Origin of the sequence: Sphingobium psychrophilum (assembly GCF_012927105.1) — a bacterium.
Classification (GTDB): Bacteria; Pseudomonadota; Alphaproteobacteria; order Sphingomonadales; family Sphingomonadaceae; genus Sphingobium; species Sphingobium psychrophilum.
Genome location: NZ_JABBFV010000001.1, coordinates 1 through 56960 on the forward strand (window position 1 = coordinate 1; position 56960 = coordinate 56960).

General features: G+C 64.7%; 54 protein-coding genes (1 of these 54 running past the window's edge). 26 read left to right on the top strand and 28 right to left on the bottom strand.

The window, feature by feature from the left end:
• Positions 1–366 precede the first annotated feature (366 nt).
• Complete coding sequence (locus HHL08_RS00005) at positions 367–1530, bottom strand: mechanosensitive ion channel family protein (protein WP_169570347.1); 1164 nt, start codon at positions 1528–1530, stop codon at positions 367–369.
• Between the two features lie 27 nt (positions 1531–1557).
• Positions 1558–2565, bottom strand: coding sequence for a DNA topoisomerase IB (locus HHL08_RS00010; RefSeq protein ID WP_169570348.1), 1008 nt, complete (start codon positions 2563–2565; stop codon positions 1558–1560).
• A gap of 120 nt (positions 2566–2685) precedes the next feature.
• On the opposite strand from HHL08_RS00010, the gene HHL08_RS00015 reads away from it, so the two are divergent.
• Complete coding sequence (locus HHL08_RS00015) at positions 2686–3240, top strand: type 1 glutamine amidotransferase domain-containing protein (protein WP_169570349.1); 555 nt, start codon at positions 2686–2688, stop codon at positions 3238–3240.
• Here the strand turns inward: HHL08_RS00015 and HHL08_RS00020 are convergent.
• Genes HHL08_RS00020 through HHL08_RS00030 form a run of 3 tightly spaced genes read right to left on the bottom strand, consistent with a single transcriptional unit; the run spans position 3200 to position 5398 of the window.
• On the bottom strand, positions 3200–3907 hold the full coding sequence (locus HHL08_RS00020) for a hypothetical protein (RefSeq protein WP_169570350.1): 708 nt from the start codon (positions 3905–3907) through the stop codon (positions 3200–3202). The genes HHL08_RS00015 and HHL08_RS00020 overlap by 41 nt on opposite strands.
• Positions 3904–5268, bottom strand: a complete 1365-nt coding sequence (locus tag HHL08_RS00025) for a putative O-glycosylation ligase, exosortase A system-associated (RefSeq protein ID WP_169570351.1) — start codon at positions 5266–5268, stop codon at positions 3904–3906. The genes HHL08_RS00020 and HHL08_RS00025 overlap by 4 nt, the downstream gene beginning before the upstream one ends.
• Positions 5261–5398 (bottom strand): hypothetical protein, encoded by a 138-nt coding sequence (locus HHL08_RS00030; protein WP_169570352.1) that lies wholly within the window; start codon positions 5396–5398, stop codon positions 5261–5263. The genes HHL08_RS00025 and HHL08_RS00030 overlap by 8 nt, the downstream gene beginning before the upstream one ends.
• 106 nt (positions 5399–5504) lie before the next feature.
• Here HHL08_RS00030 and HHL08_RS00035 point away from each other — a divergent pair, with 106 nt between their 5' ends.
• Entirely contained in the window at positions 5505–6731 is a 1227-nt protein-coding gene (locus tag HHL08_RS00035) for a TIGR04063 family PEP-CTERM/XrtA system glycosyltransferase (protein ID WP_169570353.1), read from the top strand.
• A 49-nt stretch (positions 6732–6780) separates the two neighbouring features.
• Positions 6781–7773, top strand: coding sequence for a hypothetical protein (locus HHL08_RS00040; RefSeq protein WP_169570354.1), 993 nt, complete (start codon positions 6781–6783; stop codon positions 7771–7773).
• A 20-nt stretch (positions 7774–7793) separates the two neighbouring features.
• On the opposite strand, the gene HHL08_RS00045 is transcribed toward HHL08_RS00040, so the two are convergent.
• Positions 7794–8078: a hypothetical protein gene (locus HHL08_RS00045; protein WP_328804522.1), complete on the bottom strand. Its 285-nt coding sequence runs from the start codon at positions 8076–8078 to the stop codon at positions 7794–7796.
• Between the two features lie 384 nt (positions 8079–8462).
• On the opposite strand from HHL08_RS00045, the gene HHL08_RS00055 reads away from it, so the two are divergent.
• Both HHL08_RS00055 and HHL08_RS00060 read left to right on the top strand, forming a co-directional pair.
• Positions 8463–9131: a S24 family peptidase gene (locus tag HHL08_RS00055; protein ID WP_169570357.1), complete on the top strand. Its 669-nt coding sequence runs from the start codon at positions 8463–8465 to the stop codon at positions 9129–9131.
• 120 nt (positions 9132–9251) lie between these two features.
• Positions 9252–10169, top strand: a complete 918-nt coding sequence (locus HHL08_RS00060; protein ID WP_169570358.1) for an XdhC family protein — start codon at positions 9252–9254, stop codon at positions 10167–10169.
• A 237-nt stretch (positions 10170–10406) separates the two neighbouring features.
• On the opposite strand, the gene HHL08_RS00065 is transcribed toward HHL08_RS00060, so the two are convergent.
• From HHL08_RS00065 to HHL08_RS00080, 4 genes are all read right to left on the bottom strand, one after another.
• On the bottom strand, positions 10407–10592 hold the full coding sequence (locus HHL08_RS00065; RefSeq protein WP_169570359.1) for a YbdD/YjiX family protein: 186 nt from the start codon (positions 10590–10592) through the stop codon (positions 10407–10409).
• Positions 10589–12637: a carbon starvation CstA family protein gene (locus HHL08_RS00070; protein WP_169570360.1), complete on the bottom strand. Its 2049-nt coding sequence runs from the start codon at positions 12635–12637 to the stop codon at positions 10589–10591. The genes HHL08_RS00065 and HHL08_RS00070 overlap by 4 nt, the downstream gene beginning before the upstream one ends.
• A gap of 204 nt (positions 12638–12841) precedes the next feature.
• Positions 12842–13237: a DoxX family protein gene (locus HHL08_RS00075; RefSeq protein WP_328804523.1), complete on the bottom strand. Its 396-nt coding sequence runs from the start codon at positions 13235–13237 to the stop codon at positions 12842–12844.
• Positions 13238–13684 carry a pyridoxamine 5'-phosphate oxidase family protein gene (locus tag HHL08_RS00080; RefSeq protein WP_169570361.1) on the bottom strand — a complete coding sequence of 149 codons (447 nt, stop codon included), beginning with the start codon at positions 13682–13684 and terminating at the stop codon, positions 13238–13240. It abuts the gene before it with no gap.
• Between the two features lie 128 nt (positions 13685–13812).
• Here HHL08_RS00080 and HHL08_RS00085 point away from each other — a divergent pair, with 128 nt between their 5' ends.
• Positions 13813–14364, top strand: a complete 552-nt coding sequence (locus HHL08_RS00085; protein ID WP_169570362.1) for a 2'-5' RNA ligase family protein — start codon at positions 13813–13815, stop codon at positions 14362–14364.
• 102 nt (positions 14365–14466) lie between these two features.
• On the opposite strand, the gene HHL08_RS00090 is transcribed toward HHL08_RS00085, so the two are convergent.
• The 9 genes from HHL08_RS00090 to HHL08_RS00130 form a co-directional block, all read right to left on the bottom strand.
• Positions 14467–14769: an alkylphosphonate utilization protein gene (locus tag HHL08_RS00090; protein WP_169570363.1), complete on the bottom strand. Its 303-nt coding sequence runs from the start codon at positions 14767–14769 to the stop codon at positions 14467–14469.
• 6 nt (positions 14770–14775) lie between these two features.
• Positions 14776–15420: a ribosome biogenesis GTP-binding protein YihA/YsxC gene (yihA, locus tag HHL08_RS00095; RefSeq protein ID WP_169570364.1), complete on the bottom strand. Its 645-nt coding sequence runs from the start codon at positions 15418–15420 to the stop codon at positions 14776–14778.
• Between the two features lie 140 nt (positions 15421–15560).
• Positions 15561–17264 carry a membrane protein insertase YidC gene (gene yidC / locus HHL08_RS00100; protein ID WP_169570365.1) on the bottom strand — a complete coding sequence of 568 codons (1704 nt, stop codon included), beginning with the start codon at positions 17262–17264 and terminating at the stop codon, positions 15561–15563.
• A 30-nt stretch (positions 17265–17294) separates the two neighbouring features.
• The gene (gene yidD / locus HHL08_RS00105) at positions 17295–17507 is read right to left on the bottom strand and encodes a membrane protein insertion efficiency factor YidD (protein WP_169570366.1); all 213 of its coding nucleotides are present in this window, start codon (positions 17505–17507) and stop codon (positions 17295–17297) included.
• Positions 17504–17917, bottom strand: coding sequence for a ribonuclease P protein component (rnpA, locus tag HHL08_RS00110; protein ID WP_169570367.1), 414 nt, complete (start codon positions 17915–17917; stop codon positions 17504–17506). The genes yidD and rnpA overlap by 4 nt, the downstream gene beginning before the upstream one ends.
• Before the next feature lie 32 nt (positions 17918–17949).
• Complete coding sequence (gene rpmH / locus HHL08_RS00115) at positions 17950–18084, bottom strand: 50S ribosomal protein L34 (protein WP_021317369.1); 135 nt, start codon at positions 18082–18084, stop codon at positions 17950–17952.
• Between the two features lie 227 nt (positions 18085–18311).
• Entirely contained in the window at positions 18312–19079 is a 768-nt protein-coding gene (locus HHL08_RS00120; protein WP_206377616.1) for a DsbA family protein, read from the bottom strand.
• Between the two features lie 2 nt (positions 19080–19081).
• A complete protein-coding gene (locus HHL08_RS00125; RefSeq protein ID WP_169570368.1) occupies positions 19082–20431 on the bottom strand; it encodes a M48 family metalloprotease in 1350 nt (449 codons plus the stop codon).
• Positions 20432–20596: 165 nt separating this feature from the next.
• Positions 20597–23398, bottom strand: a complete 2802-nt coding sequence (locus HHL08_RS00130) for an Rne/Rng family ribonuclease (protein WP_235954500.1) — start codon at positions 23396–23398, stop codon at positions 20597–20599.
• A 522-nt stretch (positions 23399–23920) separates the two neighbouring features.
• On the opposite strand from HHL08_RS00130, the gene HHL08_RS00135 reads away from it, so the two are divergent.
• From HHL08_RS00135 to HHL08_RS00165, 7 genes are all read left to right on the top strand, one after another.
• Positions 23921–25201: an N-acetylmuramoyl-L-alanine amidase gene (locus HHL08_RS00135; protein ID WP_169570369.1), complete on the top strand. Its 1281-nt coding sequence runs from the start codon at positions 23921–23923 to the stop codon at positions 25199–25201.
• A gap of 196 nt (positions 25202–25397) precedes the next feature.
• Positions 25398–27935: a penicillin-binding protein 1A gene (locus HHL08_RS00140; protein WP_169570370.1), complete on the top strand. Its 2538-nt coding sequence runs from the start codon at positions 25398–25400 to the stop codon at positions 27933–27935.
• A 97-nt stretch (positions 27936–28032) separates the two neighbouring features.
• Positions 28033–29160 (top strand): peptide chain release factor 2, encoded by a 1128-nt coding sequence (prfB, locus tag HHL08_RS00145; RefSeq protein ID WP_169570371.1) that lies wholly within the window; start codon positions 28033–28035, stop codon positions 29158–29160.
• Positions 29160–29879 carry a class I SAM-dependent methyltransferase gene (locus HHL08_RS00150; protein ID WP_169570372.1) on the top strand — a complete coding sequence of 240 codons (720 nt, stop codon included), beginning with the start codon at positions 29160–29162 and terminating at the stop codon, positions 29877–29879. Before prfB ends, HHL08_RS00150 begins: the two co-directional genes overlap by 1 nt.
• 99 nt (positions 29880–29978) lie before the next feature.
• Positions 29979–30302 (top strand): PilZ domain-containing protein, encoded by a 324-nt coding sequence (locus HHL08_RS00155; protein ID WP_169570373.1) that lies wholly within the window; start codon positions 29979–29981, stop codon positions 30300–30302.
• 27 nt (positions 30303–30329) lie between these two features.
• Complete coding sequence (locus tag HHL08_RS00160) at positions 30330–30581, top strand: hypothetical protein (protein ID WP_169570374.1); 252 nt, start codon at positions 30330–30332, stop codon at positions 30579–30581.
• Between the two features lie 170 nt (positions 30582–30751).
• The gene (locus HHL08_RS00165; RefSeq protein ID WP_169570375.1) at positions 30752–31801 is read left to right on the top strand and encodes an NADP(H)-dependent aldo-keto reductase; all 1050 of its coding nucleotides are present in this window, start codon (positions 30752–30754) and stop codon (positions 31799–31801) included.
• A gap of 13 nt (positions 31802–31814) precedes the next feature.
• Here HHL08_RS00165 and HHL08_RS00170 read toward each other — a convergent pair whose 3' ends face one another.
• Entirely contained in the window at positions 31815–32105 is a 291-nt protein-coding gene (locus HHL08_RS00170; protein WP_169570376.1) for a hypothetical protein, read from the bottom strand.
• Positions 32106–32312: 207 nt separating this feature from the next.
• Between HHL08_RS00170 and HHL08_RS00175 the strand changes: the two genes are divergently transcribed.
• The 9 genes from HHL08_RS00175 to HHL08_RS00215 all read left to right on the top strand — a co-directional run bounded on the left by HHL08_RS00175 (position 32313) and on the right by HHL08_RS00215 (position 43265).
• On the top strand, positions 32313–34388 hold the full coding sequence (locus tag HHL08_RS00175) for a TonB-dependent siderophore receptor (protein WP_169570377.1): 2076 nt from the start codon (positions 32313–32315) through the stop codon (positions 34386–34388).
• A gap of 22 nt (positions 34389–34410) precedes the next feature.
• Complete coding sequence (locus HHL08_RS00180) at positions 34411–35043, top strand: DUF4198 domain-containing protein (RefSeq protein WP_169570379.1); 633 nt, start codon at positions 34411–34413, stop codon at positions 35041–35043.
• Positions 35044–35164: 121 nt separating this feature from the next.
• A complete protein-coding gene (locus tag HHL08_RS00185; protein ID WP_169570381.1) occupies positions 35165–37468 on the top strand; it encodes a TonB-dependent receptor in 2304 nt (767 codons plus the stop codon).
• A 4-nt stretch (positions 37469–37472) separates the two neighbouring features.
• Positions 37473–38813 carry an alkaline phosphatase family protein gene (locus HHL08_RS00190; protein WP_169570383.1) on the top strand — a complete coding sequence of 447 codons (1341 nt, stop codon included), beginning with the start codon at positions 37473–37475 and terminating at the stop codon, positions 38811–38813.
• Between the two features lie 100 nt (positions 38814–38913).
• Entirely contained in the window at positions 38914–39945 is a 1032-nt protein-coding gene (locus HHL08_RS00195) for a D-alanine--D-alanine ligase family protein (protein ID WP_169570385.1), read from the top strand.
• Positions 39942–40745 carry an NTP transferase domain-containing protein gene (locus HHL08_RS00200; protein ID WP_169570387.1) on the top strand — a complete coding sequence of 268 codons (804 nt, stop codon included), beginning with the start codon at positions 39942–39944 and terminating at the stop codon, positions 40743–40745. Before HHL08_RS00195 ends, HHL08_RS00200 begins: the two co-directional genes overlap by 4 nt.
• A gap of 3 nt (positions 40746–40748) precedes the next feature.
• Positions 40749–41834: a sugar-transfer associated ATP-grasp domain-containing protein gene (locus HHL08_RS00205; RefSeq protein WP_169570389.1), complete on the top strand. Its 1086-nt coding sequence runs from the start codon at positions 40749–40751 to the stop codon at positions 41832–41834.
• Positions 41831–42931, top strand: a complete 1101-nt coding sequence (locus tag HHL08_RS00210) for a glycosyltransferase (RefSeq protein ID WP_328804525.1) — start codon at positions 41831–41833, stop codon at positions 42929–42931. The genes HHL08_RS00205 and HHL08_RS00210 overlap by 4 nt, the downstream gene beginning before the upstream one ends.
• A 106-nt stretch (positions 42932–43037) precedes the next feature.
• Positions 43038–43265: an MgtC/SapB family protein gene (locus tag HHL08_RS00215; protein WP_169570390.1), complete on the top strand. Its 228-nt coding sequence runs from the start codon at positions 43038–43040 to the stop codon at positions 43263–43265.
• A 3-nt stretch (positions 43266–43268) separates the two neighbouring features.
• Here HHL08_RS00215 and HHL08_RS00220 read toward each other — a convergent pair whose 3' ends face one another.
• Positions 43269–44294, bottom strand: a complete 1026-nt coding sequence (locus tag HHL08_RS00220; protein ID WP_328804526.1) for an extracellular catalytic domain type 1 short-chain-length polyhydroxyalkanoate depolymerase — start codon at positions 44292–44294, stop codon at positions 43269–43271.
• Positions 44295–44425: 131 nt separating this feature from the next.
• Positions 44426–45250, bottom strand: coding sequence for an N-formylglutamate amidohydrolase (locus HHL08_RS00225; RefSeq protein WP_169570394.1), 825 nt, complete (start codon positions 45248–45250; stop codon positions 44426–44428).
• 14 nt (positions 45251–45264) lie between these two features.
• On the opposite strand from HHL08_RS00225, the gene HHL08_RS00230 reads away from it, so the two are divergent.
• The 3 genes from HHL08_RS00230 to HHL08_RS00240 are packed head-to-tail and all read left to right on the top strand — an operon-like array spanning position 45265 to position 49042.
• A complete protein-coding gene (locus HHL08_RS00230) occupies positions 45265–46203 on the top strand; it encodes a transglutaminase family protein (RefSeq protein ID WP_169570395.1) in 939 nt (312 codons plus the stop codon).
• Between the two features lie 6 nt (positions 46204–46209).
• Complete coding sequence (locus HHL08_RS00235) at positions 46210–47025, top strand: transglutaminase-like domain-containing protein (RefSeq protein WP_169570397.1); 816 nt, start codon at positions 46210–46212, stop codon at positions 47023–47025.
• The gene (locus tag HHL08_RS00240; protein WP_169570398.1) at positions 47018–49042 is read left to right on the top strand and encodes a M3 family metallopeptidase; all 2025 of its coding nucleotides are present in this window, start codon (positions 47018–47020) and stop codon (positions 49040–49042) included. Before HHL08_RS00235 ends, HHL08_RS00240 begins: the two co-directional genes overlap by 8 nt.
• A gap of 12 nt (positions 49043–49054) precedes the next feature.
• Here HHL08_RS00240 and HHL08_RS00245 read toward each other — a convergent pair whose 3' ends face one another.
• Genes HHL08_RS00245 through HHL08_RS00255 form a run of 3 tightly spaced genes read right to left on the bottom strand, consistent with a single transcriptional unit; the run spans position 49055 to position 52598 of the window.
• Complete coding sequence (locus HHL08_RS00245) at positions 49055–49441, bottom strand: response regulator (protein WP_169570400.1); 387 nt, start codon at positions 49439–49441, stop codon at positions 49055–49057.
• Entirely contained in the window at positions 49438–51945 is a 2508-nt protein-coding gene (locus HHL08_RS00250; protein WP_169570402.1) for an ATP-binding protein, read from the bottom strand. Before HHL08_RS00250 ends, HHL08_RS00245 begins: the two co-directional genes overlap by 4 nt.
• Positions 51942–52598: a response regulator transcription factor gene (locus tag HHL08_RS00255; RefSeq protein ID WP_169570404.1), complete on the bottom strand. Its 657-nt coding sequence runs from the start codon at positions 52596–52598 to the stop codon at positions 51942–51944. Before HHL08_RS00255 ends, HHL08_RS00250 begins: the two co-directional genes overlap by 4 nt.
• 158 nt (positions 52599–52756) lie before the next feature.
• On the opposite strand from HHL08_RS00255, the gene HHL08_RS00260 reads away from it, so the two are divergent.
• Positions 52757–53263 carry a hypothetical protein gene (locus HHL08_RS00260; RefSeq protein ID WP_169570406.1) on the top strand — a complete coding sequence of 169 codons (507 nt, stop codon included), beginning with the start codon at positions 52757–52759 and terminating at the stop codon, positions 53261–53263.
• 10 nt (positions 53264–53273) lie between these two features.
• On the opposite strand, the gene HHL08_RS00265 is transcribed toward HHL08_RS00260, so the two are convergent.
• The 3 genes in view from HHL08_RS00265 to HHL08_RS00275 are tightly spaced (at most 17 nt apart) and all read right to left on the bottom strand, a layout consistent with a single transcriptional unit that may run on beyond the window.
• The gene (locus HHL08_RS00265; RefSeq protein WP_169570407.1) at positions 53274–53924 is read right to left on the bottom strand and encodes a PilZ domain-containing protein; all 651 of its coding nucleotides are present in this window, start codon (positions 53922–53924) and stop codon (positions 53274–53276) included.
• A 17-nt stretch (positions 53925–53941) separates the two neighbouring features.
• Entirely contained in the window at positions 53942–54457 is a 516-nt protein-coding gene (locus HHL08_RS00270; protein WP_169570409.1) for a hypothetical protein, read from the bottom strand.
• Positions 54457–56960: the 3' portion of a DUF11 domain-containing protein gene (locus HHL08_RS00275; RefSeq protein ID WP_169570410.1), read on the bottom strand. It continues 2461 nt past the right edge of the window; the window shows 2504 of its 4965 coding nt (coding positions 2462–4965); its start codon lies beyond the right edge, outside the window — the gene reads right to left on this strand; the stop codon is at positions 54457–54459. The genes HHL08_RS00270 and HHL08_RS00275 overlap by 1 nt, the downstream gene beginning before the upstream one ends.

Below are 56960 nucleotides of genomic sequence, written 5' to 3' on the forward strand. Positions count from 1 at the left end.
CCACGACAACATCATCGACCTATGCTGCGACGCCTGGAATAGACTGATCGATCAGCCGTGGCGCATCATGACTATCGGACGCCGCAAATGGGCACGTGGGTCGTAATCAATGCAGCTTGGTATTACTGGAATAATAAGCGCATAATTTTGGGCCTTATCCTGTTCTGCAACTGTTCCACTTGGGTTATTGCGATGGTATTGGGACGCATATGGTCACCGGCCATATGGCTCGTGAACATGTTATACGCATGCCTCATGATAGCGGCGTTGATGGCGTCGGGAAGACGGATGAATATCGTCCTGCTGTTTGCCTTGATCGTCAACTGCGCCTGGATATTCGCAGTCCCATAGCTTGATCTAGCGCTCTCAGGCTTTCTCTCCAACCGTCCGTACCGGCTGCACGTCTGGATAGGGCATGATCGCCCGCCCGTCCGGTCCGGCAGTAATGCTCGTCTGCGTCGGATACGCAAACTCGATCCCCTCCGCATTGAAGCGTTTCCAGATGGCGAGGCCGATGCGGTGGCGCATCTGGAAATAGTCGTGATGGTCGGGATCGGGCACGTCGAAATTGAGCTGATAGTCCAGGCTGCTCGCGCCGAAGGCGATGATCCCGGCGTTGACGAAGATCAGCCCTTCGGCCTCGACAATCTCTTCGAGAATCGACGGAATCGCTTCCGCCTTCGCCTCGTCGGTCTGGTAGATGATGCCGATGGCGTAGGTGACGCGGCGCTGGGTCAGCGTCTGGAGGCTGGTGATTTCCTTTTGCAGCAGATTGGCGTTGGACACGACCTTCCGCTCGCCCGACATGGCGCGCAGGCGCGTGCTTTTGAGGCCGATCCGCTCGACCCGCGCGGTGGTCTGGTCGAACTGGATGATCTCGCCGCGCCGGAACGGCTTGTCGAAGATAATCGAGAGCGCAGCGAACAGGTCGGAGAAGATGCCTTGTGCAGCAAGGCCGATGGCGATGCCGCCGATGCCCAGGCCCGCGACCAGGCCGGTGACGTTGACGCCCAGATTGTCGAGCACCACGATCGTCGCGATCGCGAACAGGGCGAAGCTGACCAGCACGCGGATGAGGCCCATGGCGTTGGCCAGCGTCTCGCCTCCGCCATCCTCCGCCAGCGTCTTGCGCTCGATCAGGCCCAGGATGATTTCCCGCGCCCACAGTGCGGCCTGCAGCACGGTGGCGATGGTGAAGAGGAAGCCGATGGTCTTGGCCAGCGCGGGCGGCGCGTCGGCATAGCCCACGACCAGCCGGGCGGCGACCAACACCATGAAATAATGGGTGGTGCGCGCCGCCGCGCGGCCCAGAACATTGGTATAGCCCAGCGGATCGCCGCGATGGCCCTTGTGCCGCTTGCCCAGTTCGCGCAGGGCCGTCAGCGCCAGATAGATGAGAACGGCCGCGCCGATCGCGATCAGGATCTGGACATAATGGACCTGGAACCAGGCGATCGTGGAGTCCCACATTGCGCGCAGATTGGGTGCCTGCACCGTAATGGCGGTGGCGGGGTCTTTTTTGTCAGCCATGCTATTCCGTTTTAATAGTTTAGCGGATCAGGCCGCCACTGCTAACGGCGTGCAATCCGCGATCCCGTCGAGAAACGCAATCAGGCCGCGCTCTCCGCGCGATAGATAGCGCGTCTGACGCGGCAGGCGAAGCCCTTCCCGCCAGGCATCCTGCCCGTCTTTGCAAAGCACCAGCAAAGCGGGATGGACATAACTTTTACGGCTGATCGCCGGCGTGTTGCCCAGCGCCTGCGCCACCGGTTCGAGCAATTGCTTCAAGGAGACGTGCCCCGCCGCCAGCGTTTCGAAGGCGATGGTAGACGCCCCCCAGGTGCGGAAATGCTTGGCGGTGAAGGGGCCGCCCATGGCGTCGGCGATATAGGCGTTGACGTCGCTCGACGTGATCGGCCGCGCGTCGCCATCCTCGTCCAGATATTGGAAAAGATGCTGGCCGGGCAAATCCTGCACCTGTCGCACGAAGCGGAGCAGGCGGGTGTCGGTGACGGTGAGTTGCTGCTGCTTGCCGGATTTGGCGCGGTAGCGCAGCGTCAGCGACTTGCCGGACAGGTCGACATGGCGGCGGCGCAGCGTGGTCGCGCCGAAACTTTTGTTGGTCGTCGCATAATGTTCGTTGCCTACGCGCAACTTGCCGAGGTCGAGCAGGCGGACGACGGCGGCCAGCGTTCGGTCCTTGCGCAGGCCGCGGCGCGACAGATCGGCCTCCAGCCGCGCGCGCAGTTTGGGCAGGGCGCGGCCGAAATCCGGGCAACCGGCATATTTCTCCGCGTCCCGTGCGGCTCGAAAATCGGGATGATAGCGATATTGTTTCCGGCCGCGATCGTCATAGCCGGTCGCCTGGATATGGCCCAGGCCCGACGGGCAATACCAGCAATCGACATAAGCGGGCGGCAGGGCGATCGCGTTCAGGCGGTCGATTTCGTCCCGGTCGGTGATGCGGTTGCCATCGACGTCATAATAGGCCCAACCATGTTTAAGCTTGCGCCGGGTGATGCCGGGCGTGGCATCGTCCGTGTGGGCGATCGGTGGGTGGGCCATCTATCCTGCTCGTTATCTTATGGTTGATGAAGCCCGAAAACCCGCTGTTCGTCGCTTTCGTTCCGCAACTTCTCCCGCCGCTGCCCGTTAGGACAGGCCAGCCCCAAGAAGGAAAATTCCATGCCCGCCATCGCAGAAAGCCGCATCCTGATCATCGCGACCGACGGGTTCGAACAGTCCGAACTGTTCGATCCGCGCCAGGCCCTGATCGACGCGGGGGCGGAGGTCGTACTCGCCTCGCCCGATACGAAGCCCATTCAAGGCATGAAGCATGACGAGAAGGGTGACACGATCACGCCCGAAATCACGCTGGAGGCGGTGAAGATTGCGGAATATGATGGCCTGATCCTGCCGGGCGGGGTGGCCAATCCCGATACGCTGCGGATGAACGAGAAGGCGGTGGCGCTCATCCGCGCCTTCGTCGAATCAGGCAAGCCCGTGGCGGCGATCTGCCATGCGCCCTGGCTGCTGGTGGAAGCGGGCGTATTGCGCGGGAAGACGGTCACAAGCTGGCCGTCGGTGCGCACCGACCTGGCCAATGCCGGCGCGACGGTGGTCGATATGCAGGTGGCGATCGACGGGAACATCATCACCAGCCGCAATCCCGACGATATCCCGGCCTTTGTCGAGGCGTTCAGGAAAGCAGTGAGCGAATCGCAGACGGTCCCAGCCTGAGCGGCGGGATACCCAGGCGCCAGGGCGTGACCGTGCGGCGGAGCAGCGAGAGATAGGCCAGCGTCCATGCCGCGCAGACGGTAAGCGTCGGCGCAGCGAAAGCCACGGTGCCGGGTACGAAGAAGGCTGCGGCGGCAGCGGCGACGCTGCCGCCCAGCACGACCGCCAGGGCGCGCGGCTCCCCGTCGGGGCCGCGCAGCCAGACCATCGCGGCAGCAACGCCCGTCAGGAAGCTGAGGATAAGATGCAGCGAGGCCGGGCCGGGGAGGCCCAGCGCGGCGATCAGCAATATAAGGATCGCGGCTGCTGGTGCCAGCGGAACCCGGCCGAGCAGCCGGGTGGTGAGCGGATAGGTCAGCAATTCGCACGCCAGCGCGGCGAGCAGGATCGCGATCGTCAGGTCGGCATCACCGGCGATCAGGGCGACCACGGCGGCCGCGCCCCAGCGGATGAGGCGGGTGGGCGCCATCAGGATATGGCTGACCCACTCCCGCGCGCCAGGCCGCGGAGTGAAACGGCGATCGGCAAGTCGCAACTGGAAACCGCCGACCAGCAATAGTGCGTCGATGCCCCAGGGCAGCAGACCCGGCACCTGCCATGAACAGGCGAGCAACAGGCCAAGCAGCAGGCCGTGGGCGATGCCCAACAGGCGCAATTCTCCGATCATGCCGGAACGCCGTGCCGCGCGGCCAGCGTGGCGGCCAGATCGCGCCTGGCCGCGTCCGTGCGCAGCCGGGTGACATAGGTGTCCAGCCCGATCTGGAGCGCCAGCATCATGAAGATGAAGGGTTGATAGGCGATGCCCACGAACAGCGATCCGATCATATAGATGACATGGCCCTGTTGCAGGGCCGAGGCGAAGGGCGAGATCCAGGCTTCGTCCGGGCCGTCACGCTTGCGATAGAAGCGACGGATCATTTCGGTGCGGATGAAGCAGATGCCGTGGATCAGCGCCCAGATGAAGAAACCGAAATAGCCCTGCTCGCCCAGCATCTCGAAATAGGCGCTGTGATAGGCGCGGCCCTTGTCGGTGACGATGCGCCGCTCGATCCGCGCGCCGCCGCTATCGACGACGGTGCTCTGGGCGAAATAGGTGAAGCTGTTCTGGAGATAATTGTCGAAACCGCCGCCGCCCGGATGCTGCTTCACATAATCAAGCGTCCACATCCACACCGCGACGCGGGTGGCGGCGCTCTCGTCGCCCTGGTGATTCTCGATCGTTTCCATCCGCTGCGTGAAGCTGGCGGGCAGGAAGGGTATGGAGGCCAGCGCGGCCACGGCCAGCAGCGGGCCATAGACGAATTTGCGCTTCGATCGGACCAGCATCATGCCCGCCAGGATGACGATGCAGACAAGGCCGGTGCGCGCTTCCGTGCCGATCGGCATCAACATGCAGGCGAGGCAGAGGGCATAGCAGAAGCTCTTCACCTTCCAGTCCGGCGGGAAGATGGTGCCATGGTTTGATAGCCAGAGGATCAGCGGCATCAGCGAGACGGCGACGCAGCTGATGATGCTGCCTTCATAAAGCCCACTGTTATTTTCGACCATCAGGTTGAGCACGCCATAGCCGCCGCCCGACAGCGCGGTCTTCATGCCGCCATTGATGATGATGGTGCTGGCGCAGAGAATCATGAAAACGGTCAGCGCCTCGATCCGAAGGCGTGTGCGCAGGACCAGCGGCAGGAAGATGCCGGCGATGATCGCCTTCCACACCCAATTCCATTTGGTGAGCGCTTCGGCCGGGAAATCGGCGGTCAGGGTGGTGTAGCCACAATAGGCGACCAGTATGAGCATCAGCCCCTGCCGCACCGAGAATCGGCAATCCTTCTTGTCGTCCATCACCAGCCAGGCGCCGACCATCGCGGCAAAGGCCATGGCGGAGATGGGGATGGTGTTGAGCAGGAAATAGGACAGGCGCTGGGGCGAGACGATGTCGATATAGGCATAGACCGCCACCAGCAGGAACGGCCGTTTCAGGCCCATCAGGCCGAAGATTCCCAGGAAAGCGATGAAGAACAGGTCACGCATCGGCATGCGGCTCCGACGCCGAAGGAAGCGATGGCGGCGGGTCGCGATCCAGGTCGGCGCGCGGCAACAGCCGCCAGGCGGCGAGCAGGATCACGCCATGGCTGATCAGCAGGGAGAGGGCGTCGATCATCGCGCGTCGATCATAGGGGCTTGGGTGATTCCGTTCGGCACGATTCCCCCACTAGCGAGACAGAGTTGACGGGCCGTTAAACCTTTTTCGGCAAACAGAACGGGCTATGACTCGTATTCTCCATGTTCTGGACCACAGTCTGCCGCTGCACAGCGGCTACACCTTTCGCACCCGTGCGATCCTGCGTGCGCAGATGGCCAGGGGGTGGGAGGTGCGCGGCATCACTGGCCACCGCCATGCAGCGCAGGGACCGGAGCAAGAGATGGTCGACGGCCTGACATTCCACCGCACGCCGGGCGAACCGGCCAGCGGCAATCCGCTGATTCGCGAATGGCGCGACATTTCGGCCCATGCCGATGCGATCGACGCGCTGGTGCGGCAATGGCGGCCTGACGTCATCCACGCCCATTCGCCGGTATTGAACGCCATCGCCGCGCAGCGTGTCGCCAAGCGCCATAACCTCCCGATGATCTACGAAATCCGTGCCTTTTGGGAGGATGCGGCGGTAGGCAACGGCACCGGTGTCGAAGGCAATCCGCGCTATTGGCTGACGCGCCAGCTGGAAACCCATGCGGTGCGCGCGGCCGATGCCGTGGCGGTGATCTGCGAAGGGCTGCGCAGCGACCTGATCGCGCGCGGCGTGGATGCGGACAAGATCGTAGTGTCGCCCAATGGCGTCGATATGGACCAGTTCGGCACGCCGGTCGATCGCGACCTGGCGCTGACCGCAAAACTGGGCCTCGAAGGGGCCGACGTGGTCGGCTTCATCGGCAGCTTCTATGATTATGAGGGGCTGGACGACCTGATCGCCGCGATGCCGCGACTCGTGCGCGCCCGGCCCAGGGCCAAGCTGCTGCTGGTCGGCGGCGGCCCGCGCGAACAGGCGCTGCGGGACCAGGCGCTGGCGTCGCCCTTTGCCGACCATATCGTCTTTGTCGGGCGGGTGCCGCATGACCAGGTCGAACATTATTATGCGCAGGTCGATATATTGGCCTATCCGCGCAAGGCGATGCGGCTGACCGATCTGGTCACGCCGTTGAAGCCGCTGGAGGCGATGGCGCAGGGGCGCTTGGTGGCGGCGTCCAGTGTCGGCGGGCATCGCGAACTGATCGAGGATGGCGTCACCGGCACGTTGTTCGCGCCTGACGATCCAGCCGCGATCGCCGCGGCCCTGGCGGAGATGTTCGCGAATTGCGGCGGATGGGATGAACGCCGCGCCGTCGCCCGCGCTTTCGTCGAGCGCGAGCGTAACTGGTCGTCAAACATTGTGCGTTATGAACCGGTTTACCAGCGGCTGCTGGCGCGTCCGACACGGACCCGTGCGGCCGCATGAGCCAAGGGTTGAACAAAAGGTGACGGCGGGAGTCATCAGCAGGCGGGGCATGGCGATCGCCGCACTGGCCGGTCTGGCAACCGCATTGCTGGTGTTGTGGATGCCGGTCGGCCTGGTCGAGATGATCGTGGCGTCGAGCGGCCTCAGCGAAGCGGTGCCGGCCGCGGCGCCGCCGCTGGGATTGAAGGCGCGGCTGATGATGGCGGGCTTCGCTGGAATCATGGCGATCGGGCTGGTTGGCCTGGCACGCCGCGATGCGGACGTATCAGGTCAAGATAGTGGGCCGGAACACAATAATGGGAAAGGACGCGCCCATCGCGTCCAGGGAGCACATAAAATGGGTTTCGCATTCTCCAAGCTGACCGCGCTGGCGCGGGGCCGTGCTGCACCGGGTATCGAACCGGACGCGCCGATCCTGCGTCGGGCCGACGCGCATCCTGACGCGCCGTCCCGCCCGCCGATCTTCGCCAGCCGGGATTTCGACGGAATCGATATCTTCCCGCGGGCCGAATCGGGCCGACGCGGGTTGGTGGCGCATCGCGATCCGGAGCGCGAGACGGTGGTGCCGCTTGGCAAGCTGGCCATGCCCAGTGCGCCCATGCCGCTGGCGGAGGCGGACCTGCCGCAACCCGCTTTCCTGCGGCCGGCCGGCCCCTTTGCCGTGCCGACCCTGGTCGAAGACGATAGCGAAGATGATGGCGCGGACGAAGACTATGTCGCGTTCGAACCATTGCCGGTGGCGGCTGAATGGGCCGCGCCTGCGACGCCCGCCTTCGTCGCCCAGCCTGCCGACGCGATCCGCCCTGCCCCTTTGCCCATGCCCTCCACCCATGGCCTGTCGATCAGCGAACTGACCGAGCGGCTGGAGCGCGGGTTGACGCACCGGTCGCGGAAAATGTCCTCGGCCGGGGCCGGTGACGGCGTGATCGCCGACATGCCGGTCGCATCGGCCGTGCCGGTGCGCGCGGCGGTGGAACAGGATGCCGACGAAGCGCTGCGCGCGGCGCTGGGTGCGCTGCGTTCCATGACCGGGCGACGGTAAGCCGCCGCCCGGCACAGGTCTTACCAGTCTTCGATCGTCAGGGCCGACAGTTCCAGCCAGACGCTTTCCATGTCCGCATCGCCATCATCGACGCTGATGTCGGCGACGAAATGGTCCGGCAGCATCCATTCGGCATCGGCTAGGCCAGCCATGAAGGCGCTGCCGCGTTCGGGGAAGTCATCCCCGCTCAGGCGCAGCCGCACCATATGGCGCTGCCCTTCGAACAGGGCGCTGGCCCAGGGGCGGCTGACCGCCCGTTCGACAATGGCGGGCTGGCCCGCGCGCGCCAACAGCTGCGCGAGCAAGGGTGGCAGCGGGCTGGCCCTTTTTCTTCCTATTCCTTTATTTCGGATGAGGTTGGCCGGGCCGAACCCATGATCCAGACTTGTCATTGGCTGATGCTCCTGCGATAAGTGTTCATGAAATGTTCTACTCTCCTCCTTATGCGATCGCCGGGTTGCCGACCCAGGCGCAGGTCGAAAACCAGGCGCGGATCGCGCGCGCAACGGCGTCCGAAGGTGGTTGGTCGCATCTTAAATTCGCGAAGAAATTGCTCGATCACACGCAGCAACATAGGCCTTCTTCTCCCCAGTCAGCGCGACTCGCCCGCTGCAAGTCGATAGGTTTATTCCTATCTCTAACGCAATTTCCTACTTGTCTAGGAAAATTCCTATCATTATGGATTGGATATGGATGAATCGGAACATGCCCGGATTGCACTCGATCGGCTGATTGCCGAGCGGGGGGAGAATTATGCCGATCTGTCCCGGCTGATCGGCCGCAATCCTGCCTATATTCAACAGTTCATCAAACGCGGCACGCCGCGCAAGCTGGACGAGGAGGATCGTCGCGTGCTGGCGCGCTATTTCGGCGTGCCTGAGCAGATGCTGGGCGGCGCGTCGGTGCCGGTCGCCGCACCCGCCCGGATGCGCGGGATGCCCGCGGTGGTCGCGGTGCCGCGGCTGGCGCTGGGCGCGTCGGCTGGCCTTGGGTCGCTGGACGAGGATGAGCAGGCGGCGGGCGTGATGGCGTTCGACGCGCGCTGGCTGCGCCATCTGGGCGTGCGGCCGCAGCGTGTGTCGATCATCCGGGTCGATGGCGAATCGATGGCACCGACCCTGAACGATGGCGACGACATCATGGTCGATCATGACGATGACGCCGGTCGTCTGCGCGACGGGGTCTATGTGCTGCGGTTGGACGGCGTGCTGATGGTCAAGCGCGTCGCCATGGGGCCACGGCGCGGCTGGTTCAGCGTAGTGAGCGACAATCCCCATTATCCCGACTGGGCGGACATCGACCCGGCGCTGGTGGATATTGTAGGCCGGGTCGTCTGGAGCGGCAGGCGCTTGAATTGACGACGATCGCGTTTCATTCCGTCAAGTGGATATTTTGCGATTGGGTCGGGATAGGCGGAGCGGCCATGGCGTTATCGCCGGGCAAAAGGCGACGGCGTGGCTGCGCCAGAGGAGTGTCGATTGAACGATAATGGCGCAGTAATCCGCAAGGGACAGGAATGGCGCGGTGCGCCCATGGCGCTGGCGACGGTGGTGTCGACCTGGGGATCGGCCCCGCGCCCGCGCGGCAGCCATATGATCGTCCATGCCGACGGCCGGTTCGAAGGCAGTATTTCGGGCGGTTGCGTGGAAAGCGACGTGTTGCAACGCGCGGCGGAGGTGATCGGGGGGCGCGCCGCCCATGTCGAACGCTATGGCGTGGCCGATGGCGATGCCTGGGAAGTCGGCCTGCCATGCGGCGGCGAGATCGCGGTGCTGGTCCAGCCGGTGGGCGATGCGGGATTCGCCCCCGGATTGTTCGACCGGATCGCCGCGGAAAGCGCGCGCGGCCGGGCGCTCACGCTGGCGACCGATTTGGAGAGCGGGGTGACGCGGGAGTCGGCCGGGGCGGGCGATTTCCTCAATCGCTACGATCCGCCGCGCCGCCTGCTGATCGTCGGCGCGGTGCAGATCGCCCAGAGCCTGGTGCCGTTGGCGCAGGCGATCGGGGTGACGCCGGTGGTGATCGATCCGCGCGGGCGTTTCCTGACGGTCGAGCGTTTCCCCGGTGTGGAATTGGACGACCGCTGGCCCGACGAGGCGATTGCGGCGCGCTTCCCGGGCGAATCGACCGCGGTCGTGACATTGAGCCATGACATCAAGATCGACGACCCCGCGCTGGTGGCGGCGTTGCGTGCGCCCACCGGCTATGTCGCGGCGCTGGGATCGCGCAAGAGCCAGGCGGCGCGGCTGGAGCGGCTGGGGGCGATGGGCTTCGGGGCCGATGACCTGGCCCGCATCGACGGGCCGGCAGGGCTGGATATCGGCGCGATCGGCGCGGCGGAAATCGCGCTGTCGATCACGGCGGGGATGGTCGCGGGGTTCAACGCGCGACGTTGACGCTAATGCGTGTCCCCTGCCGCAAGGGATGGGCAGGGGACACATCCCTTACGCTGTCGGGCACAAAGGATGGCGCGCCCTAGCAAAGCGACGGGATGTATCAATACCCCGAACGACGTATTCGTGAAATTTCTTGTCGCTGGGTGAGGATTTACTATCGTAATATTACGAGCATTGCAATATTTTGCGCGGAGCCTTTTGCCGAACGCGGCTATCAATCCTGTTTTGACAGAATATTTAACAACAGCGCCCACCATTCTTGCCGCCGTAGCGTGCCTCCTGCCGGTCGCGAAAAAATTGCGTGCGGTCCATGGCCGGCCGGTCGGGATGATGCGCGGCCATGTGGCGCAGATAGGCGTCATAGTCGGGCAGGCCGACCATGAGTCGCGCGGTCTGGCGCAGCGTGGCAAATAGCCCGATCATTCGGCCGGCACCAGTTGAGAGGGGATTTCGCGCGCCGTGGGTGCCGCGGTCCGCCGGGCGGTGATGCAGGTGCGGATGGTGAACAAGAGCAGCGCCAGCACCACCGCCAGGAACAGCGCCACCAGTGCAGCATCGATCCGGTCGTTGAAGATGATGCGCTGCATTTCCGCCATCGACTTGGCGGGGGTCAGCACCGTTCCGGCATCCGCCGCGGCGCTGAATTTCGCGGCATGGGCGAGGAAGCCGACCTTGGCATCGGCCGAGAAGAGCTTGATCCAGCCGGCCGACAATGTGCAGATCAGCAACCACACGGTCGGGACCAAAGTCACCCAGGCGAAGCGGTCGCGCTTCATGCGGAAGAGGACGGCGGTGCCGAGCATCAGCGCGATCGCCGCGAGCATCTGGTTGGAGATGCCGAATACCGGCCACAGCGTGTTCACGCCGCCGAGCGGATCGGTGACGCCCTGATAGAGGAAGAAGCCCCAGGCCGCGACGGTCAGCGCCGTGGCGACGATGCCGGGAATGTGGCTCTTTGTATCCTTGAAGCTGGGCACGGCGAGCGCGATCAGATCCTGCAACATGAAGCGCCCGGCGCGGGTGCCGGCATCCACCGCGGTCAGGATGAAGAGCGCCTCGAACAGGATCGCGAAATGATACCAGAAGGCCTTCATCGCCGGGCCGCCGACGACATGGCTGAAGATTTCCGCCATTGCCACCGCCAGCGTCGGGGCGCCGCCCGCCCGGCTGATGATGCTATGTTCGCCCACATCCTTCGCGGTCTGGGTGATGAGGTCAGGCGAGATCGGGAAGCCCATGGCGGTGACGGCGGCTGACGCGCTGGCGGCGTCCGTCCCGATCAACGCTGCGGGGCTGTTCATCGTAAAATAGATGCCGGGGTCCAGGATCGATGCGCCGACCAGCGCCATAATGGCCACAAACGCTTCCATCAGCATCGCGCCATAGCCGATCATCGGCGCATGGGCTTCGCTGGCGATCAGCTTGGGCGTGGTGCCGCTGGCGATCAGCGCGTGAAAACCCGACACCGCACCGCAAGCGATGGTGATGAACAGGAAGGGGAAGAGGCCGCCCGACCAGACCGGGCCGTTGCCGCCGACGAACTGGGTGAGCGCGGGCATCTTCAAGGGCGGGGCCATGATGACGATGCCGATCGCCAGCGCCGCGATCGCGCCGATCTTGAGGAAGGTGGACAGGTAATCGCGCGGCGCGAGCAGGAGCCAGACCGGCAGGACGGAGGCGATCGCGCCATAGCCGATCAATATCCAGCATAGCTGGACCGGGGTGAAGGTGAAGATCGGACCCCAGATCGGAGACAGCGATACCGCCTGGCCATAGACGATCGCCGCCAGCAGCCCGACGAGGCCCAGCAGCGACACTTCGCCGATGCGGCCCGGCCTGATCCAGCGGGTATAGGCGCCCATCGCCATGGCGAGCGGCACAGTGGCGGCGACGGTGAACATGCCCCAGGGGCTTTCCGCCAGCGCCTTCACCACGATCAGCGCCAGCACGGCCAGGATGATGACCATGATCATGAAGGCGCCGAACAGCGCGATGGTGCCCGCGACCTGCCCCATTTCCATGCGGATCAGTTCGCCCAGAGACTTGCCGTCGCGGCGCATGGAGATGAACAGGATCATGAAATCCTGCACCGCGCCCGCCAGCACCACGCCAATAATGATCCAAAGCGTGCCGGGCAGATAGCCCATCTGCGCCGCCAGCACCGGCCCGACGAGCGGCCCCGCGCCCGCTATCGCCGCGAAATGATGGCCGAACAGGACGGACTTGTCGGTCGCGACATAGTCCAGGCCATCGGCACGGCGGATCGCGGGGGTGGGCCGCGCGGGGTCCAGCCGCATCACATGGCGGGCGATGAAAAGGGCGTAATAGCGATAGGCGACCAGGAAGCAGCTGACCGCCGCGACCACGATCCACAGCGCGTTGACCGCTTCACCGCGCGACACCGCGACGATGGTAAGGGCAACCGCGCCGATGATGGCGATCAAAATCCAGGGTAGGTGCCGGGTCATGCCGCCTCGCGTCGATAGGGAGCCTGGCCTGAAATCCCCGCCCTCCTGCGAGTGCAGGAGCATGGCGGAGCGGGTGGCAGGCCTGGTTTCCAAGCTACCCTAAGCCGCTATGCTTGAAAGACAACCGCCTACCTTAGACGGAGGGCGCTGCGGCGGAACGGGGGATGGTGGTGGTGCGGACCGGCCTTATACGCGGATTGCGGTCTAGCGGCGGCGGAACGGCCAGTCGGTCACGCCGCTGACCCAGAGCGCCCACCAGATGATGACCGGCTGTAGCGCCAGCCGCGGGCCATGATACCACCAACTCAGATGCGCGCCTCCCAGGGGAATGTCGTTGAGCGCATGGTTGATATTGGCCGGCCAGACGCACAGCGCATAGAGGGCGAGGCCAACGCCAGCCGCGTAGCGCAGGCGTGGGACCATCAGCCCGATCGCGCCCGCCAGTTCTGCCACGCCGGTCATCGCCACCACCAGTTCGGGCATGGGCACCCAATGCGGCGTGATCGCCAGAAAGCCGCCCGGCCGCGACAGATGGGCGACGCCGGCCACGGCATAGGCTGCGGCCAGCACCAGTCGGGCTATGGTGCGGCCGCGCGCCACTTAATGCGTCACGTCGATTTCAAGTTCGCCCTCATCCTGTCCGTCCCAATAATGAGCGCGTTCGGCATGAACCTGGATCATCACCAAGCCTGGCGTGTCGGCACCATCCTCGAACCACAATTCCAAATCTGGGTTCCAATGGTCCTCAAACTGGGCGCGGTCGCGAATCAGGTCGGCGCGACCTTCCAGCGCGATGAACAACGGGCGCTGGCCGAACAGGCCGCTTTTGCCGTGGAAGGACAGGCTGACCCGCGGGTCACGCTCGATATCGCGCACCATCAACGTATCTTCGGTGGTGAAATAATAGCTGTCGCCGCCATGGGCGACATCCTGATTGTTGCTCATCGGACGAGCGCCGATATGGCCATCCTCCGTATGGGTGGACAGCATGGCGAAATCGATATGCTGCATCTTTTCGGCCAGGCTGGCGATCGTGTGCTGCACCATGGGAGTCTCCTCTACTCGATCCGCTGTTAACGCAGGACAGGCCGAGTCGGGTTCCATCGATCGGATTCGACTCTCGATCGATAAGAACATATCATGAACATAATCGACATGATTCGGGAGTCATCGCCATGGAAAGCCGCACCTCGCCGCTTTACCGCCCTTTTTTCGCGCTGAAGCCGCCGGCGGTCGTCGCGCGGCAGATCGATCATTTCGCCGCGACCCTGGCGCCGGGCGCAGACCGTATCCTGCCCGACCATCAGCATGTCACGCTCGGCATCACGACCGACTGGCCGGACTATCCCTATGAACTGATCAAGGCGCGACGCCGGGCGGCAGCGGGGATCATGGCGGAGCCGTTCGACCTGATGCTGGACGGCGTGCATGTTGGCGGCCAGTCGGCCGCCCTGCGGCCATCGCGCAGCATTGCCGGGTTGAAGACAGTGCAGCAGCAGGTCGCCGTTGCGATGGCGCGGGCCGGGGCGACGCCGCGTCCGGGCTGGCGCTTCAGCCCGCATCAGACATTGTTCTACTGCGACGCGCGGCACAGCCAGCAGCGCATCGACGGATTTAGCTGGCATGTGGAGGAAGTGGTGCTGGTGTGCAGCCATGTCGGCCGCACCCGACACGAGATTATGGGCAGTTGGCCGCTCAAGGGCGATGCGCAATATCGGCTGTTTTAGAGCCTCACTTGATTTAACCGCATCGTGTTCCCGCGCAGGCGGGAACCCAGTCGCACCGTCTGAACTGGGTTCTCGCCTGCGCGGGAACACGGGTTACAATAGTCAGCGTTTGCGGACAAATTCCGCGCGCAGTACCAACCCCTTGATCCCGTCATAGCGGCAGTCGATTTCCTGGGCGTCGCCGGTCAGGCGGATCGACTTGATGAGCGTGCCGCGCTTGAGCGTCTGGCCCGCGCCCTTGACGGTCAGATCCTTGATCAGCGTGACCTGATCGCCATCGACCAGCAGGTTGCCGACGGAATCGCGCACCTCGACCGTATCAGCGGCGTCGCTCGACACAGGGGCGTCCGCCGCGCTGATCCATTCGCCGCTGGCTTCGTCATAGACATAATCGTCGTCGGCCATGGTCATCTATCCCTGGGTTACGCTTTGCAGCACGGCGGCACGCAATTCGGGGATGCCCATGCCCTTTTCGCTCGACGTGACGATGATGTCGGGATGGGCGGCGGGGCGTTTGCGGATCGCGTCGGCTGTGGCCTGGGTCACGGCGGCGAGTTCGCTCGCCTTGATCTTGTCCGCCTTGGTCAGGACGATGCGATAGCTGACCGCCGCCCCGTCCAGCATGTCGAGCATGTCATTATCCACATCCTTGACGCCGTGGCGGCTGTCGACCAGCACCAGCGCGCGCTTGAGCGAGGCGCGCCCGCGCAGATAGTCGTTCACCAGGAACTTCCATTTGCGCACGACATCCTTGGGTGCCTTGGCATAGCCATAGCCCGGCATGTCGACGAGGCGGAAGCGCAGCGGTACGCCCACGTCGAAGAAGTTGAGTTCCTGCGTGCGCCCCGGCGTATTGGACGTTCGGGCCAGGCCATTGCGGTTGGTCAGCGCATTCAGCAGCGAGGATTTGCCGACATTGGAGCGGCCCGCAAACGCGACTTCGTTGACGTCCATGTCGGGCAGGAAGTCCAGCGTGGGCGCGGATTTGAGGAAGGCGATCGGCCCGCTGAAGAGCTTGCGCGCTTCCTCGATCAGGTCAGTATTTTCTTCTGTCACGTTCTTCTCCGTTCGCCCTGAGTAACCGCTGAGCTTGTCGAAGCGGTGTATCGAAGGGCCGAAGGCGCGCGATGCTTCGATACGGGCCTTCGACTTCGCTCAGTCCCTACTCAGCACGAACGGGGACTTGGTAGGGTTATTTACTTCGTCGCCGTCGCCGTGCTTAGCACCGGATGGCGGCGATACAGCCACCATTGTTGCGCCATCGACAGGCAGTTGTTGGTGATCCAGTAGACCAGCAGGCCGGCCGCGAAGGGCGCCATGATGAACATCATCATCCACGGCATGATCGAGAAGATCTGCTGCTGCATCGGGTCCATCTGGGCGGGGTTCAGCTTGAACTGGAAATACATGCTGATGCCCAGCAGCAGCGCCAGCACACCGATCGCCAGGAAGGATGGCGGGGTGAAGGGCAGCAGGCCGAACAGGTTGAAGATGTGCAGCGGATCGGGCGCTGACAGATCCTTGATCCACAGCACGAACGGCTGATGGCGCATTTCGATCGTCAGCATCAGCACCTTGTAGAGCGCGAAGAAGATCGGAATCTGGATGAAGATGGGCAGGCAGCCCGCCAGCGGGTTGACCTTTTCCGTCTTGTACAGCGCCATCATCTCCTGCTGGAGACGGGGCTTGTCGTCCTTATATTTCTCTTGCAGCGCCTTCATCTTGGGCTGCACGGCGCGCATCGCCGCCATGCTGGCGAACTGGCGCTGGGCGACCGGGAACATCAGGCCGCGCACCACGAAGGTCAGGCAGATGATGGCGAAGCCGAAATTGCCAAGTGTTTCGAACAGCCAGTGGAGCAGCGCGAAGATCGGCTGTTCGAACCAGTAGAACCAGCCCCAGTCGATCGCCCGGTCGAACAGCTTCACGCCGTCGCGTTCATAGGCCTGGAGCGTCTTGACTTCCTTCGCGCCGACATAGAGGCGAATGGTCTGCGTCGCAGCCTTGCCGGGTGCCAACATGGTTGATCCCAGCGCGGCGTCCGCCTGATATTGCGTGCCGGCACCCTTGCGGAATTGGCCGGAGAAATCGGCGTCCGTGCCGGGGACGAGGGCGGAGAGCCAATATTTGTCGGTGAAGCCGATCCAGCCGCCCTTGGACTGGAAGCTCTGGGTCGATGGACCCTTGTCCAGATCCTTGTAGTTCACGTCATAATTGGCCGCGCCGTTGAACACTCCCATCGGGCCGACATGGATGGTCCAGGTGTCGGGGTCCTTGGGGATACCGGTGCGGCTGATATAGCTGTAGGGCTTTACGCCCACGGCGCCCGCGCCGCTGTTCGACACCTTCTGCGCAGCGGAGATCATGTAATTTTGATCGACGCTCAGGCGGATTTCGAACAGCTGGCCAGCGCCATTATTCCAGGTTAGCAACACCGGACTCGTCGGCGTCAGCGCGCTGCCCTGCGCGGTCCAGACCGTGTCCTTGTTCGGTGTCTTCAACCCTTCGCCTTGCCAGCCGAAGCCGGCGAAATAGGCGTCCTGTGTGCCGCTGGGGCTGTACAGGCGGACGGCGGACGAATCCTTGTCGATGGTTTCACGATAGGTCGGCAACACGATATCGTCGATGCGCGCGCCGCGCAGGTTGATCGATCCGGTCAGCTTGGGCGTGCGGATCGGCACGCGGGGGCTTTCCTTCAATACGATGGCGCGGTCCCGAATCGTGACGGGGCCGTCCGCCGTATCGGTGCCGGGGGCGGCGACCGGGGTGGTCTTGCCGCCTTCGATTCTGGTCGCGGGCGGATTGGCCGCCGGGAAGAAATAATGCGAGACATAGGGCCAGCCGAACAGGATCGCCGCGGTCAGCAGCACCGCCAGAATGATATTCTTCTTGTCGTCCACGTTGTTCGGCTCCGCCGTCTTATGTCTGTGTCAAGGGACCGGGTCGTAGCCCGACCCGCCCCATGGGTGGCATCGCATTAGCCGCTTGAACCCCAACCAGCTACCCTTGATCGCGCCATATTTGCCGATCGCCTGAATCGTATATTCGGAGCAGGACGGAGCGTAGCGGCAGGTGGGGGGCAGGATGCGCGAAGGGCCAAGTTGCCAGAAGCGCGCGATCAGGATGAGCAGGCGGGCAATCACGGCTGTTCGCCGGTGCGCGGCGCTTGTGGATCGCTCTTTTTGGCGGGCTTGCCCTTGCGAGGGCGGGGCAGGCCGCGCGGCGGATCAATCGGGCGGGTCATGATCTTGCCTAGCGCCTTGCCCAATTCGGCGTGCAACAGCGCAAAATCGCGTTCGATACCGCCTTCGCGGCCGATCAGAACATGATCTGCGCCGGCAATACCATGAGCCGGCAGCAGTTCGCGCGCCAAAACGCGAAAGCGGCGCTTCATCCGGTTACGGATGACGGCGCCGCCAATCTTCTTCGTGACCGTGATGCCGATACGCATCGCCGGATCGCCATCGCCGCGTTCACGCACCAGCAGGACGAATCCCGGCATGGGCGCGCGGCGTCCCCGATTCGCCGCCAGAAAATCCGCACGCCTGCTCATAATGGCAGGCGCAGCGGACGGCGGCGCGTCGATCAGGCGCTCAGGCTCTTGCGGCCGCGCGAACGGCGCGCGCGAATCACGTTGCGGCCGCCGGGGGTCGCCATGCGAGCGCGGAAACCGTGACGGCGCTTCCGAACCAGATTGCTCGGCTGAAAAGTGCGCTTCATCGTTCATTCCTCAAAAAACAACTAGAGAATCGGGCGTGACAAAAAAGGGCCGCCAAAACAGCGGCCACCAGTCAGGGGGCGTCCGATAGGCAAAAGGGGGGGGGAAGTCAATGGCGGGTGGCCGCAATCTATAGGCCCGTTCGCTTCGAGCGAAGTCGAGAAGCGGCAAGCGCCCTGCTGATGTTTCTCGACTTCGCTCGAAACGAACGGATGTGGCTTATATTGCCTTACTTCCCCCGCGTGGTCGCCACGGCCGCCTTGAGCGCGTCATAGCCGACCGCGCCGCCCAGCACCTGGCCACCGATTACGAAGGTCGGGGTGCCGCTGGCCTGGAGTTTCTGGGCCAGGGCGATGTTGGACTGGATTTCGGCATCATATTTGGTCGATGCGATCGCCGAATCGGCTTCGGATTTGGTGATGCCCGCCTTGGCCGCTGCCGCGACGATCGTGTCGCGCGTGACCTTGCCCGCGCCATAAAGCGCCTTGTGATAGGCCATATATTGGCCGCGCTCCGCCGCCAGCAGCGATACTTTGGCCGCGGCGCTGCTTTCGTCCGACAGGATGGGGAGTTCGCGATAGACGACCTTCACCTTGGCGTCGCCCGCGACTAGCTTGGCCAGGTCGGGCAGCGAGGCGCGGCAATAGCCGCAGGCATAGTCGAAAAATTCGACCACGGTGACGTCGGCATTGGCCGCGCCTTCCCATGCCCCGGCATAGGGCGTTTCCAGCGCGCTGCGGCTGGCGTCGATGGTGCCCGACATGCGCTGCGCCTGTAATTTTTCGACGGCCTGCGGGATGATTTCGGGATGCTCCAGAATATAGTCGTGAACGATCTTTTCGATCGCCGCCTTATCGGTAGCATTGACGCTGGCGGGTGCCTGCACGGCGAGCGCGGTGCCGGCGGCAGCCGCGATGAGGGCGAAAGCGCCAAGGGTCATCTGGATCGTCCTGTTGGAAAGGGCCGCGCGAAAGCTCGGCCGGGTCTGGTCTGTCATATCTATCTTTTCTTGCGCTGCTGCTCGATCGCCGCGCGGGATGTCATCGCGATATCCTGCGCCCGCAGATAGTCAACCGTGCCGGGCTTCAACCCCTGCATCGCGCCGTCGGCGCTGCGCAGCGCCATGGGATGTTCGCCCATCATGGCGTAGCGTTCCGCCGTCGCCAGCGCGGCGCGGGGCGTGTCGCCGCGCCGTTCATAGACGACGCCCAACTGATACCAGGCGAAGGGATTTTCCCGGTCGCGCTGCACCGCCAGGCGCAGCACCTGCTCGGCCTCGGCGAAATTCGCCTCATCCTCGGTCGCGATCAGCGCGTGAGAGAGTAGGACGGCGATCAGCGGCTGGTTGGTGATCTTCACGGCTTCGCGCAAGGGCGCGACGGCGTCCCTGGGGCGGCCGCTTTCCAGCAGGATCTGGCCTTTCAACTCAAGAAAATAGGGGTCGTCCGGCGCAGCCGCGAGCAGGGCGTCGGCCTCCTCCAGCGCTTTTTGCGGATAGGCGCTTTTATGCCAGGCATAGGCGCGGGCGTAATGGGCCGGCATCGACTGGTCGGTTTCGGGATATTTTTGCAAGGTCTGGGTGGGTTCGGACACGAAGCCGATCAGCTTGGCCTTGATCCGTTCGAACCGCGCCTCCAGCGCCGGATCGACCGGGCGCTCCCAGGCCGGATCGACCGTATAGACTTCGCGCAACACGTTGATGCGCTCGCCCGACAGAGGGTGGGTGCGCCCGTAACTATTGTCCTGCGGAATGGCGAGGCGATATTCCTGATTTTGCAGCTTCTTGAAAAATTCCAGGCTGCCCTTGCCGCTCAGGCCTGCCTTCGACAGATAGCGCGCGCCGGCAAGATCGGCCGAGCTTTCCTGCCCGCGCGAAAAAGCCAGGAATTTGGTCATCGCCGCCTGCTGGCCTAGGCCCATGATCCCCATGCCCGCTTCCGCGCCGCCCGCCGCGATCGCCGCCGCGCCCAGCACCAGGCTGAGCAGGGTGACGCTGGTGGCGTCCTTGATCCCCTCGCCCGAGCGGATGACATGGCCACCCTCGATATGGCCCAGTTCGTGCGCCACCACGCCCTGCAACTGGTTCACATTGTCGGCCTGCGCGATCAGGCCGCTATGCACCCAGACATATTGGCCGCCGGCGACGAAGGCGTTGATCTCCGGGTCGTTGATGACCATGACCTGGACGTTTTTGGGCTCCATGCCAGCCGCCTTGACCAACTGGCCCGACATGTCGGCCATGAAGGCTTCGGTTTCGGCATCGCGCAATATCTGCTGGGCGAGCGCCGGGCGTCCCATGCAGGCGAGCGCGGCGATCGCCAGCGCGCAGATTTTGAGCCGCGGCCGCATCAGCGGTACGTCTTTGGCAGGGAGAGGCAGACCGTCACGGCGGCGTCGTGCCAAGGCCGGGCTGAACCTGCCGTGAAGCGGTAAGGCGCAACGAAAAGCGCCGCTGCGCACCGATCGGAACCGGATGGGCAGCGGCGCTTGTTCATAACGGCCTAACGTCCGGCCTTATTGGCCGAAGGTACGCTGCCACCAGCCACGGCGCGGTTCGCCATCTTCGCCCACGCCATCCTCGCCATTGGCGGCGTCAGCGGTTTCGGCGACGGACGCTTGCTGTGCTGGTGCTTCGGCAAGGGTTTCCGCCGCGGGTGCAGCGGCCTCTACCTCTGCATCAGCGACGACGGCCTTCTTGCGGCGCGGACGCTTGGGCTTGGCCGGCGCTTCCTCGGCAACGGGCAACTCGACCACCGTTGTGGCTTCCTCGACGACCGCATCCGCTTCCGCTGCGTCGGCGACGGGCTTCTTGCGGCGGGCGCGCTTGGGCTTGGCCGGTGCCTCTTCGGCAGCAGCGTCGACCGGCGCAGCTTCGGCAGCGGTCTCCGCCACCGGCTCGGCCATGGTTTCGGCGACTTCGACTACCGGCGCGGCATCCGCTTTGGTCTTGCGAGCGCGGGGGCGACGACGGGTCTTGGGCGCTTCCTCGGCGGGCGCTTCCTCAACGACTGGTTCGGTAGCTGGGGCTTCTGCCACCGTCTCAGCGACTTCGGCAACAGGCTCTTCCGATTCGCCGGCTTCGGCTTCGGTTTCGAGCGTCGCTGCGTCTTCGCCACCTTCGCGGCGGCGACGGCCACCCCGGCGACCACGACGACCGCGGCGACGGGCCCCACTGTCCTCGTCGTCGGCCGCAGCAGCGGCCTCTGCCGGTGCGTCGGTCGCGTCGTCGGCGGTGACGACGGCCTCGCCCTCGTCTTCGTCCTCGGATTCCGCATCGGCATTGTCGCCGGCGTCTTCCTCGGTGCCTTCACCGGTGCGATTGTCATCGCGCGCGCCGCCACGACGGCGACGGCGACGACGGCGACGGCGGCCGCCGTCACGATCTTCGTCCTCGCGATCGCCGCGGTTGCCGCGTTCTTCACGCTCGGTTTCGGGTTCGGCTTCGGCCTCTTCGACCTCTTCCTCTTCTTCCTCGTCGATGACGTCCAGATCGTCATCCTCTTCCGGCAGCGGCGCGTAGCTTACGACACGCTCAGGCCGCGGGCCGCTGGCCTCGACCGACATGCGCGCGCCTTCAACTTCGCCATCGGGCAGGACTTCGATCGTCACGCCATAGCGCTGCTCGATTTCGTCCAGTTCGCGGCGCTTGTTGTTGAGAACGTAGAAGGCCGCTTCCTGGCTGGCGCGCAGGGTGATGAGGTTGCCGCGACCGCGCGCCGCTTCCTCTTCCAACATGCGCAACGCGCCTAGGCCCGCCGACGATGCGGTGCGAACGAGGCCGGTGCCTTCGCAATGCGGGCACTGGCGGGTGGAAGCTTCCAGAACGCCGGTGCGCAGGCGCTGGCGGCTCATTTCCATCAGGCCGAAGCCGGAGATACGGCCGACCTGAATGCGGGCGCGATCGTCCTTCAACGCCTCCTTCATCGCCTTCTCGACCTTACGGATGTTGGAGTTCACCTCCATGTCGATAAAGTCGATGACGACGAGGCCGGCCATGTCGCGCAGGCGAAGCTGACGCGCGATTTCGCGGGCGGCTTCCAGGTTGGTCGCCACGGCAGTCTGTTCGATGCCATGTTCGCGGGTCGACCGGCCGGAGTTGATGTCGATCGACACCAGCGCCTCGGTCGGGTTGATGACCAGATAGCCACCGGACTTGAGCTGGACGACGGGATTGTACATCGCCGCCAGCTGTTCCTCGACGCTGGCGCGCTGGAACAGCGACACCGGGTCGGCATATTGCTTTACCCGGCGCACATGGCTGGGCATCAGCAGACGCATGAAGTCCTTGGCGGCGCGATAGCCATGCTCGCCCTCGACGATGACCTCTTCGATATCCTTATTGTAGATATCGCGGATCGCCCGTTTGATGAGGTCGCTGTCATTATGGATCAGCGCGGGGGCGGCGGCGCTCAGCGTCTTTTCGCGAATCTCGTCCCACAGGCGGGCGAGATAGTCGAAGTCGCGCTTGATTTCCGGCTTGGTGCGCTGGAGGCCCGCGGTACGGACGATGCAGCCCATGGACGAGGGCAGCGCCATTTCGGCGATGATCGTCTTCAACCGCTTGCGGTCGGCCACATTGCTGATCTTGCGCGAAATGCCGCCACCATGGCTGGTGTTGGGCATCAGCACGCAATAGCGACCCGCCAGCGACAAATAGGTGGTCAGCGCGGCACCCTTGTTGCCGCGTTCTTCCTTGACGACCTGGACCAACAGCACCTGGCGGCGCTTGATGACATCCTGAATCTTGTAGCGGCGGCGCAGCGCCATGCGCTTGCGGCGCAGTTCGTCGGCGGCTTCATCGCCGCCGCGGCCACGACCGCGCCCGCCCGAACGGCCGCCACGCTCGCCACTGGGGCCTTCGTTGCCGCCTTCGCCTTCGGCCTGTTCGGCGTCTTCGCCCGGCTCTTCATCGTCATGATGATGGCTCGCCTCGACATATTCGACGCCGCCTTCGGGCGCGATGGGGTCGTGGTCCAGATCATGATCGTCATCGTCGAAATCGGCGCGCAGCGCGGCCTCTTCCTCGGCATGGGCGCGTTCTTCGCGCAGCAACGCCTCGCGGTCTTCACGCGGGATCTGGTAATAATCCGGGTGGATTTCGCTGAAAGCGAGGAAGCCGTGGCGGTTGCCGCCATAATCCACGAAGGCCGCCTGGAGCGAAGGCTCTACGCGGGTGACCTTGGCCAGATAGATATTGCCCTTGAGCTGCTTGTGCTCAGCGGACTCGAAGTCGAATTCCTCGATCCGGTTACCCTTGACGACCGCGACCCGGGTCTCTTCCCGGTGGCGCGCGTCGATCAGCATACGCATTGTCATTTACATGTCTCCGGCGTGGACGGGCTGCGGCACAGGGCCGCGCCGCCACGCGATAGTGAAGGGACGGCCGGGCGCGCTCCGTTAAGGGCGCGGATGTCGGCATCGTCCAGGTTTGAAGGAAATTATGTGCGTCTGCTGCGTCGGCAGGGCCGGACAAATCGCCGGGCCGCACCATCCACGCCGCATCGCCCGTGACCGGGGCAAGCGTGGAATGGAAATCATGCCTCATGCAGCGTCAACCTGTTTGCGACACTGCGGGGGGCAAATACTGCCTCCGCCGGTGCCTATCTCATTGCCCCGCAAGGCTGCCCTGATATCGGCAAGTCTTTCGGGAATATGAATGGGTAGCAGTCAAATACCGACGGGGCAACGGCCGCCTTAAATATAATGCCATGTCCGCCGGTGTGGCTATCGATGCCCTATTCATCGTGAAGGACGGGTTAACCCTCTCATTTTACCGGGCCACAAGGAGCAATGCTTAATCCAGAATTTAGCGTGGGGACGCTGAACGGATTAGCCCAAATGAAATTTGGCTGGACGGCCGACGGCAGCGCGTCGCACAAGCGGCGCATGCTCCAAAGCATTGCCCTGGCAGGCACAATATTGATGGCGGTCCCCGGCAGCGCCGGTGGCATATCCGGCGTGGACGTGCGGGACGACAGGGTCGTCGTGCGCTTTGACGATCGTGTGAACGGCGCTTCCGCCTTTCTGCTGGACGCGCCGCGCCGCATCGCGCTCGACATCAACGGCGCGCACATGGGCAGGGGGCGGTTCACGCCGGGTAACGGCGCCATCGCCGCGGTGCGCCAGGGGCAGCTCAGCGACGACACCGCCCGCGTCGTGCTCGACCTGTCGACTCCGGCGACGCTGGGCAATGCGCGGCTGGCGCAGGACGGCAAGTCGCTCAGCTTTTCGTTACAGGGCGTCACCGACAGTCGCTTTCGCGCGGAAGTGGGCAAGGGGCGCACCCGCTTCGATGCCCCCGCCGACATGGCGGCCTATCCGCAAAAGCGCATCCATTCGATCACCGTGCCGATCCCCGCCGCGTCGCGCGGCGTGTCGCTGCCGCAGGTGGAGGGCACGAATAACGGCGCCCGGCCGCTGGTTGTGATCGATGCGGGCCATGGTGGCCATGATCCCGGCGCGATCAACAAGGAGAATGGCAAGCGCGAGAAAGACGTCACGCTGGCCATTGCCCAGGCGATTCGCGACCAGCTGGTCAAATCCGGTCGGGTGCGCGTGGCGCTGACTCGCGACGACGACAAATTCCTGGTGTTGCAGGAACGCTATGGCATCGCCCGCAAACTGGGGGCGGACCTGTTCATCTCCGTCCATGCCGACGCAGCAGAAAATACCGAAGCGCACGGTGCGACCGTCTATACCCTGTCCGAAACCGCGTCAGACCGGGAAGCCGCGCGCCTCGCAGCGCGGGAGAATAAGGCCGACATCATCAACGGCGTAAACCTTGGCGGCCAGTCGGGCGACGTATCGTCGATCCTGATCGACCTGACCCAACGCGAATCGATGAACATCTCGGCCAATTTCGCCCGGCTGTTGCAACGGGAGGCCGCGCCCTATGTGCCGTTCCGCAGCGCCTATCACCGCTTTGCGTCGCTGATGGTCCTGAAGGCCCCGGATACGCCGTCGGTGCTGTTCGAAACCGGCTATATCAGCAATGCCGACGACAGCGCCTTCCTCTCGTCGCGCGAAGGGCAGGGCAAGATCGCCCGCGGTGTCGCCCGCGCGATCGAAGTGCATTTCGCCCGCAAGCTGGCGATGCGCGGCGAGGCTGCGGGCGGATAGGCTGTCCTATTGGAGGCGGCTTTGCTACGATGGCGGAGCCTTTCGGATAGGATCAGGGCGGCGCAACAAAATGTCGGAATCGGCGGGAAATGTGCGAAGTTAAGGGGATGGTCGCAACGCCCAGCCGATACAGTTGCGGCGGATCGCGTCATCCCCACTGGTCTTGGCGATAATTTGACCCTAGAGCCTCTTTCCTATGGAAGAGGCCCGTTCCGAACCCGCCCCGTCGTCCTTCGCCTATCGCCTGCGCCGCGACGCGGGGGGCTTTTTCGGCCGTCTGCGTCCCTTATGGCAACGCCGCTGGTTCCGCTGGACGTCGATATTGCTGGGCGGCTTCGCGCTGTTTTGCGCCTTGTTCTGGCTGATCTTCGCGCGCGGCCTGCCTGACGCTGCAACGCTGCTGGAATATGAGCCGCCGCTGCCGACCATCGTGCGCGACATCAATGGCCAGCCGGTCCACAGCTATGCCCGTGAACGCCGCGTCCAGCTGCAATATAGCGATTATCCCCCGCTGCTGATCCGCGCCTATCTGGCAGCGGAGGACAAGACCTTCTTCGAACATCATGGCGTCGATATTCCGGGTTTCGCCGGCGCTGTCGTGGATTATGCCAGCAAGCTGGGGTCGGGCCAGCGCGCCCGCGGCGGCTCCACCATCACCCAGCAGGTGGCCAAGAACCTGCTGATCGGCGACGAATATTCGCCCACGCGCAAGGTGAAGGAAATGATCCTCGCCTACCGCATGGAAAATGTGCTGAGCAAGCAGCAGATCCTGGAACTCTATCTCAACCAGATTTTTCTCGGCCGTAACGCCTATGGCGTGCAGGCCGCCGCGCGCGCCTATTTCGACAAGGATGTCGCCGACCTCCAACTGCATGAAATGGCCTATTTGTCGATCCTGCCCAAAGGACCGGCCAATTATCGTCCCGAAAGCGAAACCGGCCACGCCCGCGCGCTCGACCGGCGCAACTGGTCCCTTGGCGAGATGGAGAAGAACGGCTGGATCACCGCGGCGCAGCGCGACGCGGCGATCGCCCTGCCGCTGGGCACCGTCGCCGCCCATGGCTCCAGCTTCGATGCGCGCGCCGGCGGCTATTATATGGAGGAAGTGCGCCGTCGCCTGATCGGGCTGTTCGGCGAAAAGGCTGATGACGGCCCCAACAGCGTCTATGCCGGTGGCCTGTGGGTGCGCAGCCCCTATGATCCGGTGGTGCAGGACAGCGTCGCCACCGCGCTGCGCAACGGCCTGCTGCGCTTCGATGCCGGGCGCGGCTGGTCCGGTCCGGTCGGCCACATCAATATCGACAATGGCTGGGAGCGCGAACTGGCGGCCAGCTATATCTCCGTCGATTATGCCGAATGGCGCGTCGCCGTCATCATCAGCCGGACCGCGTCCGACGCGCAGCTCGGCTTTGCCGACGGCGGCACCGGCACGCTGCCCGCCGGATCGGCGCAGATGCCTTATCGCAAGGTCGGCGGCCCGGCCTTCTCCGCAATGAAGCCCGGCGACCTGATCGTCGTCGCGCGCAACGGGGCAAGCTGGGCGCTGCGCTCCATTCCCGAAGTGTCGGGCGGCATGGTGGCGGAGGAAGTGCATTCGGGCCGCATCCGCGCGATGCAGGGCGGCTTCGATTCGCGCCTGTCCTCCTACAACCGCGCGACGCAGGCGATGCGTCAGCCCGGCTCCACCATCAAGCCGTTCGTCTATGCCGCCGCGCTCGACAATGGCATGACTCCGGCGTCGATCATCGTCGACGGGCCGCTATGCGTCTATCAGGGCGCGGGCCTCGGCCAGAAATGCTTCCGCAACTTCTCCGGCGGGTCCGCCGGGCCGCAGACGATGCGCTGGGGCGTGGAACAGTCGCGCAACCTGATGACCGTGCGCGCGGCCAGCCAGACCGGCATGGACCGGGTCGTGCGCACGATCAAGAATCTGGGGATCGGCGACTATCAGCCCTATCTCTCCTTCGCGCTGGGCGCGGGCGAGACGACGGTGGAAAAGATGGTCAACGCCTATGCCACGCTCGCCAACCAGGGGCGGCAATTCCCGTCCAAGGTGATGGATTATGTGCAGGACCGGCGCGGCAAGGTGATCTGGCCTGAGCGGTGGCGCGCCTGCGACGGTTGCAACATGGCCAATTGGGACGGCAAGCCGATGCCGCGCTTTGGCATGGAGGGCCGCCAGGTGATGAACCCGATGACCGCTTATCAGGTCGTCCACATCACCGAAGGCGTGGTCCAGCGCGGCACCGCCACCGTGCTGGCCGATTTGCAACGGCCGCTGTTCGGCAAGACCGGCACCACCAACGGCCCGACCAACGTCTGGTTCGTGGGCGGATCGCCCGACATCGTCGCTGGCGTCTATATCGGCTACGATCAGCCGCGCAGCCTGGGCGGCTGGGCGCAGGGCGGCCGCATCGCCGCGCCGATCTGGAAAGCGGCGATGGCGCCAATTCTGGAAACCATGCCCAAGACGCCCTTCGTCGCGCCGGCGGGCGTGCGCATGGTCGCGATCGACCGTCGTTCGGGCAAGCGCGTCTATGGTGCCTGGCCCACCAGCGAGCCAAAGGCGGCGGTGATCTGGGAAGCCTTCAAGCCCGAATCCGAACCCCGCCGCACCATCCGCAAGGAAGAAGCGGAAGAACAGGCCAAGGTCGCCGCCGCCAGAACGGTGACGGGCCGTACCCGCCAACGCAGCGACGCCGACTTCCTGGAAGGGCAGGGCGGGATCTACTGAGGCGCTACCGGGCCTATGCTCTTCCCAAATCTGCCGCCCTCGGATAGGGGCAGTCGCTTGATGCGTTAACGCGCCAGCCCATAGCCGGAGACACCCCATGCGCGCCGAAGCGCAGCAATATATCGACCGTATCGACGCTGCGCTGGAATTGCTGCGCCGCTTCCTCGACTGGGACCGCGCGCTGCGTCGGCTGGACGAACTGAACGCGCGCGTCGAAGATCCGACCCTGTGGGACAATGCCAAGCTGGCGCAGGAGGTGATGCGTGAGCGCACCCGGCTGGAAAGCGCGATCGGCGCCACCCGCGCGATCGAGGGCGGCAAGACCGACAATGCCGAACTGATCGACATGGCCGAGGCCGAGGGCGACGAGGAGATGGTGACCGAGGCCATCGCGTCGCTCAAGGCGTTGGCCGAACGCGCGGACGAGGACAAGATCAAGGCGCTGCTGGCGGGCGAAGCCGATGCCAGCGACACCTATCTGGAAATCCATGCCGGGGCTGGCGGCACCGAAAGCCAGGACTGGGCCGAAATCCTGTCTCGCATGTATCGCCGCTGGGCCGAACGGCGCGGCTACAAGGTCGACCTGGTCGATTATCAGGCCGGCGAAACCGCGGGTATCAAGTCCGCGACCTTCCTGATTAAGGGCGAAAACGCCTATGGCTACGCCAAGACCGAAAGCGGCGTCCACCGCCTGGTCCGCATCAGCCCCTATGACAGCGCGGCGCGCCGCCACACCAGCTTCTCGTCGGTGTGGGTCTATCCGGTGATCGACGACAATATCGATATCGAGGTCAAGGAAAGCGACCTCAAGATCGATACCTATCGCGCATCGGGCGCGGGCGGGCAGCACGTCAACACCACCGATTCGGCGGTCCGCATTACCCACGTCCCGTCGGGCATCATCGTCGCGTCGCAAAATGACCGGTCGCAGCACAAGAACCGCGCGACGGCCATGAACATGCTCAAGGCGCGCCTGTACGAGGCGGAACTGCGCAAGCGCGAGGAAGTGGCCAATAGCGACTATCAGGCCAAGACCGAGATCGGCTGGGGCCACCAGATCCGCTCCTACGTGCTCCAGCCCTATCAATTGGTAAAGGATCTGCGCACCGGCGTTACCTCCACCGCGCCCGACGATGTGCTGGACGGCGCGCTCGACCCGTTCATGGCCGCGGCTCTGTCACAGAAGGTGACGGGCGAGAAGGTCGATGTGGAGGATGTGGACTGATGATCCGGGCGGCTATGGCGGGCGTATTTGTCCTGCTGGCCGCCTGCGACCAGATGGGGGGCGGCAAGGAGACGCATCGTTCTGCCGCCGCCGAGGCGTTTCCGCAGGCCGACCGGCCGGTCGCGCCGATCGTATCGACCCGCTGGTCGAGCGAGGAAGCGCGCGACCGGGTCAATGAGGCGGAGGATATCATGGACCGGGCGGGCATCCGCCCCGGGATGACCGTCGCGGATATCGGCGCGGGCGAGGGCTATTATACCGTGCGCCTTGCCAAGCGGGTCGGCGACAAGGGCCGCGTCCTGGCCGAGGATATCATGCCCGAAGTGATAGAGGCGCTGTCGCGCCGCATCACCCGCGAAAAATGGGATAATGTCAGCCTGAAGCTGGGCGCGCCGGAAGACCCCAGGCTACCTGAAAACAGCTTCGACCGGATCATGATGGTCCATATGTATCATGAGATCGCCGAGCCTTATGCCTTTCTCTGGCATCTGAGCCCCGCGCTCAAGAAGGATGGCGAACTGATCGTGGTCGATGCCGACCGGCCGACCGACCAGCATGGCACCCCGCCGCGCCTGTTGGCCTGCGAGCTGGCGGCCATGGGATTTCGCCTGGAACAGGTGGTACCCAAACCGACCGCTGGCGGCTATCTGGCGCGGTTCCGGCGTATCGCCGCGCGGCCCGATCCCGCCAGCATCGTCCCCTGCGCCTTTCAGGACTGATCGCGGGCGTGGGCAGTCAGGGTTAATTTTTGCCTAATGCTGCTTGTTGAGAAGCCGGCATATCCCGATGGTGTAAGGGTCATGCATGGAGGCTGCGGCATGACCGATCGGGGGTCTTTCACGGCACAGGAGATGCGACAGCGCGGGGCGGCGCGGCACAAGCTGTTCGAGCCGTTCGACCTGCGACAGGCGGGGCAGTCGGTCCGCGTCCATATGCTCGACCTGTCGGTGTCGGGCGCATTGCTGCATGCCGAACGGCCACCGCGGATCGGCGCGGGCGTCATCCTCGCCTTTCCGGGTCTGGAAGTCGCGGCGCATGTCGTGTGGGTGCGGGCCAAGCGCTTTGGCGTGCGGTTCGACATGCTGCTGCCCGATACGGCGTTACGCGCGATGCTGGATGGCGGCGACGCGGCTTGCCCATAGGGCATCGGCTGCTGTAGGCAGGCCGCGATGCATTTCGACGATCAGCTCCAGCGCTATTTCGGGACGACCGAGATCGACAGCCTGCCTCCATCTGCGGTGGAGGCGGGGATCGAGCGGATGCGCGTCGATCTGGGGCTGGAACAGGATCGCGGTCGGCGGTTCGCGCTCTGGTCGCTGCTGTTCCTGCTCGGCGATGCCCCCGATCTGGATGTGGCGTTCAAGGAGGCGGCGGACCGGGATGCGGCGCGCAACTTCATGGAACTGACGGAAAAGGGCTGACCTTGCCCGACTCATAGGTCGATGAGTTTTGGTGAAGCGCGCGCTGACCCCTTTTCTTCCGTCGGTTGGCGGGTAAGACGCCAGCGCCCCAGATTATTGGTTTTACGCGATTTCCGAGTCGTCAGATGCTGGCATCTGACTAGAAATCGCTTTAGTTTCGAGAGGATCGCATGGAGTATCGCACACTCGGCCGCACGGACCTGAAGGTCAGCCTGATCTGCCTGGGCACCATGACCTGGGGATCGCAAAATAGCGAGGCGGAGGCGCATGCCCAGCTGGATTATGCGATCGGCGAGGGCGTCAATTTCATCGATACGGCCGAAGCCTATCCGGTGACGCCGGTCAGCGCCGACACGCAATTTCTGACCGAAGCCTACATCGGCAACTGGATCGCCGGGCGCGGCAGGCGCGATGACATCATCCTGGCGACCAAGGTGGCGGGGCCGTCGCGCGACCCGATCCGCACATTTCGCGGCGGCGACAACCGGCTGGATCGCCGCAACATCCATCAGGCGGTCGACGACAGTTTGAGGCGGCTGCGGACCGACTATATCGATCTGTATCAGGTGCATTGGCCCGATCGGTCGGTGCCGTCCTTTGGCGCGCGCGGCCTGAGCGCGCTGGCCGACGGTCCCGATACGGTGCCGATCGAGGAGACGCTGGAGGCGCTGGCCGAACTGGTCCAGGCCGGCAAGATCCGTCATGTCGGCGTCTCGAACGAAACGCCCTGGGGGCTGGGCGAATATCTGCGGCTGGCGCGCGATCGGGGCTTGCCGCGCGTCGCGTCGATCCAGAATGCCTACAGCCTACTCAATCGCATCTTCGAGATCGGCATGGCGGAATATGCGCTGCGCGAGGATGTGGGGCTGCTCGCCTATTCGCCGCTGGCGGGCGGCAACCTGACCGGCAAATATCTGGGCGGTGTCATTCCGCCGGGTTCACGCCGCGACGTGTCGCGCCAGTTCGTGCGCTACGACCTGCCCAACCAGCCGCTCGCCAGCGCGCGCTATGTCGCGATCGCCCATGCCTTCGGGCTGGACCCGGCGCAGCTGGCATTGGCTTTCGTCAACGCGCAGCCCTTCGTCACCGCAACGATCATCGGGGCGACCAGTCTGGATCAGCTAAAGGCGGACATAGCGAGCGTGGACATCATCCTATCCGCAGAACAGCTGGCGGCGATAGAGGCGGTGCATCGCGCCATCCCCGATCCCTGCCCCTGACGGAAAGCGCCCATCAGGCAGCGCGGGGTGAATGGGATTGCTGGTCCGAATGGACGGGCATGTCCGCCATTACGGCGATATCCTGCCACCAGTCGTCGACGCCAGGACTAAGGATCGCCAGACTGCCATGGCGGGGCCGCGCATGCCAAGTGGATGCGATGCGCAGGTAGCGCCATTGCGGATCGCAGTTGATGGGAATGTTGCGAAAGCGGCTGTGCACGCCGGTCGTTACGGGATCGATGGGGCGTAATTCGCTGGGAACTTCACGCCAGCTGCCATCGGGGAATCGCACAGAAATCGCCACCACATGCCTCCATCCCCGCCGTCACTCCTCAATAAACGCGCTTCAAGCCTTTGAGTTCATTGCAGCTTATCGCAAAACTATCGGCCGCACATATGCGCTAAAACGGCCACATCAAATGCGATTTTTTCGCAATATCACCCAATATAATTGCGAATATGTCGCATTATCGTTATTGGCCCCTTCGATGAATCGAAAAGGGGTTGAAGAATGAAGGTAAAATGGATCGCGCTTGGCAGCGCTGCGGCAATGGCGCTGTGTCACCCGGCCGTTCATGCGGCGGAAGACGCCGTGGCGACGGATGTGGATCAGGCGCAGGACAGCATCATCGTCACCGCCGCCACTACCGGGTCGAAGACCGATACGGCGCTGGTCGAACTGCCCCAGCCGATCAAGGTCATTACCTCGGAACAATATCTGTCGCAGGGCGCGATCAGCATTTCCGACACGGTCAAATATGCCGCCGGCGTGCTGGCCAATCCCTATGGCCGTGACACCCGCGTCGACGGTTTCAACGTGCGCGGCCTGGACGCATTGCAGTTTCGCGACGGTATGCGCGACATCTTCAGCTATTATGCCAGCATCACGTCGGACCCCTATAATTTCTCGCGCGTGGAAATCCTGCGCGGTCCGGCTTCCGTGCTGTTCGGCCAGGGGTCGATCGGCGGTCTCGTCAACCTCGTGTCCAAGACGCCTGAATTCCGCACCGGCGGCGAGGTGAACCTCGTTTACGGCAGCTATGACCGCAAGGAAATCATGGGCGACGTCAACGTCGCGCTGGCCGATAATCTGGCGGTGCGTTTCGTGGGCCGCGCCCGCGACGCTGACACCTATGTCGATCATGTGCCCGACGATCGCGTGATGTTCGCCCCGTCGATCCGCTGGCAGCCGACGCCCGACACCGACATCGTGCTGACCGGCCTCTATCAGGAGGATGACACCGGATCGACATCGCAATTCCTGCCGATCGTCGGTACTTTCCTCCCGAACACGGCCTATCCGCAAGGCAAGCTGGGTCAATATGCGTTCGTCGGCAAGCCCGGTTGGGACCGCTATAATGGTCGCTCGCTGCAAGGCGGCGGCTCCATCACCCACAAATTTTCCGATAATGTGAAGCTCAACCTCAAGGCGCGCTACATCGACAGCGACCTTGAATATAAAACCCATTATGCCGACAGCTACTCCAACCCGACCGACCCGTTTTCGGTCTATGGTACGGACGGCCGGACCATCGGACTCTATGCCGACGCCAGCGACGCGCGGATGAACGTCTTTTCGACCGACAACAATATCCAGTTCAATTTCAACACCGGCGCCAATATCGAGCATAAGCTGTTGGTCGGCATCGATTATAGTTGGAACAAGGTCGCCAAGCGCGGCGCCTTTGGTTTCGATATCGTTGACCTTTACGATATCGATTATGATGCGCTGCCGACCTATGATCCCACCGGCCCCTTCACTACGGAAAGCCAGAAGCAGCTTGGCGTCTATGTTCAGGACCAGATCCGCTTCTACGATCGCGTCTCGGTCGTGCTGGGCGCGCGCCGCGACCGCGTGACCGGCTCATCGGGTCAGAAGGACAATGCCACCACTTTCCGCGCCGGCATCATCGGCGAGATCGGCGCGGGCATCTCGCCCTTCTTCAGCTACACCGAAAGCTTCCTCCCGGTCGCGGGCAACATCATGGGCATCGGCGGCGTCGTCGGCGATCCGTACAAGCCGCAGACCGGCACCCAATATGAAGCGGGCGTGAAGTGGCAGCCGGACGTCAACACTCTGGTCACCGCCACGGTCTTCAAGATCAAGGAACGCAACCGCGTTCTGTATCTTGCGGGCAGCGCGACCACCCAGTCGGGCGTACTCGATACCAAGGGCTTTGAGATAGAGGCGAGCCACACATTGCCCGGCAATTTCGAACTGCTGGCCAATTATGGCTATTCAAAGCTCAAGTCCGAAACCAACACCAGCCTGGACTATATGCCGCGCCACACGGCGTCCTTCTGGACCACCAAGACCTTCGGTCTGGTGGGCGAGGCCCAGCTGCGCCTGGGCGGCGGCGTCGTCTACAGCGGCAAGAGCGTGTCGACCAGCGCCATCTGGTCGATCGTCACCCCGGCCCGCACCACGGTCGATGCGCTGGCGGAGATCAACTGGAATAGCTGGCGCTTTGCGCTGAACGCGACCAACCTGCTCAATAACGAATATTATGCGTCCTGCCTGGCGCGGGGCGACTGTTTCGTCGGCGCGCCGCGCAATGTGATGGGTACGGTCGGGTTCCGGTTCTGACGATCATAAGAGGAGAGCGAGCATGAAGAGAGTATCCATGGCCCTGTTGGCGCTGGTGGCCCTGTCGTCCACGGCGCAGGCGCATGAGGTGTGGGTGGAGCGTGACGGCACCGGGCCGGCGCGCATCTATCTGGGCGAGCCGGGCGATGCCTTGCCGGAAGGCGGCGATCCCGAGTTCGAGAAGTTGAAGGCGCCCAAGCTGGTGCCGGGATCGAGCGCGGCGCAGGTCCGCAAGACCGGCTATATCGAGGTCGCCGCGCCCGCCGGCGACGTGCGCGTCATCGACGACAGCGTGTTCGCGCCCTGGGGCGAAGAGGGCAAGAAGGAGGGCGTGATCTATTATGCCCGCGCCGGCCGCGCGGAAGTCAAGGCGAGCCTGCCGCTGGAGATCGTGCCGACCGCCGCCAACGCCGACAGCTTCACGCTGGTTCGCGACGGCAAGCCGGTGCCCGCCACCAAGCTGACCGTCATTTCGCCCGACAAATGGACCAAGGCGTTCACGACCGATGCCCAGGGGCGTGTCACGCTGCCGATCAAGGACAAGGGCCGCTATATATTGAGCGCGACTCAGGAGGAAAAGGGCGACCTCAGCATGGCCGGGCAGAAGGTTGCGACCCTTTATCACATGGCGACGCTGACCTTCTTGAACGATTGATCAACAATGTGACGGTGCGTGTCATGGATATGACATGGCACCGTCGCGCAATCCACATTGCGGTGCAACATGACGCGGATAGGCCCCCCCGAATTAAGGTCCAAAGGGGGATTATCCGACCATGCGTATCACCACCGCTCTGCTGATGGCGTCGACCGCCATCATCGCCCAATCCGCCCATGCCCAGGATGTTGCGCCCGCCGCCGATGCCGCCGCCGTCGATGGCGCTGACATCATCGTGTTCGGCCGCGGCGAAACCCGCCAGGTGCAGGAAATCAAGGCGCGCGACATCGTCGTGCTGACGCCGGGCACCAATCCGCTCAAAGCCATCGAAAAGCTGCCCAGCGTCAATTTCCAGTCGGCTGATCCGTTCGGCAATTATGAATGGTCGCAGCGGATCACCATCCGCAGCTTCAACCAGAACCAGCTTGGCTTCACCTTCGACGGTATCCCGCTGGGCGACATGAGCTATGGCAACCATAATGGCCTGCACATCACCCGCGCGATCAGCAGCGAGAATATCGGCAGCGTGCGCGTCAGCCAGGGTGCCGGTTCGCTCGGCACCCAGGCGACCGGCAATCTGGGCGGCACGGTCGAAACCTTCTCGATGGACCCGACCGGTGAATTCGGCGCGCAGGGCAATTTGACCTATGGCAGCGACGACACCTGGCGCGCCTTCGGCCGCGTCAACCTGGGCAGCGCAGACGGCATCCGCGGCTATGTGTCCTACGGCTATGGCTCTACCGACAAATATAAGGGCGAGGGCGTTCAGGACCAGCATATGGGTAACGCCAAGGTCGTGATCCCGGTCGGCGACGCCAAGATCGATGGCTGGCTCAGCTATTCCGACCGCCGCGAACAAGATTATCAGGACATGTCGATGGGCATGATCCGTCGCCTGGGCTGGGACTGGGACAACACCTACCCCGACTATGCCCGCGCGATCGATTATGCCGACCGGCTGAACGACGTCGATCGGGTGAGCAACACTGGCGGCTCGCCCTTCCCCGATGGCCTGTACGACTATAGCGGCGCGACCGTCGCCACCGGCCAGACCTATCCGGGCAATGTCACCAGCGCCGACGACGCCTATTATGACGCCGCCGGCCTGCGCAAGGACTGGCTGGGCGCGGTGGGCCTGACCACGCCGCTGGGCGATGCTGCGACCTTCAAGATCAAGGGCTATTATCACAACAATAGCGGCATGGGCCTGTGGGCGACTCCCTACACCCCCAGCCCGAACGGCGTGCCCATGTCGGTGCGAACCACCGAATATGACATGGACCGGATCGGCGCGTTTGGCAGCGTCGATTACACGCTCGGCATCCAGAACATCAGCGTCGGCGCCTGGTATGAGAATAACCAGTTCCATCAGGCGCGCCGTTTCTACGCCTTCGCCAGCCGGACCGCGCCGGGCCTGTCGTTCCGCGACTATCCCAAAAACCCGTTCGCTACCCAGTGGGAGTTCGATTTCACCACCGACACTTTCCAATATCATGTGCAGGACAAGATCGACTTGGGGCTCGTGACGATCAACCTGGGGTGGAAAGGCTTCAAGGTCACCAACAAGGCCGAAGCGATCGTCCAGGCGACCTTCCCGCAGGGCAAGATCAAGGCGGAAGACTGGTTCCAGCCCCATGCCGGTTTCGCGGTGGAACTCAGCCCGGAAGCGGAAGTCTTCGGCGGGTTCACGCAGGTCACCCGCGCCTTTGCGTCGGCCACCACCACTGGTCCCTTCTCGACCAACCAGGCCGGCTTCGACGCGATCAAGGATGACTTGAAGCCCGAAACGTCCGACACGTTCGAATTGGGCCTGCGCTACAATACGCCGGTCTTCAACGGCACGCTGGGCGCCTATCTGGTCAACTTCAAGAACCGCCTGTTGTCGGTGCAGGTGGGCAGCCCGATCCAGGGTCTGGCCTCTGCGCTTCAAAATGTCGGCGGCGTGCGCGCGGTCGGGGTCGAGGCCGCGGGCGACCTGCGCCTCGGCCATGGCTTTGGCGTCTATGCCAGCTACAGCTACACCGACGCCACCTATCGCGACAATGTGTTCAACAGCTCGGACGGCACGCTGGTCGCGGCGATCAAGGACAAGACGGTAGTCGACAGCCCCAAACATATGCTGCGCGGGGAAGTGAATTACGACCAGGGTCCGGTCTTCGGCCGGATCGGCGTCAACTATATGTCGCGCCGCTATTACAGCTACACCAACGACGCCTCGGTCCCCAGCCGCGTCATCGTGGACGCCTCGCTCGGCTATCGCTTCACCGACAAGATCGAGTTGCAGCTCAACGCCACCAACCTGTTCGACAAGAAATATGTCGGCACGATCGGGTCGGGCGGCTTCGGCAATAGCGGCGATGCGCAGACCTTGCTTGTCGGCGCGCCGCAGCAATTCTTCATCACCGCCAAGGCCGGGTTCTAAAATCATGAAGAAGGCCGCGCTTTTCCTCTCCGCCTTTACCGCGCTCCTGCCCGGCACGGCGCTGGCGGAGCCGCTGCTCCTGATCTCGATCGACGGGCTGCGGCCCGGCGACGTGGTGGAAGCGGACAAGCGCGGCCTTTCCCTGCCCAATCTGCGCCGCTTCCTGACACAGGGCGCCCATGCATCGGGCGTCACCGGCGTCGCGCCGACATTGACCTATCCCAGCCACACGACGTTGATGACCGGGGTGTCGCCTGCGAAACATGGCATCGTCGCCAATAACAGCTTCGATCCGACCGGTATCAACCAGGGCGGCTGGTACTGGTATGCCCAGGACATCAAGGTGCCGACCCTGTGGGAGGCGGCCATGAAGGCGGGCCTGTCCACCGGCAATGTCCATTGGCCCGTCAGCGTCGCGGCCAAGGGCGTGACCTGGAACCTGCCGCAAATCTGGCGGACCGGCCATGCCGATGACGCCAAATTGCTCGACGCGCTGGCGACACCGGGATTGAAGGCGGAACTGGAGGCGAAAGTCGGCCAGCCCTACGCCATGGGCATCGACGAGAGCCTTCCCGGCGACCAGAATAGGGGCCGTTTCGCCACCGCCCTGATCGCCGCGCACAAGCCCGATTTCCTGACCGTTTACCTGACCGCGCTCGATCATGAACAGCATGCGACGGGGCCGGACACGCCGCAGGCCAAAGCCGTGCTGGAGAAGATCGACGCCATCGTCGGCGATCTGGTCGCTGCCGAGCGCAAGGCGCATCCCGACGCGGCGATCGCGCTGGTCAGCGATCATGGGTTCGAAGCGACTCAGACCGGCCTCAACCTCTTCCGCGCCTTCATCGACGAAGGGCTCATCACGCTGGACAAGGACGGCAAGGTCGCGTCCTGGCAGGCGATGCCCTGGATTGCTGGCGGGTCCGCCGCGATCATGCTGGCGCGCCCGGATGACGCCGCCATCGCCGATCGGACGAAGACGCTGCTCGACCGACTCGCCGCCAATCCGGCCAACGGCATCGCCGCGGTACTGGACAAGGCGGCGATCGCCAAAATCGGCGGCAATCCGCAGGCGTCTTATTATGTCAATCTTAAGCCCGGCTTCGTCACCGACATCTTCCGCGGTGCGAGCGCGCCCCTGATTGCGCGCACGCCGGTCAAGGGGATGCACGGCTATCTGCCCGGTCCCGCCCATCTGGACGCGACCTTCATGGTGATGGGCAAGGGGATTGCTGCGGGCAAGGATCTGGGCCGGATCGATATGCGCGCGATCGCGCCGACGCTGGCGACGATCATGGGCGGGACGCTGCCCGACGGGCAAGCGCTGCCGATCGACCTGCGGTAACAAATCTGCGCATAAAGCGTCACCGGACTGACCGATGGCCTTCATGCCGTTGCAACCGCGCCGTAAGCGGCGCGTCACCTGCCCGCTGTAGTCTGATGCCATGACAGCGACACATCCCCGCCATATCCGCATCACGGCTGCCGACAAGGCGCGGTTGCATATCCTGTTCCTCGCCAAGCACGCCCGCGCCGGTGGTCGGCCGGATGCGCAGGACGGCAATCATGCCGTCTATCATCATGAAATGCGCACGACGCTGGAGGCGATCGGCCTGCATGTCGATGTCGCCGACAGCTATGACGCGCTGTTCGATCGGCCCGACGCCGATTTCGTCGTTACCCTGCTCAACCGCGGCGGTTTCCAGAATAGCGAGATGCTGGCCCCGCTGCTGCTCAGCCGGCGCGCGGTGCCCTATCTGGGTGCCAGCCCGATCGTGCGCGGCCTGTCCGACGACAAATATCTCAGTAAGCTGATCGCCCGCGCGCGTGGCGTGCCGACGATGAACGCGCAACTGTTCCGGCGCGGCGGCCTGTTCGACGCTCCCGCCTTCCACGCCGACCGGCTGGTGGTGAAACCCAATGCCTCCTCCGCCTCCTGGGGCGTCAAGATGGTTGATGACTGGAGCCAAGCGCAGGACCATGCCGACAGCCTGTTCGCGCTGGGTCATGATGTGCTGGTCGAACAATGGGCGCCGCTGCTTGACGTCGCCGTGCCGGTTATCGGCGGGAGCGGCGGCCAGCCCTGGATATTGCCGCCGATGCTCTACGTCCCCGCCGATCCGCATCGCGAACGCAGCTATGAGGAGAAGCGCGGTCTGGTCGATGCGGGCGACGACCCGCTGATCCTGGTCGAGGACACCGACTTGCGCGCCCGGCTGGAGGCGATGACCGCCGCCCTGCTGCCCGAATTGTGGCCGTTCGATTATGGCCGGTTCGAATTTCGCTATGATCCCGCCAGCGGGCAATTGCTGTTCATGGAAGTGAACCTGTCCTGCAACCTGTGGTCGAAGAAGACGATCGCCCGCTCCGCCGCCTCGATCGGCCTCGATCATGCGGCGCTGGTCGAAACGATCGTCGGCCATAGTCTGGAGCGTCAGGGACTGCTGAGCGACGCCATCGTGCGGGTGGCGGCATGAAGACCACTGCGATCCTGCTCGCCGGGCGACGCGACGGCGCGACCGATCCGCTGGCGCAGGCCGCCGGCGTCACTCATAAATGCCTGGTCCCGGTCGCGGGCCAGCCGATGCTACTGCATGTGATCGAGGCGCTGGTCGCCAATCGGCGGATCGGCACCGTGCGTGTGGTGTTCGAAGACCCGGCGCTGCTCACTGGCCTGCCGTCGCTCCGCGGACTGGTGCACAGCGGCCGGGTCGTCGGCGTGGCGGCGCAGCCCAATCTAGTCGACAGCGTGCTGGCGGGCGCGGACGGCGCGGCCTTCCCCTTGCTCATCACTACCGCCGATAATGTGATGCTGACGCCCGAAGCGGTGGACGAGATGCTGGACGGCTGCGCGGCGCAGGGGGCAGACGCCGCCGTCGCCTTCACCCGCCGCGCGTCGGTGCTGGCCGCCCACCGCGAAGGGCAGCGCAAATTCTACAATTTCGCCGATGACAGCTATTCCAACTGCAACAGCTATTGGCTGCGCGATCGGGCGGCGCTGAAAGCCGCGGAGACGTTCCGGTCGGGCGGCCAGTTCGTCAAGCATCCCGCGCGCATCATCGGCGCATTCGGCCTGCTCAACCTCATCCGCTTCCGTCTTGGCATCGGCACGCTGGACCAGGCCTTCGCCCGCTTTTCGCGCCGTTTCCGCCTGACCATCAGCCCGGTGATCCTGACCGATGGCGCGGTGGCGATCGATGTCGACAACGCCCGCTCGTATGGCGTCGCCACGGCTTTGCTGGAACAGCGCATGTGCATGGCGCAGGCGGCGGAGTAAGGCTTGCTCACGCTCCGCGCGCTGCCGGTCCGGCGGGACGGCGGCAACAGCTTGATCGCCGCCTATCATGACGGGCTGACGCGCCACTGGTCGCCGGCGCAACGGCTGGCGGCGCATGGCCTGTCGGCGATCGGCTTCGGCGGCTGGTCGTCCGCCGAACGGCTCTATCTGGACGAAGCCGTGCGCGCGCAGGGCCTCAGCATGAAGGACCGCAAGGGGCTGCATCGCCTGCTCAACCCCGGCGCTTTTCCGCTTTCAAGTAACACATTGAAAAACAAGCAATTATTTGCAAAAATGGCTGTAGGATTGCCGCTCCCCAACGCCTGCGATCCCGACACGATGGACCTGAATGCCTGGCTGGCCGGGCAGGACGATATCATTGCCAAGCCCAGCTATCGTTCCAAGGGGCAAGGCGTGGCGCGGTTCGTCCGCCAGGGCGACGGTTGGCGCACCGGCGATTTTTCCCGTAATACTGTCCAACTCGCTGTGTCTTTGCGCGCGCTATGGCGCAAGGGCGGCGTGATTCAGCAACGCCTGCCGACCCATAAGGCGCTGATCGACCTGTCGCCCGGCGCGTTGCCGACCTTGCGCATCGTCACCTGCCTGAACGAGGCGGGAGCGCCGGAAATCTGCGATACGGCGCTGCGCCTATCGGCCGGCGGGCCACGGCCGGTCGATAATTTCAACGCGGGCAATCTGGTGCTGGCGGTGGATGGAAAGGGGCGTTGCGGCGCGGCCTGGCGCAGCGGCGGCAAGCGCGCGCCATCCCGCCACAGCCGCCATCCCGTAACCGGCATGGGAATCGAAGGCGCGATGATCCCCGATCGTGAGGCAGCGTGCGCGCTGGCGCTCCGGGCGCATGAGCGGTTCCGACAGGGTTTCACCCTGATCGGCTGGGACATCGGCCTGACGACGCAGGGACCGGTTCTGATCGAGGGTAATTGGAACCCCGGCACCGACATCCTGCAACTGGTGAACGGCCGTGGCGTGGCGGACAGTCGGCTGGGCGCGCTCTATCGCCATGCGCTCGACCGATTGACGGATGCGGACTGGCGCGCAGCACAGGCGGTGCAGCGGGAACGGCGGTGAAGATCGCCCTCTATGTCCATGCGCTCGCGGCGACTGGCGTCGTGCGGAATGCGCGCCTGCTCGCCGGAGATTTTCAGGCGCGCGGCCATCATGTAACGCTGGTGACGGCCCTGCCCGGCGGGGAAGGGGTGGCGGGCGTGCCGCATCATGCGCTGCTGGCGCTGGCGGGCGGATCGCGGATGCTGCAAAAATGGCGGGCGATGCCGCGGCTCCACGCCTATCTACGCGGCGCGCGACCCGATGTGTTGCTGTCGGCGGGCAATCACGGCCATCTGACTGCGATGCTGGGCAGTCGGGCCGTGCCGGGCCTCCGCCGCGTCTATCGGATCAGCAACGACCTGCGCCGCGCCGCGCCAGGCACGCCGGGGAGCATGGCCGGTTCGCTGGGCCGGTTGCTCGCCATGCGCCTGCTGGCGGCGGATGCCGACCGGCTGGTGCTGGTATCGCCGACGCTGGCGGTCGGCGCCTTCGCCCGCGCCCTCGCCCAAGGCCGGGCGCACGTTATCGAAAATGCGATCGATCCCGCCATCGCCCGCGCCCGCGCCATCGGACCGTCGCCCCATGGCTGCCATGACGATGGCGTGCCGGTGATCGTCGCGATCGGTCGGCTGGCGCCGCAGAAGAATTTTGGAACCCTGCTGGCGGCCTTTGCGCTACTGCGCCGCGACGGCATAGTGGCCCGCCTCGTGATATTGGGCGAAAGTCGCGACGGCGCGCAACAGGCGCTGCGCGATCAGGCCGATGCGCTCGGCATTGGCGCAGACCTGTTCCTGCCCGGCACGGTCGACAATGTCTTCCCCTGGCTCGCACGCGCCGGCGCGTTCGTGTTGCCGTCCTGGTGGGAGGGGTCGGCCAATGTGCTGTTGGAGGCGATGGCGCTGGACGTGCCGGTCGTCGTCTCGCGCAGCGCCGGCAATGCGGCCTCGCTCTTGGAACAGGGGCGTCATGGGTTGCTGATCGATCCCTCGGACCCGGCAGCCATGGCGCAGGCGATGGCGCAGCAGATCGATCCGGCACGCTCCATCCGGCCGGGCGGCCGGATCGACGCCTATCGGCTGGACGCGATGCTGGACGCTTGGGCACAGGCGATCGGCTAGACCCGGTCGTGCGACCGTTGCGCATCCGAATGGATCGCCGCGCGTTGTGCCGGCATGACAGACAGTTTCGCATTCATGCCCCATTTGCTGGCGCTGACTATCGCCGATGGCCTGGCCCTGCCTGGGTGGCGGCGCGATCCTGCAGCAGAAGAACAGCGTGCAGGGCACAGCGACAGCGGCGAGCCTGTGGGTGTCAGGCGCGGACGGAGTGCCGGCGCGCTTGCGCAGCTATGACGTCGCGGTGGTGCTGACGGCCTTTACCTTGCTGACTTTCTGGGTGCCGGCACCGCTCAAGCCAGCGGAGAATGAGCGCGATGAGGGCAGCGGCACCTGACGCTTATCCGGCGCGGCGTCGGACGAGGAAGAAGGTCGCCATCGCGCGCGAAGCGTCCGGGCCTTTGGGATCGGTGTGGCTGCCGCCGGGTTGGCCGCCCGACCAGGCATGGCCGCTGCCATGGACGGTCCATTCCTCCAGCATCACCGGCTCGCGACCATAGCGATAGAAGCTGCGCGTGAACGCCCGACCGCCGAGTGCGACGCCCTCTTCCGACTGAACGCTGAGCGCGCGCGTGCTTGACCGCTGCAACTGGCTTACGAAACCGCCGGCGTTGGACGGGTGGACCACCCGGTCGCTGTCGCCATGGAACAGGATCATGGGCAATGGCGGTGTGGTCTTGCCGATGGTCGGGGTCGCTTGCCCCCGCATCGCCGCCAGCGCTTCGCCGACCGAGCCGATCGTGCCCATCGGCACGCCGGAATGGACGCCGACTGCGACGTAAAGCTGCGGATAGGCCGCGGCGATGATAGCCGCCGCCGCTCCGCCGGCCGATATGCCCGCAATATAGACGCGGCCGTCATGACCCTTGCACCGGTCGAGGATATGGCGGGTCATGCCGGCGATGACGGCGGCTTCGCCGCTGCCGCGCTTTTGATGGGATGGGCTGTGCCAGTTCCAGCAGCGGTTGGCATTGGCGCGCGGCGATTGTTCGGGATAGAGGACGAGGAAGCCCAGTTCGTCGGCCAGTCGGTTCATCGCCGTGCCGGTCGCGAAATCGGCGGCCGACTGAGTGCAGCCGTGCAGCATGACGATCAGCGGCAGGCGGCGGCGCGTTGAGCCGACCGGCGTGTAAAGCCGATAGCGCAGCGATCCCTGCGCGCAGCTAAAGTCGTCTTCGATGAAGCTGCCGGGGGCGGGCCGTTCGACGCGACCGGTTTTTTTGGCGGGACTTTTTCGTTTGGGCGCGCGGGGCGGCTTGGGGATGGTGGGCATCAGCGCGCGCTGCCACAGCAGAGCGGCGGAGAGCGGACGGCCCTTGCGCGCCATCCGCGTGGCCTTGAGCGCGGTCGAGAAAGGATTTTTCACAGGCGCGTCGCCGCCGGGGCATGCCGGTCGACGGGCCGTTGCCATGACCTCGGGTTGGGCATCGCTGTTATGCTCCCTCTTGCTGCTATCATGTTATGAATGGCGCGTCGGCTGTGCCGGTCCGTGCGGGGCTATAATCCCTTGACGGCGACATTCGATCCATAGCCTATGTGATCGGCGGCGCTTTGCGCGGCCTGCGCCAGCCGTTGCGCCCAGATATGCTGGTCGGTCACATCGCCGATCAGATCCTGGCGCACCTCTATTTCGGCATAGGGCATTTCGGCATAGGGAAGCTGGTGCGGGAAGGCGTGGCGCGGGACGGTATGGTCAGTGGCGTCCATTTGGTAGGGTTGGTTGTCGCCGACGGTCAGCGCGGCGTCGGCGCGCAGCGCATCCAGCATCGCCTGTGCGAAATCGGTGCGACCCAGCCAATGCAGCACGCCGACGTCCCAGGGGCGGGCGATGCCGTCCATGACCGGCGTAAAGCTGTGCAGCGACAGCAGGATGGTGGCGCGCCCGGCCGCCCGACGCGCGGCGATCGTGGCGGCGATCGCGGCGTGATAGGGGGCGTGGATCGCCGCGACGCGCGCTGCGCGGGCGGTAGCGTCCAGCCCTTCATTGCCGCTGACCCGGCTGCCGTCCGACAGGGGCGGAATTGCCTCCGCTTGTTCCGGGTCGCGGTTGCAGTCGATGACGAGGCGCGAATAATATTGATGCAGGAACGGTGCGTCGATAAGCGTGGCGAGAGCATGGCCGAGGCCGTGGACGCCGATGTCGATGGCGATGTGGCGGCCACGATCCGGGGCGGCGAGGCCAAGGTCGCCGAGCGCGGCCGGCACCGCCGACCCGGCATGGTCGCCGATCAGCAGGAACGGCGAGGCCCCTGCCGCGTTGAACAGTCCGACCGGCGCCGGATCGTCCGCACCCAACAGCCCAACTGCCGTGCGCCCGGCCATCAGGATTGCCCCTCATGCCATTGCTGACGATCCATCATGTGACCAGCTATCGCTATCAGCAGCCGGTGTCGCTGGGTGAACATCGCATCATGATGCGCCCGCGCGAAGCGTTTGACCAGCGACTGCTGTCCGCCCGGCTCGATATCGACCCGGAACCCAGTGAATTGCGCTGGCTGCATGATGTGTTCGGCAATTCGGTGGCGATCGCTTCGTTCAAGCGGCGGGCGTCGCATCTGGTTGTGACGAGCGAAACGACTTTGGAACATGCGCCGCTGGCGGAACGGCAGGTCGATGTTGAGCCCTATGCCCGGCTGTTCCCCTTCACCTATGCGTCAGAGGACATGCCTGACCTGTTACGGTCGATCGAGCGGCAATATCATGATCCCGAACGGATCGTGGACAATTGGGCGCGCGCCTTTGTCAGTAATCATGGCGATACCGGCACGGTCGACCTGCTGACGCGGATGGCGACCGGCATCCAGCGCGACTTTACCTATGTCCCGCGCCAGGAAAAGGGCACCCAATCGCCGATCGAGACATTGCGCAAGCGCCAAGGCACCTGCCGCGATTTCGCCGTGCTGATGATCGAGGCGGTGCGGGCGCTGGGTTTTGCCGCGCGCTTCGTTTCAGGCTATGTCTATAATCCGTCCCGGTCCGAAGATGTGGTGGGCGGCGGCAACACCCATGCCTGGGTGCGCATCTTCCTGCCCGGATCGGGCTGGGTCGAGTTCGACCCGACCAACGGCATTATCGGCAATCGCGGGCTGATCCGCGTCGCCATCGCGCGCGATCCCTATCAGGCGCTGCCTTTGTCGGGCACCTGGTTCGGCCTGCCCGCCAGCTTCCTGGGGATGGACGTGACCGTAGACGTGCGGCGCGCCGATCCCCGGAAATTCCCCGTGTCAGACCATGGGGCCATCAACAGCCGAGCCATCGGCGCTTCAGGAAAGTGACCTTCGATGCTGATCCGCTGCGGATATGACATAAGATTTGAAACCGACACCAGGACCGCGATGATGGCGATGCTGAGCCTGCATCCCTCCCGCCACCAGGATTTGCGCACGCCCCAGCGGTTGATGGCGAACCCTGATATTCCGCTTTATCATTTCGAGGACGGGTTCGGGAATGTCGCGACCCGGCTGACTATTCCGGCGGGCGGGGTCACCCTGTCCTGCGACTTCGTGATCGAGGATAGCGGATTGCCCGACACGCCGGCGCCCGACGGCCCGCAGATCGCGGTGGAGGATCTGCCCGATGCGGTCATGCCCTTCCTGCTGGGCAGCCGCTATTGCGAGACGGACCGGCTGATGGCGGTCGCCTGGGCCAATTTCGCGCATTACGGAACGGCGCGGGCGCGGGTCGATGCTATCGTCAGCTTTGTCCACAATCATATCCAGTTCGGCTATCATCATGCGCGGCCGGACAAGACCGCCTGGAACGCCTATCAGGAGCGGCAGGGCGTGTGCCGCGACTTCGCCCATCTCGCCGTCACGCTATGTCGTTGCATGAACATCCCCGCGCGCTACTGCACCGGCTATCTGGGCGATATCGGTATCCCGCCGGTGGACGCGCCCATGGATTTCAGCGCCTGGTTCGACGTCTATATCGACGGCGAATGGTACACCCATGACGCCCGCCACAACACACCGCGGATCGGCCGCATCCTGATGGCGCGCGGACGCGATGCCACCGATGTTGCCTTGACCACCGCCTTTGGTCCGGCGGACCTGGTGCGGTTCGAAGTGCACACCGACGAGGTCCAATCCATTGACTGACCCCCATGCCAATGCCTTGCTGCAACCCTGGGACGGCGCGCTGGGCGCGCCGCCCTTCGACAAGGTGCGGGACGAAGATTTCCTGCCCGCGTTTGAGACGGCTATGGCCTGGCACCGGGACGAGATCGCGGCGATCGCTGGAGAGGGTGGACCAGCGACATTCGACATCGTGATCGCCGCGCTGGAGCGGTCGGGCGCGCCGCTGGCGCGGGTGCGCCGGCTGTTCTGGACGCTGTCGTCGGCGCAGGGGACGCCCGGCATCCGCGCGATCGAGGGGCAGGTGTCGGCGATGCTGAGCGCCCATGGGACCGCGATCAGCCACGACGCCGCGCTCGCGGCGCGGGTAGCGGCGGTCCATGACGCGCGCCACGACGCGGGACTGACGGCGGAACAGATACGATTGGTGGAAAGCAGCCATGCCGGATTCCGGCGCGGCGGGGCGGAACTGGCACCTGCGCAGAAGGCGCGGTTCGCCGCGATCGACGCACGGCTGTCGGCGCTGGCGGTGCAGTTCGGCCATAATGTGCTGGCCGCGACCGTCGACTGGGTGCTGGACCTTGGTCCCAACGACCTGGCCGGACTGCCCGCCGGCTTGTGCGATGCCGCCGCCGGGCGCGCGGCGGCCAAGGGACGGGCGGGGCGCTATCATGTCACGCTCGACCGCACCGATTATGAGAGTTTCCTGACCTTTTCCGCGCGGCGCGACCTGCGCGAGGCGTTGTGGCGGGCCTTTACCGATCGGTGCGACGGCGGGGCGCATGATAATTGGCCAGTGATCGCGGAGATGCTGGCGCTGCGGCAGGAGCGGGCCACGCTGCTGGGCTATGCCGACCATGCCCATTATGCGCTGGAAGACAGTATGGCGCATGATCCCGCTGCCGCCGCCGACCTGCTCGCCCAGCTATGGGAACCGGGCAAGCGTCGCGCCGCCGAGGAAGCGGCCGAATTGCAGGCGTTGATCGATGCGGGCGGCGATAGTTTCGCGCTCGCGCCCTGGGACTGGCGCTTCTACGCCGAGCAGGTGCGCCGCGACCGCTATGCATTGGACGGCGGGGCGCTGGCCGAACATCTGCGGCTGGACGCGGTACGTCAGGCGGCTTTCGACAGCGCCGCGCGCCTCTATGGCCTGACCTTCACCCGCCGGACGGACATTGCCGGCTATCATCCGGACGTATCGGCTTGGGAAGTGGGCGATGCGACGGGTGCGCTGGTCGGCCTGCTCTTCACCGACTATCTGGCGCGGCCGGAAAAACATGGCGGCGCCTGGATGGGCAGCCTGCGCGTGCAGGAGGCGATGGACGGCGACGTGCGCCCGGTCGTCTATCTGGTCGCCAATTTCGCCGCCGCACCGCCGCCCGACACCGCCGCCACGCGCCTGTCGATCGATGAGGCGCGCACGCTGTTTCACGAGTTTGGCCATGCGCTCCACGGCCTGCTGTCGCGCGTCACCTATCCCAGCCAGTCGGGCACGGCGGTCGCGCGGGATTTCGTGGAATTTCCCAGCAAGTTCATGGAAAATTGGATCGTCAGCCGCGATGTGCTGTCGAGTTTCGGCGTGCCCGATGCGCTGATCGATGCGATCCGTAACGCGGGATCCTATGGCCAGGGCTTCGCCACGGTAGAATTGATCAGCTGCGCGCTGGTAGACCTTGCCATGCACAGGTCGCACGGTGCCGCCGCCGATCCGCGCGGCTTCGTCGCGGCGGAACTGGAGCGGCTGGGGATGCCGACGGAAATCGGGCTGCGGCATCGCTTCCCCTATTTCACCCACATTTTCGACGGCGGCTATGCCAGCGCCTATTATAGCTATGCCTGGTCGGAGGCGCTGGACGCCGATGCGTTCGAGGCGTTTTTGGCGACGGGCGATATTTTCGATTCCGCACTCGCCGCCCGTTTCCGCGATGAGATATTGGCGGCAGGCGACAGCCGCGATCCGATGGACTCGTTCAGGGCGTTTCTGGGCCGCACGCCCGACGCCAGCGCCCTGATGCGCGCCCGGCATCTGGTCGATGCCTGATGCCGCGGCGGTTCAGCCGACCAGCGTGCGGACATTGCCCGCCAAGGTCAGCGGGTTGAAGGGTTTCAGGATTACCCCGCTTGCACCTGCCGCATAATAGCTTTGCACGTCGGCTTCGCGCGCACGCGCGGTGACGAAGACGAAGGGGGTTTCCGCAAAACCCGGCATGCCGCGCAGCGCAATCATCAGCGTGGGGCCGTCCATGCGGGGCATCATGACGTCGAGCATGACGAGGTCGGGTCGCCATGCATCGGTCGCAGCGGCCTCCAGTGCTTCCGCGCCGTCGGCGCACAGCCGCAACTCGATTCCGGGGTCGAGGGCCAGCGACAATTTGACGATATGGCGAATATCCTTGTCGTCATCGACATAGAGGATGCGCAGGCGATCGGCCTCGCTCATTGTCCTTCCGCCTTGACGTGGCGGGTCGCGACGACCCGGCGCACCGTCGCCTTGAGGTCGGGCAGCGAGGTGCGGGATTTGACCAGCACGGCGTCGATCTGGCCGGCAATCTCGATATCGATGTCATGCGCGGAATAGATAATGGTCGGGATGGCGACGCCCTGATCATCCACCAGGTCGGGCAGCAGGTCGAGGCCAAGGCCTTCCTCCAGATGCACGTCCAGAATCGCCAGATGCGGGGTTTCGACCCGGAGCAGCGCGCGTGCATCGGCCAGGGTCGTGGCTTTGAGAATATAGGCGATGCCCTTGAGCGCGGCGGCGGTGATTTCAAGCGTGTCCTGATCGTCGTCTAGATGCAGCACGGTCGGCCGTTCGATGCCTGAATGGCGGAAGGATGTGGCGATTGCGGCCTTCAACCGGCCGGGGTCGATCGGCTTGTCGATCCAGTCCACCAGGTCCAGCGACAGCGGCGTCGTTGTATCCCCACCATGCGCCGAAACCATCAGGATCGACAGTTTTTCCGGGCTTTCGAGCCGTCGGACTTCGCGGGCGAAGTTGAACGCATCGGCATCGTCCAGCGCCATGTCGAGCAACAGGAGATTATAGCCATGGGTGGCGATCGCTTCGCGCGCGGCGCGGGCGTTGACCACGACGCGGCTGGCATAGCCTTCGTCGGTCAGTTGCGATTGCAGCAGGCGGGCGACGGCAGGATTGCCCTCGCAAATTAGGATGCGTGGTCCGTTCGACAGGTCGCCCATCTTGGCGCGGGGCAGCGCTGCGGGCAGCATGACCGGCAGCGCGAAGGCAAAGCGGGTGCCGCCGCCGGGCCGGTCCTCAAACCATAATTCGCCGCCATGTTGGGTGACGATTTCGCGTGCGATGGCCAGCCCCAGCCCCGTGCCTGGCGCGGCTTCGTCGCTGGCGGCGCGCTCGAACCGGCCGAAAATGCGCCCGCGAAATTCCTCCGGAATGCCTGGCCCCTCATCATCGACATAGACGGTCGCGCGTCGGCCATCCTCGCTGCGCAGCAGGCCGACGGCGATATGACTGCCTTGCGACGATATCTTGACGGCGTTGGACAAAAGGTTGGTGATGACCTGCAACAACCGTTCCTCGTCGCCCTGGACCATCAGCGTTTCGTCGGCAACGGCGCGGCCCAGCACGGCACCGGCGGACCGGACCAGGCCGCCATTGTCGTCGCAGGCGCGCAGTACGACATGGTGCAGGTCGATCGGCGCCAGCGTCATGCGCAGCTTGCCTGAATCGATGCGGTCGATGTCGAGCATGTCGTTGATCAGCCGGATCAGGCGCTGCGCATTATTTTCCGCGATGGTGACGAGGCCAGCCGATTCAGGGTCGAGCCGATTGCTGGCATCCAGCCGCAACAGGCCGAGCGCGCCGACGATCGAGGTGAGCGGCGTGCGCAGTTCATGACTGACGGTGGAGATCAGGTCGTCCTTCAGCCGGTCGACCCGCTTGCGTTCGACGATGTCGCGCAGCGACACGACGATATGGTCGCCGTCGGGCAAGGGCATGACGCCCAGCGCGATATCGACGGGCAGCAGGCGGCCGCTTTGGTGCCGGACCTGTCGGTCTGTCCAATAGGGGGTGCGCAGTTGGCCATCGACCAGGCCGATGCGATCAAGAAAACTGCCAAGGCCGGGCGCGATGTCGGAAATCAGGTCGAAATCGCGGCGGGCAAGGCTGGTGCCTTCATAGCCCAGCATCCGGCTTGCTGCCTGGTTGATGGTTTCTATGCCGCCGCTGGGATTGACGATGATGATCGGATCGATCGTGCTGTCGAGGATGGTTTCGTTGCGCCGCGCCGCTTCGAACCCGCGTAACTCGATCAGATATTGCGATACACGCTGACGCCACAGGCCGATCAGCGCGATCGCCAGCGACAGGCTGCTGAGCGCGACGAGTATCCACATCACCCGCTGCAGCGTTTCGGTGCGGCTGCGATAGGCGACGACCCGCGTCTCACCGATGCGCTGTTCGTCGCGGATGACGCGATCCAGTTGCTGTTGCAGGCGGCTCATCAGCCGCTTGCCCTCACCATCGGCGACACGCTGCCGGGCCGTTTCCGGGCCGCGGCTGGCATATATCCGCAATACCTCGTCCATTTCCGCGATCTTCGCCTGGGCGATGCGGCGCAGGCTGTCGAAGCCGGTGCGATGGGAGGGCGCATCGCGGTACAGCGCGTCGGCGCTGGCGAAGGCGCGCTGAATGTCGCCATGCCATCCGTGGTAGCGGACGCGAAATTCCGGGTCGTTGGTGATGACATAGCCGCGCTGACTGGATTCGGCGGCGCGCATTTGCGACAATATGTCGGTCAGGAGCACGCGCCGCTGGAAGGACTGGTCGGCATCTTCGCGCAGGCCGTTCCAGCGGCCATATTCGCCCCCCAGCCAAAAAAGCAGCGCCGCCAGCATCATCGGAACGACCAGCCCCGCCAGCACAAAGGGCGATGCGCTGGGCGGTTGGGGGGCAGCGCCGTTCATGTCGGGCGATCCGCCGTCACGATGCCGAGCAGGGGTTGCACCGCCAGCAGCGCCTGGGCGCGGTTGCCGACGTCGAGCTTGCGGAATATTGCGGTCAGATGCGCCTTCACGGTCGCTTCCGACACGGCGAGGTCGGCGGCAATCTGTTTGTTGAGGCGCCCGTCTGACAAGGCGATCAGGACGCGCAACTGCGCCCCGGACAGGCTGGCGATCCGATCGCGCAGCGCCGCTGGGGTCGCCCCCGCCTCGCCCGCTGGAAAGCTCGTCTGTCCTTCCGCCAGCTTCTTGATGTCCCGCGCCAGATCGTCGAACGGCCGCGTCTTGTACAGGAAGCCTGCCGCGCCCAAGGCGCGTGCGCTTTCGACCAGCACGGGGTTTTCATGGGCGGAAATCATCGCGATCGGCATCCGGCCAGCTTCATGCTGCAACTGGAGGAAGCCGGAAAAGCCGCGCGCGTCGGGCAGCACAAAGTCGAGCAGGATCAACCGATATTTGCCATGGCGTTTCAGGGCCGCTACGGCTTCGCCGATCGTGCCCGCGGTATCGACCGTGACGCCCGGCATCACCGCGCGTGCGGCAAGGGCTAGTCCCTCACGAATCAGAGGATGATCGTCCGCTATCAATACGCGGCCGCCAGTTACGGTTTCTGCCATCCTCCTGCCTTGTCGTTATCCATCCGCGAAACAATGGGCTAGTCATGGATCGGGCGCATGGAGGGTGTAGTGCATCTATGGATCGATCGCAAAACACTTTGGCTGTCATCTTTACGACTGTAGCATTAACTTATTCGCATGTCGGAAAAGCGTTGCGCATGGCCGGTTGGGCGGTGCAATCGGTCGATCGCGATGATGCCGATGCCATAGCCGGTGCCAGCATGGTGGTGGTCGACGGGCAGGACCAGCCGCCGTTATCGCCCGGCAACCGAATCGTCGCGGCTATAGTCGAGGGAAGTTTGGTCCCGTCTTTCCCGGCCGATCTGGTCATCGACGCGAAACAGGGCATCGGCCCGATCACCGAGATTTTCAGCCAGTGGTTGCCACCCGATATCGAGCGTCTGGAGCGCATGGAGGCCATGTTGGGGCGCCAGGGATTGTGGCCGGTGGTGCAGGGTCTGCGTGCGGAATTGCAGCGGGCGGTCGATGGCGCGGACGGCGTGGATGCCCACAAGATGGCGGGGCTGGCGGGGACATTGGGCTTTGCCGCCGTAAGCGCCAGTTGGCAGGCGGTGGATCAGGGAACCGGTGACGCTGCGACGGCGCGGCGCGACAGTCGGACCGCCCTGGTCGTAATCGACCGCTGGCTGTCGGAGGCACCCTGAAAGCGGGTGATCAGGCCGGGCGCGCCGCGTCCAGCATGACGGCGAGCGTGACGCTGCTGATCGGCTGAACGAAGCGGAAGCCGCAGCTGTCGTCCCGCGACCAGCAGATGGTGCCGGCGATGCCGTGTCGGTCGCCGAGCGTCAGGCCTAGCACGGCCTGCCGGCCGTCTTCCAGCGGTTCGGGCAGGGTCAGCCGAGCCCCGCCGACCGAAATATTCTCGATCGTCGCCGGGATCGGCATGTCGTCGATCAGCAGCGGCACGGCATGGCGCATCGGGAAGCGCGGCTGGCGGGCGATCCGGCCCGACCGGCTGGCGCGCGCCGCGAAAATATCGGCCGGGCAGCAGCGCAGGTCGAAACTGAGGCCTGCTTCATGCCCCACCGCCCAGCGGATGCGGGCGAGGCGTGGGTCGAGGCCGCGCATTTCGATCAGGACGCGGGCGCCCGGCGGCGGCGGGGCCGGCAACTGGATGCGCATCCCCCCTTCCGACAGGTCGCGCACCATGCAGGGCAGGCTGCGGCCGTCGAAAGATATCTTGCCGATCGTGAAGACCGTCGCTGCCCGCGCATCGTGCCGCCGTTCCACCGGGACGGCCGACGGCCCGGCGGTCGGGGCGGCGGCGGTCGGCGGCATCGCCGCCTGTTCCATTCGATGTGGCATGTCTGAATTACCCCTGGTTAACGCAGTTTGACGCGGAAGCGGACGGTGAACGACCCGCCTGTCTTGAATGTGGTGACGGGTTTGATACGGATGGCGCGGACATTGGCGTCATAGCCGTCGGCATCGGGGACGGGGATGTAGGCCCAGCTTGCCCCGTTGCTGAATTCGATGCCGTCGGTTGTGCTGTCGAGACTGGTGAAGCTGTAGGCCAGGCCGCTGTCGCCCACGCCCAATATGATCGCGCCGTTGGTGAATAGCACCGGACCGCTGCCGCTCGCCCCCAGGTCGCTGACACGCAGGATGACATTGGCGGGTAGCGGCTCCTCGAACGCGATGCCGCGCACCGTCTTGCCGAAGTTGGTGAGTGGATTGGCGAGGGTCGCGCTATAATCGACCACCGCGCCGGGGATGGCGCGCGGGATGAGGTTGCCCATGGGATCGGACACGATGCTCACTGACTTGGTCGCCGAGATCGGATCGGCCAGAGCGGGCGTGGACAGGCCGGCGAGCAGGAGGAAGGCGAACCGGCGCATCAGCGGCCCTTTCCTAGCAGGCCGGCGATGGCGCCGCGGTCGAACTTCATGCGCATGGTCACATAGGGGCCGCGCCGGGTGTAGCGGTCATCCTCGAAATCGCGGTCGCGATAGCCAGCGATGTTGTAACCGGCGCTGATCCAGACATTGGCTGCGGGGGAGACGCCGGCCGATGGCCCGCCGCTGAACGCCACCACGCCGCGGCTCCAGGCATGTTGCACCGACGCCTGCACGCCGATGTCGAAACGCTTGCCCAGGTCCATGCGCAGGTCGACGCCGGTGACGTCGATATAGCCGGTGTAATCGTCCGCGCCGTAGCTGCCGTTGACCCATTTGGCACCATAATAGACGGTGGCTTCGACATTGTGGCGCGCGCCTTCCTCGCCAGTGCGATAGTTGACGGCGAGGTTGTTAATGAGGCGCAACGTGCGTTGGCCCACGCCGCTGCCGGCTGGCACGCCCAGCACATTGCCGCCGCCCACGCCCGCGTCCGCGCTTTCCTTGCGCAGTTCGAAGCGCTCCAGCAGCGACCAGCGGCTGTCGAGCGGCCGCCAGGCGAGCGCGACCGATGTCGCCAGGCTTTTCGCCTGCGCGCCGCTGACCTGCCCCAGCGTGGAGTAGCGGATGGTGCCGGCCAGCGTCTTGCCCTCGCCCAATGCGCGGACGACGTTGCTGGTGAGGTTGAAGCGCTTATTCTGATCGGACTTGCGATATTCGGCCCGGCCGTTCCACGACCACAGGTCGGCGCGGTAATTGGCGCCCAGTGTCACCGCGGCATAATCGCCGTCATTGCCATAGAGGCTGCCCAGCGCGCCGCCGCCGACGCTGCCGGACCCGCTCGTCTGGAACGGCTGGACCACGCCGCCGGCCGGGATTTTGCCGCGGACGGTGGTACTGGCGTCGAAGGTCGCGTCGATCGTCCAGCGATCGCTGATCGGCAGTGACTGGACTAGGCCGTAATTGGCATAGACGCGCCCGCCATTTTCGCGGGAAGTTTGATTGTTGATGGCGGTGGTGACCTTCGCCCCGGTCCAGGGCTGGACGTCGAAGCCGATCTGCGCGGTGTGGGTGGTGAAATCCTGGCCCTGCGCGACTTCATAGCCGCCGATCAGGCGGATGCCGGGCTTGACCCGCCAGGCGGCGATCAACTGGTGGCGGGCGGGGAAGTCGATGCTGTCGCGGTCGCCGCCCGGCGCGAACTGGGTCTGGCCGGTCAGGGTGAGCTTGCCGCCCATCAATATCTGGGTGCCGCCCAAAGTTAGCAGCCGGGAGTCGCGATCCTTGCCATCGACGCCGCGATCGAGCGCGAACTGCGCGCCGGCGAAGATCGTGCCATGCTCGCGGCGATATTCGACGCGGGATTCGCCCGCGAAGCGGCTGCCGGCGCCGACCAGTTGATCCTGATACCAGGAGGATGCGGTGACGGCCCATTTGTCGGCCAACTGGACCCGGCTATCGAAGCCGATGCGGCGGGTGCCGGCTTCAACCAGATTTTGCTGACCAAGGCCGAAGGCGTCGTCCTGCTGCCGCGCATAGGCCAGGACGTCCGCCTTCTTGCTGTGATGTTCGACTTCGGCGAGCCAGGCGCGGCCGTCGGCCAGGCCGTCGCGGCTGCCGGCCGCCATTTCGGCGCGCAGCTGGGTCGTTTCGCTGATCTGCGCCCGGACATCCGCGCCCAGCAGCAGGCCATTGCCATGGCTGTTGTCCTTGATCGCCGACAGGCCCACTTCGGCCTTGCCTTTGGCGAACTTTATCGCGGCGCGGCCGCCGGCGGTCAGCTTCTTGCCCTTGCCGTAGGTTTCATAGTCGATGACGATGAAGACCGGATTGTTGGCGGCGTCGCGGCCCAGCACCGGTTCGCGAAAGCGGATGGTGCCGATCGTCGCGTCGATGTCATAGTCGATATGGCGGGTGAGCGGGGTCGAGGACAAGATGCGCTCGGGGCGCAGGCGGTCGCGCACTTCGATGCTCAGCTTGTCGCTGTTGGGGACGATGTCGCGGCCCGACAGGCGATAGGGGCCGGTCAGGCCATTGCCCTGGATTTCGTCGCGGGCGTGCAGGTCGTCGCTGTTGGCGGCGAAGGCGGAAAAGCTGAGGCGATCGTCGGCATAGTCGGCCTTCATCCCATTGAGGGTGCGGCTGTAGCGGGTAAGCTGGGTCTGGGTCATGCCGGTTTCGAAGTCGCCGAACAGGGCGCTGAAATCCTTGCGCTCCAGCCGCAGATAGAGTTTGCGCGCGGTCGCCGCGTCATGGCCCTGGCGGGTGGCGTCGCCATAGACGGTGTAATAGCGATCGGGGTCGATCTGGCCCAGCAGGCCGCGCGACCGATCATATTTGCGGTCGCTGTCATAGGCGATGGTCATCAGCCAGCTGCCCTTGATCCGACCCTTGGCATAGAGCGCCAGCTGACCGTCGGTCACCAGGCTGTTGCGGCCGGCGTCGGGCAGGGCGGACGCGCGCTTGCGCAGCGTGTCGAAACCGATCGTGCCAGACCCGAAGCCGA

Coding starts and splice junctions, on each gene's coding strand:
- HHL08_RS00215 (WP_169570390.1), top strand. CDS start 43,038: ATGGCCTGGCCCTGCCTGGGTGGCGGCGCGATCCTGCAGCAGAAGAAC.
- HHL08_RS00005 (WP_169570347.1), bottom strand. CDS start 1,530: ATGGCTGACAAAAAAGACCCCGCCACCGCCATTACGGTGCAGGCACCC.
- HHL08_RS00180 (WP_169570379.1), top strand. CDS start 34,411: ATGAAGAGAGTATCCATGGCCCTGTTGGCGCTGGTGGCCCTGTCGTCC.
- HHL08_RS00140 (WP_169570370.1), top strand. CDS start 25,398: ATGGAAGAGGCCCGTTCCGAACCCGCCCCGTCGTCCTTCGCCTATCGC.
- HHL08_RS00085 (WP_169570362.1), top strand. CDS start 13,813: ATGGAAAGCCGCACCTCGCCGCTTTACCGCCCTTTTTTCGCGCTGAAG.
- rpmH (WP_021317369.1), bottom strand. CDS start 18,084: ATGAAGCGCACTTTTCAGCCGAGCAATCTGGTTCGGAAGCGCCGTCAC.
- prfB (WP_169570371.1), top strand. CDS start 28,033: ATGCGCGCCGAAGCGCAGCAATATATCGACCGTATCGACGCTGCGCTG.
- HHL08_RS00200 (WP_169570387.1), top strand. CDS start 39,942: ATGAAGACCACTGCGATCCTGCTCGCCGGGCGACGCGACGGCGCGACC.
- HHL08_RS00175 (WP_169570377.1), top strand. CDS start 32,313: ATGAAGGTAAAATGGATCGCGCTTGGCAGCGCTGCGGCAATGGCGCTG.
- HHL08_RS00020 (WP_169570350.1), bottom strand. CDS start 3,907: ATGATCGGAGAATTGCGCCTGTTGGGCATCGCCCACGGCCTGCTGCTT.
- HHL08_RS00080 (WP_169570361.1), bottom strand. CDS start 13,684: ATGGTGCAGCACACGATCGCCAGCCTGGCCGAAAAGATGCAGCATATC.
- HHL08_RS00010 (WP_169570348.1), bottom strand. CDS start 2,565: ATGGCCCACCCACCGATCGCCCACACGGACGATGCCACGCCCGGCATC.
- HHL08_RS00250 (WP_169570402.1), bottom strand. CDS start 51,945: ATGAACGGCGCTGCCCCCCAACCGCCCAGCGCATCGCCCTTTGTGCTG.
- HHL08_RS00190 (WP_169570383.1), top strand. CDS start 37,473: ATGAAGAAGGCCGCGCTTTTCCTCTCCGCCTTTACCGCGCTCCTGCCC.
- HHL08_RS00125 (WP_169570368.1), bottom strand. CDS start 20,431: ATGCGGCCGCGGCTCAAAATCTGCGCGCTGGCGATCGCCGCGCTCGCC.
- HHL08_RS00070 (WP_169570360.1), bottom strand. CDS start 12,637: ATGACCCGGCACCTACCCTGGATTTTGATCGCCATCATCGGCGCGGTT.
- HHL08_RS00255 (WP_169570404.1), bottom strand. CDS start 52,598: ATGGCAGAAACCGTAACTGGCGGCCGCGTATTGATAGCGGACGATCAT.
- HHL08_RS00225 (WP_169570394.1), bottom strand. CDS start 45,250: ATGGCCGGGCGCACGGCAGTTGGGCTGTTGGGTGCGGACGATCCGGCG.
- HHL08_RS00030 (WP_169570352.1), bottom strand. CDS start 5,398: ATGATCGACGCCCTCTCCCTGCTGATCAGCCATGGCGTGATCCTGCTC.
- HHL08_RS00230 (WP_169570395.1), top strand. CDS start 45,265: ATGCCATTGCTGACGATCCATCATGTGACCAGCTATCGCTATCAGCAG.
- HHL08_RS00120 (WP_206377616.1), bottom strand. CDS start 19,079: ATGACAGACCAGACCCGGCCGAGCTTTCGCGCGGCCCTTTCCAACAGG.
- HHL08_RS00130 (WP_235954500.1), bottom strand. CDS start 23,398: ATGACAATGCGTATGCTGATCGACGCGCGCCACCGGGAAGAGACCCGG.
- HHL08_RS00185 (WP_169570381.1), top strand. CDS start 35,165: ATGCGTATCACCACCGCTCTGCTGATGGCGTCGACCGCCATCATCGCC.
- HHL08_RS00195 (WP_169570385.1), top strand. CDS start 38,914: ATGACAGCGACACATCCCCGCCATATCCGCATCACGGCTGCCGACAAG.
- HHL08_RS00015 (WP_169570349.1), top strand. CDS start 2,686: ATGCCCGCCATCGCAGAAAGCCGCATCCTGATCATCGCGACCGACGGG.
- HHL08_RS00270 (WP_169570409.1), bottom strand. CDS start 54,457: ATGCGCCGGTTCGCCTTCCTCCTGCTCGCCGGCCTGTCCACGCCCGCT.
- HHL08_RS00160 (WP_169570374.1), top strand. CDS start 30,330: ATGCATTTCGACGATCAGCTCCAGCGCTATTTCGGGACGACCGAGATC.
- HHL08_RS00035 (WP_169570353.1), top strand. CDS start 5,505: ATGACTCGTATTCTCCATGTTCTGGACCACAGTCTGCCGCTGCACAGC.
- HHL08_RS00150 (WP_169570372.1), top strand. CDS start 29,160: ATGATCCGGGCGGCTATGGCGGGCGTATTTGTCCTGCTGGCCGCCTGC.
- HHL08_RS00245 (WP_169570400.1), bottom strand. CDS start 49,441: ATGAGCGAGGCCGATCGCCTGCGCATCCTCTATGTCGATGACGACAAG.
- HHL08_RS00260 (WP_169570406.1), top strand. CDS start 52,757: ATGGCCGGTTGGGCGGTGCAATCGGTCGATCGCGATGATGCCGATGCC.
- HHL08_RS00025 (WP_169570351.1), bottom strand. CDS start 5,268: ATGCGTGACCTGTTCTTCATCGCTTTCCTGGGAATCTTCGGCCTGATG.
- HHL08_RS00155 (WP_169570373.1), top strand. CDS start 29,979: ATGACCGATCGGGGGTCTTTCACGGCACAGGAGATGCGACAGCGCGGG.
- HHL08_RS00265 (WP_169570407.1), bottom strand. CDS start 53,924: ATGCCACATCGAATGGAACAGGCGGCGATGCCGCCGACCGCCGCCGCC.
- HHL08_RS00055 (WP_169570357.1), top strand. CDS start 8,463: ATGGATGAATCGGAACATGCCCGGATTGCACTCGATCGGCTGATTGCC.
- HHL08_RS00235 (WP_169570397.1), top strand. CDS start 46,210: ATGCTGATCCGCTGCGGATATGACATAAGATTTGAAACCGACACCAGG.
- HHL08_RS00040 (WP_169570354.1), top strand. CDS start 6,781: ATGGCGATCGCCGCACTGGCCGGTCTGGCAACCGCATTGCTGGTGTTG.
- HHL08_RS00135 (WP_169570369.1), top strand. CDS start 23,921: ATGAAATTTGGCTGGACGGCCGACGGCAGCGCGTCGCACAAGCGGCGC.
- HHL08_RS00165 (WP_169570375.1), top strand. CDS start 30,752: ATGGAGTATCGCACACTCGGCCGCACGGACCTGAAGGTCAGCCTGATC.
- rnpA (WP_169570367.1), bottom strand. CDS start 17,917: ATGAGCAGGCGTGCGGATTTTCTGGCGGCGAATCGGGGACGCCGCGCG.
- HHL08_RS00090 (WP_169570363.1), bottom strand. CDS start 14,769: ATGGCCGACGACGATTATGTCTATGACGAAGCCAGCGGCGAATGGATC.
- HHL08_RS00065 (WP_169570359.1), bottom strand. CDS start 10,592: ATGATCGGGCTATTTGCCACGCTGCGCCAGACCGCGCGACTCATGGTC.